Annotated in this window: 57 protein-coding genes and 1 pseudogene (1 of these 58 cut by a window edge); 14 read left to right on the top strand and 44 right to left on the bottom strand. The window is 73.1% G+C overall.

What is annotated here, in order from left to right:
• On the top strand, positions 1-282 hold the 3' portion of the coding sequence (locus tag ACFVQ3_RS09285; RefSeq protein ID WP_387637844.1) for a YceI family protein. Its footprint begins 270 nt before the window's first position; 282 of the gene's 552 nt are visible here — the last part of the coding sequence; its start codon lies off the left edge, out of view; its stop codon occupies positions 280-282.
• A 215-nt stretch (positions 283-497) separates the two neighbouring features.
• Here ACFVQ3_RS09285 and ACFVQ3_RS09280 read toward each other — a convergent pair whose 3' ends face one another.
• Positions 498-1,199 carry a redox-sensing transcriptional repressor Rex gene (locus tag ACFVQ3_RS09280; RefSeq protein ID WP_387637842.1) on the bottom strand — a complete coding sequence of 234 codons (702 nt, stop codon included), beginning with the start codon at positions 1,197-1,199 and terminating at the stop codon, positions 498-500.
• A 95-nt stretch (positions 1,200-1,294) separates the two neighbouring features.
• Positions 1,295-1,630, bottom strand: coding sequence for a glutaredoxin family protein (locus tag ACFVQ3_RS09275; RefSeq protein ID WP_387637839.1), 336 nt, complete (start codon positions 1,628-1,630; stop codon positions 1,295-1,297).
• A 106-nt stretch (positions 1,631-1,736) separates the two neighbouring features.
• On the opposite strand from ACFVQ3_RS09275, the gene ACFVQ3_RS09270 reads away from it, so the two are divergent.
• Positions 1,737-2,546 carry an HAD family phosphatase gene (locus ACFVQ3_RS09270; protein WP_138825704.1) on the top strand — a complete coding sequence of 270 codons (810 nt, stop codon included), beginning with the start codon at positions 1,737-1,739 and terminating at the stop codon, positions 2,544-2,546.
• Positions 2,547-2,764: 218 nt separating this feature from the next.
• Here the strand turns inward: ACFVQ3_RS09270 and ACFVQ3_RS09265 are convergent, their stop codons facing one another.
• Positions 2,765-2,863, bottom strand: a complete 99-nt coding sequence (locus ACFVQ3_RS09265) for a 30S ribosomal protein bS22 (protein WP_003792170.1) — start codon at positions 2,861-2,863, stop codon at positions 2,765-2,767.
• 267 nt (positions 2,864-3,130) lie between these two features.
• Entirely contained in the window at positions 3,131-4,327 is a 1,197-nt protein-coding gene (locus ACFVQ3_RS09260; RefSeq protein ID WP_387637837.1) for an acetoin utilization protein AcuC, read from the bottom strand.
• 217 nt (positions 4,328-4,544) lie between these two features.
• Between ACFVQ3_RS09260 and ACFVQ3_RS09255 the strand changes: the two genes are divergently transcribed.
• Together ACFVQ3_RS09255 and ACFVQ3_RS09250 are read left to right on the top strand one after the other, a co-directional pair.
• Positions 4,545-5,921, top strand: a complete 1,377-nt coding sequence (locus ACFVQ3_RS09255) for a TrkH family potassium uptake protein (RefSeq protein WP_387637834.1) — start codon at positions 4,545-4,547, stop codon at positions 5,919-5,921.
• Positions 5,922-5,970: 49 nt separating this feature from the next.
• Positions 5,971-6,642 (top strand): potassium channel family protein, encoded by a 672-nt coding sequence (locus tag ACFVQ3_RS09250; RefSeq protein WP_387637831.1) that lies wholly within the window; start codon positions 5,971-5,973, stop codon positions 6,640-6,642.
• Positions 6,643-6,699: 57 nt separating this feature from the next.
• Here the strand turns inward: ACFVQ3_RS09250 and ACFVQ3_RS09245 are convergent, their stop codons facing one another.
• From ACFVQ3_RS09245 to ACFVQ3_RS09215, 7 genes and pseudogenes are all read right to left on the bottom strand, one after another.
• Complete coding sequence (locus ACFVQ3_RS09245; protein ID WP_387637828.1) at positions 6,700-7,410, bottom strand: hypothetical protein; 711 nt, start codon at positions 7,408-7,410, stop codon at positions 6,700-6,702.
• 151 nt (positions 7,411-7,561) lie between these two features.
• Positions 7,562-8,086, bottom strand: a pseudogene (locus ACFVQ3_RS09240) (ABC transporter permease); the annotation flags it as partial.
• Between the two features lie 62 nt (positions 8,087-8,148).
• Complete coding sequence (locus ACFVQ3_RS09235) at positions 8,149-8,925, bottom strand: ABC transporter ATP-binding protein (protein WP_387637825.1); 777 nt, start codon at positions 8,923-8,925, stop codon at positions 8,149-8,151.
• Entirely contained in the window at positions 8,915-9,565 is a 651-nt protein-coding gene (locus ACFVQ3_RS09230; RefSeq protein ID WP_387637822.1) for a TetR family transcriptional regulator, read from the bottom strand. The genes ACFVQ3_RS09235 and ACFVQ3_RS09230 overlap by 11 nt, the downstream gene beginning before the upstream one ends.
• Positions 9,566-9,611: 46 nt before the next feature.
• Positions 9,612-10,475: a pyrroline-5-carboxylate reductase gene (gene proC, locus ACFVQ3_RS09225; RefSeq protein ID WP_387637819.1), complete on the bottom strand. Its 864-nt coding sequence runs from the start codon at positions 10,473-10,475 to the stop codon at positions 9,612-9,614.
• A gap of 109 nt (positions 10,476-10,584) precedes the next feature.
• Entirely contained in the window at positions 10,585-11,283 is a 699-nt protein-coding gene (locus ACFVQ3_RS09220; RefSeq protein WP_387637816.1) for a hypothetical protein, read from the bottom strand.
• A gap of 87 nt (positions 11,284-11,370) precedes the next feature.
• Positions 11,371-11,901: a potassium channel family protein gene (locus ACFVQ3_RS09215; protein WP_387637814.1), complete on the bottom strand. Its 531-nt coding sequence runs from the start codon at positions 11,899-11,901 to the stop codon at positions 11,371-11,373.
• A gap of 115 nt (positions 11,902-12,016) precedes the next feature.
• Here ACFVQ3_RS09215 and radA point away from each other — a divergent pair, with 115 nt between their 5' ends.
• On the top strand, positions 12,017-13,501 hold the full coding sequence (gene radA / locus ACFVQ3_RS09210) for a DNA repair protein RadA (RefSeq protein WP_387637811.1): 1,485 nt from the start codon (positions 12,017-12,019) through the stop codon (positions 13,499-13,501).
• Positions 13,502-13,617: 116 nt separating this feature from the next.
• Positions 13,618-14,673: a DNA integrity scanning diadenylate cyclase DisA gene (gene disA / locus ACFVQ3_RS09205; protein WP_191796702.1), complete on the top strand. Its 1,056-nt coding sequence runs from the start codon at positions 13,618-13,620 to the stop codon at positions 14,671-14,673.
• A gap of 104 nt (positions 14,674-14,777) precedes the next feature.
• On the opposite strand, the gene ACFVQ3_RS09200 is transcribed toward disA, so the two are convergent.
• Complete coding sequence (locus tag ACFVQ3_RS09200; RefSeq protein ID WP_387637808.1) at positions 14,778-15,611, bottom strand: hypothetical protein; 834 nt, start codon at positions 15,609-15,611, stop codon at positions 14,778-14,780.
• A gap of 156 nt (positions 15,612-15,767) precedes the next feature.
• Between ACFVQ3_RS09200 and ACFVQ3_RS09195 the strand changes: the two genes are divergently transcribed.
• Positions 15,768-16,736, top strand: coding sequence for an A/G-specific adenine glycosylase (locus tag ACFVQ3_RS09195; protein ID WP_387637806.1), 969 nt, complete (start codon positions 15,768-15,770; stop codon positions 16,734-16,736).
• A 64-nt stretch (positions 16,737-16,800) separates the two neighbouring features.
• Here ACFVQ3_RS09195 and ACFVQ3_RS09190 read toward each other — a convergent pair whose 3' ends face one another.
• Together ACFVQ3_RS09190 and ACFVQ3_RS09185 are read right to left on the bottom strand one after the other, a co-directional pair.
• The gene (locus ACFVQ3_RS09190) at positions 16,801-17,328 is read right to left on the bottom strand and encodes an amino-acid N-acetyltransferase (protein WP_387637804.1); all 528 of its coding nucleotides are present in this window, start codon (positions 17,326-17,328) and stop codon (positions 16,801-16,803) included.
• A gap of 37 nt (positions 17,329-17,365) precedes the next feature.
• Positions 17,366-18,370: a sugar-binding transcriptional regulator gene (locus ACFVQ3_RS09185; protein ID WP_387637802.1), complete on the bottom strand. Its 1,005-nt coding sequence runs from the start codon at positions 18,368-18,370 to the stop codon at positions 17,366-17,368.
• A gap of 251 nt (positions 18,371-18,621) precedes the next feature.
• Here ACFVQ3_RS09185 and ACFVQ3_RS09180 point away from each other — a divergent pair, with 251 nt between their 5' ends.
• The 5 genes from ACFVQ3_RS09180 to ACFVQ3_RS09160 all read left to right on the top strand — a co-directional run bounded on the left by ACFVQ3_RS09180 (position 18,622) and on the right by ACFVQ3_RS09160 (position 27,312).
• The gene (locus ACFVQ3_RS09180) at positions 18,622-20,370 is read left to right on the top strand and encodes an FAD-dependent oxidoreductase (RefSeq protein WP_387637799.1); all 1,749 of its coding nucleotides are present in this window, start codon (positions 18,622-18,624) and stop codon (positions 20,368-20,370) included.
• 221 nt (positions 20,371-20,591) lie between these two features.
• Positions 20,592-21,353 carry an MIP/aquaporin family protein gene (locus tag ACFVQ3_RS09175; protein WP_387637797.1) on the top strand — a complete coding sequence of 254 codons (762 nt, stop codon included), beginning with the start codon at positions 20,592-20,594 and terminating at the stop codon, positions 21,351-21,353.
• Positions 21,354-21,515: 162 nt separating this feature from the next.
• Complete coding sequence (gene glpK, locus ACFVQ3_RS09170) at positions 21,516-23,033, top strand: glycerol kinase GlpK (RefSeq protein WP_387637795.1); 1,518 nt, start codon at positions 21,516-21,518, stop codon at positions 23,031-23,033.
• A 129-nt stretch (positions 23,034-23,162) separates the two neighbouring features.
• Complete coding sequence (locus tag ACFVQ3_RS09165; RefSeq protein ID WP_387637793.1) at positions 23,163-24,461, top strand: alpha/beta fold hydrolase; 1,299 nt, start codon at positions 23,163-23,165, stop codon at positions 24,459-24,461.
• 220 nt (positions 24,462-24,681) lie between these two features.
• The gene (locus tag ACFVQ3_RS09160) at positions 24,682-27,312 is read left to right on the top strand and encodes an AAA family ATPase (RefSeq protein WP_387637790.1); all 2,631 of its coding nucleotides are present in this window, start codon (positions 24,682-24,684) and stop codon (positions 27,310-27,312) included.
• 28 nt (positions 27,313-27,340) lie between these two features.
• Here the strand turns inward: ACFVQ3_RS09160 and ACFVQ3_RS09155 are convergent, their stop codons facing one another.
• Positions 27,341-27,940, bottom strand: a complete 600-nt coding sequence (locus tag ACFVQ3_RS09155; RefSeq protein WP_387637788.1) for a hypothetical protein — start codon at positions 27,938-27,940, stop codon at positions 27,341-27,343.
• Between the two features lie 386 nt (positions 27,941-28,326).
• Between ACFVQ3_RS09155 and ACFVQ3_RS09150 the strand changes: the two genes are divergently transcribed.
• Together ACFVQ3_RS09150 and ACFVQ3_RS09145 are read left to right on the top strand one after the other, a co-directional pair.
• Positions 28,327-29,286, top strand: a complete 960-nt coding sequence (locus ACFVQ3_RS09150) for a hypothetical protein (RefSeq protein ID WP_387637786.1) — start codon at positions 28,327-28,329, stop codon at positions 29,284-29,286.
• A 153-nt stretch (positions 29,287-29,439) separates the two neighbouring features.
• Positions 29,440-30,663 carry a hypothetical protein gene (locus tag ACFVQ3_RS09145; protein ID WP_387637784.1) on the top strand — a complete coding sequence of 408 codons (1,224 nt, stop codon included), beginning with the start codon at positions 29,440-29,442 and terminating at the stop codon, positions 30,661-30,663.
• A 98-nt stretch (positions 30,664-30,761) separates the two neighbouring features.
• Here ACFVQ3_RS09145 and ACFVQ3_RS09140 read toward each other — a convergent pair whose 3' ends face one another.
• From ACFVQ3_RS09140 to ACFVQ3_RS09000, 29 genes are all read right to left on the bottom strand, one after another.
• Positions 30,762-30,998 (bottom strand): carbon storage regulator, encoded by a 237-nt coding sequence (locus tag ACFVQ3_RS09140; RefSeq protein WP_387637782.1) that lies wholly within the window; start codon positions 30,996-30,998, stop codon positions 30,762-30,764.
• Between the two features lie 68 nt (positions 30,999-31,066).
• A complete protein-coding gene (locus ACFVQ3_RS09135; protein WP_387637779.1) occupies positions 31,067-31,906 on the bottom strand; it encodes a hypothetical protein in 840 nt (279 codons plus the stop codon).
• Positions 31,878-33,926 (bottom strand): flagellar biosynthesis protein FlhA, encoded by a 2,049-nt coding sequence (locus ACFVQ3_RS09130; protein WP_387637968.1) that lies wholly within the window; start codon positions 33,924-33,926, stop codon positions 31,878-31,880. Before ACFVQ3_RS09130 ends, ACFVQ3_RS09135 begins: the two co-directional genes overlap by 29 nt.
• A 127-nt stretch (positions 33,927-34,053) precedes the next feature.
• On the bottom strand, positions 34,054-35,205 hold the full coding sequence (locus ACFVQ3_RS09125) for a flagellar biosynthesis protein FlhB (RefSeq protein WP_387637776.1): 1,152 nt from the start codon (positions 35,203-35,205) through the stop codon (positions 34,054-34,056).
• Positions 35,205-35,957, bottom strand: a complete 753-nt coding sequence (locus tag ACFVQ3_RS09120; protein WP_387637774.1) for a flagellar biosynthetic protein FliR — start codon at positions 35,955-35,957, stop codon at positions 35,205-35,207. The genes ACFVQ3_RS09125 and ACFVQ3_RS09120 overlap by 1 nt, the downstream gene beginning before the upstream one ends.
• A gap of 5 nt (positions 35,958-35,962) precedes the next feature.
• Entirely contained in the window at positions 35,963-36,238 is a 276-nt protein-coding gene (locus ACFVQ3_RS09115) for a flagellar biosynthetic protein FliQ (RefSeq protein WP_030152072.1), read from the bottom strand.
• A gap of 1 nt (position 36,239) precedes the next feature.
• On the bottom strand, positions 36,240-37,088 hold the full coding sequence (fliP, locus tag ACFVQ3_RS09110) for a flagellar type III secretion system pore protein FliP (protein WP_387637771.1): 849 nt from the start codon (positions 37,086-37,088) through the stop codon (positions 36,240-36,242).
• Positions 37,085-37,792, bottom strand: a complete 708-nt coding sequence (locus ACFVQ3_RS09105; RefSeq protein ID WP_387637768.1) for a FliO/MopB family protein — start codon at positions 37,790-37,792, stop codon at positions 37,085-37,087. Before ACFVQ3_RS09105 ends, fliP begins: the two co-directional genes overlap by 4 nt.
• Before the next feature lie 4 nt (positions 37,793-37,796).
• Positions 37,797-38,501 carry a flagellar motor switch protein FliN gene (gene fliN, locus ACFVQ3_RS09100; RefSeq protein WP_387637766.1) on the bottom strand — a complete coding sequence of 235 codons (705 nt, stop codon included), beginning with the start codon at positions 38,499-38,501 and terminating at the stop codon, positions 37,797-37,799.
• A 3-nt stretch (positions 38,502-38,504) separates the two neighbouring features.
• On the bottom strand, positions 38,505-39,404 hold the full coding sequence (locus ACFVQ3_RS09095) for a flagellar motor switch protein FliM (protein WP_387637764.1): 900 nt from the start codon (positions 39,402-39,404) through the stop codon (positions 38,505-38,507).
• Between the two features lie 120 nt (positions 39,405-39,524).
• Entirely contained in the window at positions 39,525-40,433 is a 909-nt protein-coding gene (locus tag ACFVQ3_RS09090; RefSeq protein ID WP_387637761.1) for a flagellar motor protein MotB, read from the bottom strand.
• Positions 40,433-41,206 (bottom strand): motility protein A, encoded by a 774-nt coding sequence (locus ACFVQ3_RS09085; protein WP_387637759.1) that lies wholly within the window; start codon positions 41,204-41,206, stop codon positions 40,433-40,435. Before ACFVQ3_RS09085 ends, ACFVQ3_RS09090 begins: the two co-directional genes overlap by 1 nt.
• Positions 41,207-41,211: 5 nt before the next feature.
• Positions 41,212-41,517 carry a flagellar FlbD family protein gene (locus tag ACFVQ3_RS09080; RefSeq protein WP_387637757.1) on the bottom strand — a complete coding sequence of 102 codons (306 nt, stop codon included), beginning with the start codon at positions 41,515-41,517 and terminating at the stop codon, positions 41,212-41,214.
• 298 nt (positions 41,518-41,815) lie between these two features.
• Positions 41,816-42,997 (bottom strand): flagellar hook protein FlgE, encoded by a 1,182-nt coding sequence (locus ACFVQ3_RS09075; protein WP_387637755.1) that lies wholly within the window; start codon positions 42,995-42,997, stop codon positions 41,816-41,818.
• Positions 42,998-43,012: 15 nt separating this feature from the next.
• Entirely contained in the window at positions 43,013-43,531 is a 519-nt protein-coding gene (locus ACFVQ3_RS09070; protein WP_138825769.1) for a flagellar hook assembly protein FlgD, read from the bottom strand.
• A 12-nt stretch (positions 43,532-43,543) separates the two neighbouring features.
• Positions 43,544-45,049: a flagellar hook-length control protein FliK gene (locus ACFVQ3_RS09065; RefSeq protein WP_387637753.1), complete on the bottom strand. Its 1,506-nt coding sequence runs from the start codon at positions 45,047-45,049 to the stop codon at positions 43,544-43,546.
• Positions 45,050-45,060: 11 nt separating this feature from the next.
• Complete coding sequence (locus ACFVQ3_RS09060) at positions 45,061-45,822, bottom strand: C40 family peptidase (protein ID WP_387637751.1); 762 nt, start codon at positions 45,820-45,822, stop codon at positions 45,061-45,063.
• Complete coding sequence (locus ACFVQ3_RS09055) at positions 45,819-46,256, bottom strand: flagellar export protein FliJ (protein ID WP_387637748.1); 438 nt, start codon at positions 46,254-46,256, stop codon at positions 45,819-45,821. Before ACFVQ3_RS09055 ends, ACFVQ3_RS09060 begins: the two co-directional genes overlap by 4 nt.
• Complete coding sequence (locus ACFVQ3_RS09050) at positions 46,256-47,632, bottom strand: FliI/YscN family ATPase (protein WP_387637745.1); 1,377 nt, start codon at positions 47,630-47,632, stop codon at positions 46,256-46,258. Before ACFVQ3_RS09050 ends, ACFVQ3_RS09055 begins: the two co-directional genes overlap by 1 nt.
• Positions 47,629-48,315 carry a hypothetical protein gene (locus ACFVQ3_RS09045; RefSeq protein WP_387637742.1) on the bottom strand — a complete coding sequence of 229 codons (687 nt, stop codon included), beginning with the start codon at positions 48,313-48,315 and terminating at the stop codon, positions 47,629-47,631. The genes ACFVQ3_RS09050 and ACFVQ3_RS09045 overlap by 4 nt, the downstream gene beginning before the upstream one ends.
• On the bottom strand, positions 48,305-49,456 hold the full coding sequence (gene fliG / locus ACFVQ3_RS09040) for a flagellar motor switch protein FliG (RefSeq protein WP_387637739.1): 1,152 nt from the start codon (positions 49,454-49,456) through the stop codon (positions 48,305-48,307). The genes ACFVQ3_RS09045 and fliG overlap by 11 nt, the downstream gene beginning before the upstream one ends.
• Positions 49,453-51,078, bottom strand: coding sequence for a flagellar basal-body MS-ring/collar protein FliF (fliF, locus tag ACFVQ3_RS09035; RefSeq protein WP_387637737.1), 1,626 nt, complete (start codon positions 51,076-51,078; stop codon positions 49,453-49,455). The genes fliG and fliF overlap by 4 nt, the downstream gene beginning before the upstream one ends.
• Position 51,079: 1 nt before the next feature.
• Entirely contained in the window at positions 51,080-51,421 is a 342-nt protein-coding gene (gene fliE / locus ACFVQ3_RS09030; protein ID WP_387637734.1) for a flagellar hook-basal body complex protein FliE, read from the bottom strand.
• A gap of 5 nt (positions 51,422-51,426) precedes the next feature.
• Complete coding sequence (locus ACFVQ3_RS09025) at positions 51,427-51,819, bottom strand: flagellar basal body rod protein FlgC (protein WP_138825784.1); 393 nt, start codon at positions 51,817-51,819, stop codon at positions 51,427-51,429.
• A gap of 1 nt (position 51,820) precedes the next feature.
• A complete protein-coding gene (locus ACFVQ3_RS09020) occupies positions 51,821-52,162 on the bottom strand; it encodes a flagellar basal body rod protein FlgB (RefSeq protein WP_387637732.1) in 342 nt (113 codons plus the stop codon).
• A gap of 307 nt (positions 52,163-52,469) precedes the next feature.
• Positions 52,470-52,985: a hypothetical protein gene (locus tag ACFVQ3_RS09015; protein WP_387637729.1), complete on the bottom strand. Its 516-nt coding sequence runs from the start codon at positions 52,983-52,985 to the stop codon at positions 52,470-52,472.
• Positions 52,975-53,400: a flagellar export chaperone FliS gene (gene fliS, locus ACFVQ3_RS09010; RefSeq protein WP_387637726.1), complete on the bottom strand. Its 426-nt coding sequence runs from the start codon at positions 53,398-53,400 to the stop codon at positions 52,975-52,977. Before fliS ends, ACFVQ3_RS09015 begins: the two co-directional genes overlap by 11 nt.
• A gap of 21 nt (positions 53,401-53,421) precedes the next feature.
• A complete protein-coding gene (gene fliD / locus ACFVQ3_RS09005; protein ID WP_387637723.1) occupies positions 53,422-54,792 on the bottom strand; it encodes a flagellar filament capping protein FliD in 1,371 nt (456 codons plus the stop codon).
• 126 nt (positions 54,793-54,918) lie between these two features.
• Positions 54,919-55,624, bottom strand: a 706-nt coding sequence (locus ACFVQ3_RS09000; RefSeq protein ID WP_387637721.1) for a flagellin, incomplete at its 5' end; no start/stop codon positions are given.

The following is a 55,624-nucleotide window of genomic DNA, read 5'->3' as shown; positions in this document are numbered from 1 at the left end:
TGGAACTTCGTCTCGACCGCGGTCGAGGCCGACGACGACGACTTCGTCATCGCGGGCGACCTGACCATCAACGGCGTGACCAAGCCGGTCAAGCTCGAGACCGAGTTCACGGGCACCGCCGTCGACGCGTACGGCAACTCGCGCGCCGGGTTCGAGGCCGAGACCGAGATCTCCCGCAAGGAGTTCGGCCTGACCTGGAACGTGGCCCTCGAGGCCGGCGGCGTGCTCGTCGGCGACAAGATCAAGATCGCGCTCGACCTCTCGGCGATCAAGCAGGCCTGAGCCTCTCGCCCCTGACCGGCCACCGCGTCCGCGGCCCGGTACGCCAGGAGCCGGCGACCCGTCACGGGTCGCCGGCTCCTGTGCTGTCACGAGCCGGCGGGCAGCCGGCGGGCAGCCGGCGGGCAGTCGGCGGGCAGCCGGCGGGCGCTGGGGCACGGCGACCCGAGGCCCGACGGCGTCGCACGCCGCGTCCGGTCCGGCCGCAGCCTGCGAGGCTAGGCGCCCGCGCTCTGCGTCCCGGCCCCCCGGTCCTCCTCGCCCCTGCCGCGGTTCGCGAGCGCCCGCGCCTGCGCGTGGAACGCCAGGATCTGCAGCTCGCTGCCCACGTCGACCGACCGCACGATCACGTCCTCCGGGAGCTGGAGCGCGCGCGGCGCGAAGTTCAGGATCTCCCGGACCCCCGCCTCGACGACCCGCTCCGCGACGTCCTGGGCCACGTGTGCCGGGGTCGCGAGGACCACGATCGTCACGTTCTCGCGGGCGAAGACCTCCTCGAGCGCGTCGACGTGCTCGATCACGAGCCCCGCGGCCTCGGTGCCGACCACGTCGGGCGAGGCGTCGAGCAGGGCCGCGACCTCGAACCCGCGCGTGCCGTAGCCCGAGTAGTTCGCCAGGGCGTGCCCCAGGGAACCGATGCCGACGATCGCGATCCTGTGCTCGTCCTCGACCCCCAGCGCCGACGTGATGTACGTCGCGAGCGAGTCGACGACGTAGCCCACGCCACGCGTGCCGTAGGACCCCAGGAAGGACAGGTCCTTGCGCAGCTGCGCGGACCCGACGCCCGCGAGCTCCGCGAGCTCGGTCGACGACGTCGTCTCGACGCCACGCCCCTCGAGATCGCGCAGGGCGCGCAGGTACGCGGGAAGCCGCGCCACCGTCGCGCCCGGAATTCCGGTATCACCCAGGGTCTCTGCCACCCGAACCACCCATGCTTCGTCGTGTCGTCGTCGCTGACGCTCTCGCTGTCCTGCTGTCTCGGATCATCCCAGGCTCGGCCCCCGGGGACGGAACGTCAGCCGGTGGCGCGTCGCCGCGAGAGCGCTCTGGCGAGCCTCGCTCCGTCGACCTGCCAGAACCCCTGCTGGACGCCGTCCACCGTCACGACGGGGACGTAGTCACCGTACTGCGCCGCGAGGGCGCCGGACGGGTCGGAGTCCACGTCGACCTCGGTCCAGGCCACGCCCTGGTCGGCGCACACCGCCCCGACCACCTCGCGGGCGTCCTCGCACAGGTGGCACCCGACGCGGCCGTAGAGCACGACGCGCGCGGGCGCGCTCGTGGCCTGGTCTGCGTCACGTCCGGCGGCGGTCTCAGGAACCTGTCCTGCGGCGGGATCTGCGGGGCTCACGACCCCAGCCTACGCATCTCGGACACCCGCTCCTGCCGCCCGTCCGGCGACCGTGCCCGGCGGGCGTCGTCGGCAAGGGTCTGCGCGCGCCGATAGAGTGGACGGCATGCCGACGTCTGCTCCTGGGTCCACCCATCCCACGGCAGCCTTCTTCGACGTCGACAACACCATCATCCGCGGCGCCAGCTCGTTCCACCTGGCCCGGGCGCTGTACCAGCGCGGCTTCTTCTCGACCCCGGACCTCGTGACCTTCGCGTTCCACCAGGCGCGCTACCTCCTGCTCGGGGAGAACAAGCGCCAGATCGACCAGGTCCGCACCCGGGCCCTCGACCTCGTCGCGGGGCGTTCGGTCGCGGAGGTCGTCGCGATCGGCGAGGAGGTCTACGACCAGGTCCTCGCGCTGCGCATCTACCCCGGCACCCAGAAGCTCCTCGACGAGCACATCGCGGCCGGTCACCAGGTGTGGCTCGTCTCCGCGACGCCGCTCGAGATCGGGCAGCTCATCGCGCGTCGTCTCGGGGCGACGGGGGCGCTCGGCACGGTCGCCGAGCACGAGGAGGGCCTCTACACGGGGCGGCTCGTGGGCGACATGATGCACGGGCGGGCCAAGGCCGCGGGCGTGCGCGAGCTCGCGGAACGGCACGGGATCGACCTGTCGGCGTCCTACGCGTACGGCGACTCGCTCAACGACGTGACCATGATGCAGGCCGTCGGCCACCCGTGCGCCATCAACCCCGACGCACGCCTGCGTCGGCACGCCAAGGACGTGGGCTGGCCCATCCGCGAGTTCCGCGGGCGCCGACGCCGCGTCGCGGGCCGGGGACTGAAGACCGCCAGCTGGGCCGGGGCCGCATGGGTCCTGGGGCTCGTGCTGCGCTCGATCCGCCGCTCGATCAAGGGCCGCGCAGGACTCTGAGGGGCCCTCGGGCCGCGCTGCGCGCGAGCCTGCTCGCCGAGTGTCGCGAGCCTGCTCGCCGAGTGTGCAGTTCGGGTCGTCCTGGAACGCCTGCGACAGCCCGAAGTGCACACTCGGCGAGCCGGCCACCCGCCAGGGCCGTCCGGGCATGCGAAGAGCCCGGCACCCTTGCGGCTACCGGGCTCTCGCGACAGCGTGCGCGTGACCGCGCGGCGCCGCTACTTCTTGTTGCGACGCTGGTGGCGCGTCTTGCGAAGCAGCTTGCGGTGCTTCTTCTTGGCCATACGCTTGCGGCGCTTCTTGATGACGGAGCCCATGGGTCCTCACAATGCTGGATCGGTGTGCGATCGGGATCGCCCCGATCATGGTGGTCCACGGCTGATCGGGAACCGACCAACACGAGAAAAAGTCCGTCTCCTAGACTACCTGCTCCCGGCGGGTGGCCCGAAATCGACGCCGGGTGACGTCGTCGGGCCGCTCGGAGCCGGGCCTCCGGCGAGCCGCAGACCCGTCCGCGCCCCGTCCCGCACCGGCCACCCGGCCACCGGGCACACGTGCACCCGGCCACCCGGCCACCCCACAGGTCAGTCGAAGTGCGCGTCGAGCCCCAGCAGCGGGAAGACGGCCTTGCGGGTCGCGACCACGGCGCGGTCCACCTCGTCCTCCGGGTCGTAGCCCTTGCCCCACGGCGAGAAGTCGACGTCCCCGTCCCCCATGAGCGCGGGCGTCTCGCGGTGAGCGGCCACGCTGATGTGGTCGCGCCACGCCCCCGGGACGGGCGTCGTGGGCGCCACGGGCGCGTGCACGACCTCGGCCACGACGTTCGACCACGCGTACGGCACGACCGACGTGACCGAGTACCCACCCCCGCCCAGGGCGACCCACCGGCCGGACGCGAGCTCGTGCGCGAGCTCGTGGATCCAGTGCACGGCCGCGCGCTGCGCGTCGATGCTCACGTCGAGGTCGCTCAGCGGGTCGTGGCCGTGCGCGTCGCACCCGTGCTGGGAGACGACCACCTGGGGCCGGAACGCCCGCAGCACCGGTGGCACCACGGCGTCGACGGCCCGGAGCCAGCGCGATCCGTCGGTACGGCGTGGCAGGGCCACGTTGACCGCCGTGCCCGCCGCCCCGGCACCACCCGTGTCGGTGGCGTGCCCCGTGCCGGGGAACAGCGTCGCGCCGCTCTGGTGCACCGAGACCGTCAGGACCCGCGGGTCGTCCCAGAACGCCTGCTCGACGCCGTCGCCGTGGTGGGCGTCGAGGTCGACGTACGCGACGCGCTCGGCCCCGTCGTCGAGCAGACGGCGGACCGCGGCCGCGGCGTCGTTGTAGATGCAGAAGCCCGACGCCGCCCCGCGCTGGGCGTGGTGCATGCCCCCGGCGATGTTGACGGCGTGCAGCGCACGGCCCGACCACACCGCGCCGGCGGCCTCGTACGAGCCGGACAGGATGCGGGCCGCTGCCTCGTGCATGCCCGCGAAGACGGGGTCGTCCTCGGTGCCCAGACCCAGGGCGGGGTTCTCGGCACCGTGCTCCGAGGCGGCATGGACGGCGGCGACGTAGGCGGGGTCGTGGACCAGGCCGAGGACCTCGTCGGTCGCGGGCGACGTGCCGACGACCTCGACCCCCGGCGCGTCGAGCAGCCCCAGCGCGCGTACGAGGCGCATCGTCAGGTCGAGCCGGGTCGGGGACATGGGGTGCCCGTGCCCGAAGTCGTAGCCCAGCAGGTCCGGGCTCCACACGACCTGCGCGACGAACGGCACGGTGTCTGGCTCGGTCACGTGCGCTCCTCGGTCCGGTGGTCGGTGGCGGGCAGGAGACACGGTATCCCCCGCACGGCCCGACGGCGCCCCGCAGTTCAGCCGGTGGGCACGGGCGGTCCTGTGGCAGAGTTGGGCGACACATCGGCACGCACGGCGACCGGCACGGCCCCGCTCGGGGTCCCGGCGCCACCCGTCCACCCGGACGAGGACGCACGGACAGGGAGACGGAGGACCGATGGCCCAGGGCGTCTCCGGGCGTTTCTTCGCCGGTCGGGAGCTGATCGACCGGCTCGCCAGGCACTCCCCCGCCCGCCTCGCGGTGACGGTCTTCGCGGCCGTGATCTCGCTGTTCACGCTCCTCCTCATGGCGCCGTGGGCCACGACGTCCGGGAGGTCGGCGTCGTTCGTCGACGCGCTGTTCACGGCGACGTCGGCCGTGTGCGTCACGGGCCTCGTGGTCGTCCCGACGGGGACCTACTGGTCCACGTACGGGCAGGTCGTGATCCTCGTGGGCATCAAGATCGGCGGCCTGGGCGTCATGACCCTCGCGTCGATCCTCGGCATGGCCGTCTCGCGGCGGATCGGCCTCACGCAGAAGCTGCTCACCGCCTCGGAGACCAAGACGACACGGCTCGGCGAGGTCGGCTCGCTGATCCGTGTCGTCATCATCACCTCGACGACCATCGAGCTGCTCATCGCGCTCCTGCTCCTGCCGCGCTTCGTCGTGCTCGAGGAGTCGTTCGGCGAGGCCGCGTGGCACGGGCTGTTCTACGGGATCTCGGCGTTCAACAACGCGGGCTTCATCCCCACGGCCGAGGGGCTGACGCCCTACGTGGGCGACTGGATGCTGCTCATGCCGATCATCGTCGGGGTGTTCATCGGCTCGCTCGGCTTCCCCGTGATCCTGAACCTCATGCGCAACCGCAGGCGCGCCTCGAAGTGGAGCCTGCACACCAAGCTGACGCTCTCGACGAGCGCGATCCTGGTCGTCGTGGCCGTCGTCCTGTTCGCGGCGTTCGAGTGGACCAACGAGAAGACCCTGGGGCCGCTCAGCCTCAACGAGAAGATTCTCGCGTCGCTGTTCGCGGGCGTCATGCCGCGGTCCGCGGGGTTCTCGACGATCGACATCAACGGCATGCACGAGTCGAGCTGGCTCATCACCGACGCCCTCATGTTCGTCGGTGGCGGCAGCGCCTCGACCGCGGGCGGCATCAAGGTCACGACGCTCGCCGTCATGCTGCTCGCGATCGTCTCGGAGGCCCGCGGCGACCGCGACCTCGAGGCGTTCGGGCGCCGGGTGCCGCGCGAGACCCTGCGCCTCGCGGTGGCCGTGTCGTTCATCGGCGCCACGACAGTGCTCGTGTCGAGCCTCCTGCTGCTGGAGATCACGGGGTGGACCCTCGACGTGATCCTCTTCGAGACCATCTCGGCGTTCGCGACCGTGGGCCTGTCCACCGGTGTGACCGCCGACCTGCCGACGGCCGGCAAGTACGTGCTGGTCGTGCTGATGTTCATCGGCCGCACCGGGACCATGACCCTGGCCGCCGCGCTCGCGCTGCGCGACCGGCGCCGCGTCATCCGCTACCCCGAGGAACGCCCGATCATCGGCTGACCGGCCGTCCCCCGCACTCCTCCAGCTCCTCCCGACGAAAGGCCCCCAGGTGCCCGACAAGAAGGCCCCCGAGAAGAACGCGGGCGTGCTCGTGATCGGCCTCGGCCGGTTCGGCTCCGCGATCGCGGCGACGCTCGACCGGCTCGGCCAGGACGTGCTCGCGGTCGAACGCTCGCCCGAGCTCATCGCCCTGTGGTCGGGGCAGATCCCGCTCGTCGAGGCCGACGCCTCGAACCCGACGGCCCTCGAGCAGCTCGGCGCTCGCGACTTCCCCGTCGCCGTGGTCGGCGTGGGAACCTCGCTCGAGGCGAGCGTGCTCATCACGGGCAACCTGGTGGACCTCGGGACCCCGCAGATCTGGGCCAAGGCCATCTCCGCGGAGCACGGCCGCATCCTGCAGCGCATCGGCGCGCACCACGTGGTCTTCCCCGAGGCCGACGCGGGCAGCCGCGTCGCGCACCTGGTCTCGGGCAAGCTGCTCGACTACATCGAGGTCGAGGACGGTTTCACGATCGTCAAGATGCGTCCCCCGAAGGAGACGCAGGGGTTCACGATCGAGCAGACGAAGGTCCGCGAGCGCTACGGCGTGACGATCATCGGCGTGAAGTCGCCGGGGCAGGACTTCGTGTACGCGGAGCCGAGCACGCGCATCTCGGCGAACGACCTGCTCATCGTCTCGGGCCACGCCGAGCTGCTGGAGCGGTTCGCGGCGCGCCCCTGAGGGCGTCCCGCCGCAGGGCGCCGGGAGCGGTGCCCACGGCCAGCCCGACGGCGCCGCTCAGGTCGTGCCCGACCGTCGCCGTCGTCGTGCCACGCCTGCGGTCACGGTGGCTCCCAGCACGACGAGCGCTCCTGCGGCGGCCGCCGTGCCCGCGAGCGCCGTGCCGGTGAACGCGAGCCCGTCCTCGGCCTCCGCCTCGACGCCGGACCCGGCGCCGGGTCGCTGCGGGAGCGGGCCCGTGGCTGCGAGCTCTCGCCCGCCCGGACCGTTCCCGGCTCCGGCGCCCGGCGTGGCACCGCCGGTGGTCCCCGGGGTGCCCCCGCCCGGTTCCACGGCTGCGCCGACCTCGAACGCCACCGTGTCGAGGTAGGTGCCGGTCGCGGGGTCGGTGACCCTGACGAAGTACGTCCCGGGCCGCACCGGGTCGGGCAGCCGCGTCGAGAGCTCGAACGTGCCGTCGGCGAGCGCGACCACGGTCCCCAGCCGCACGGGCGGGGCGTCGGCGGAGCGGAGGTCGACGTCGTAGGTCGCGAACGGTACGAGCCCGTACCCACGGACGATCAGCACCCCGCCGGCGACGGCGGCCCCGGGCTCGGCCTCGACCTGCGACCGGCTGGTGATCCCGGAGACGTCCACCTCGATGCCCACGCCCTGGGGGTCGGGGGCGCTCGACGAGCCCGTGGGGTCCGCGGTCGCGGGCAGCGCACCGAGGAACAGTCCGACGACCAGCAGCAGCGCCGTCGCCGCCGCCGTCGTCACTGCGAACACACGGGTGCCTACCCGTGGGGCCATGCGTCGCACCCGCGAACTCCTTTGTCGCCTCTCGCCCCCGAGCGGGCCGATCCTCCCACGTGGGCACGGGCCTCCGGAAGGGGGCAGCGGGTGAGAAATCGCGAGCCGGCCGCGGTCGTCCTGGACCGGCGGGCATGAGCTGGACGGCCTGGAACTCCGACCGGGCCAGGGCCGAGGCCGCGAGGCCCAGGCACGACCCGAGGATCGCGTCGAGCACGGCGACGAGCACGACGACCCACACCGGCCCGGAGACGTCCATGCCGCAGACCCACACGGCGAACGCCACGACGACGAGGGCCTGCACGGTCGCGAGCAGCGCGAACGCCAGGGCGTACCCGCCCACGAAGTCGCCCTTGCCCAGGGGCATCGTCATGAGCCGCTCGAGCGTCCCGGACTGGCGTTCGCGCAGCGTCGTGACGCTCGTGACGAGGAACATGATGATCATGGGGAACAGGCCCACGAGGATCGGCCCGAACTGGTCGAGCACGGGCGTGCCGTCGAACATCCACGCGATGAGGCCGAGCAGCACGCACGGGAGGACGACGAGCAGCGCGATGGTGCGCGGGTCGTGGCGGATCTGGCGCAGGACCCGGCCCGCGGTCGCGAGGGTCAGCCGGGGGCTGACGGCACGCGGGGCTCGCCGTACCGGCAGGCTGGCCCCCTCCTGGGGCGTGCCCGTCGCGAGGGCCGCGGGACCGCGCGCGTCGTGCGTGCTCATGGCGCCTCCCCTCCGAGGTGACGCGGACTCCGTGCGGGCGCGGCGCCGTCGGGCACGGACGCGTCCTCGACGAGACGCAGGAACGCGTGCTCGACGTCGTGCGCCCCCGTGCGCTCGAGGAGCCCGGGGAGGGTGTCGTCCGCGAGCAGGCGCCCGTCGCGCAGCAGCAGGAGCCGGTCGCAGCGCGTCGCCTCGTCCATGACGTGCGACGACACGAGCAGGGACGTGCCGGCGTCGCGCAGCCGGGCGAACAGGTCCCACAGGTCGCGGCGCAGGACGGGGTCGAGGCCGACGGTCGGCTCGTCGAGCACGAGCAGCCGCGGCTCGCCCAGGAGGGCGGCCGCGAGCGAGACGCGCGAGCGCTCGCCCCCCGACAGGGTGCCGACCCGGCGGCGTGCGTGCCGAGCGAGGTCCACGGCGTCGATCACGCGTGAGACGTCGCGGGGGCCCGCCCCGAGGATCGCCGCGAAGTAGCGCAGGTTCTCGGTCACGCTGAGGTCGGCGTAGACGCTGGGCGACTGGGTCACGTACCCGACCTGGTGGCGCAGCGCCGGGTCCCCGGCGGGCCGCCCGAGCACGTGCGCGGTCCCGGCCGTGACCACCTGGACGCCGACGAGCGTGCGCAGGAGCGTCGTCTTGCCGCTGCCGCTCGGACCGAGGAGCCCGACGATCTGCCGCTCGGGCACCGCGAGGTCGAGCGCGTGCAGCACCGTCGTCCCGCCGCGGTCGACGCGCAGGTCCTGGACGCTGATGACCGGCTCGTTATTCCCCATGTGAGGAATTGTGCTCCTCGCGGGGACCCGGCGCAAGCCCCTCGTCGACACCTTCGAGGAAGCGCTGGAGAGTCGGGGCGATCGAGAGCACGAGCTCGTCGGCCGGCATCGACGCCACCGGCTCGAGGCGCAGCAGGTGACGCGCGACGAGCACCCCGAGCACCTGGCTCGCGACGAGGCTCACCCGCCGGGCCGCGACCTCGCGCGGCAGGAGGGCCGCGACCTGGTCGAACACGGTCCGCTGGAGGTAGCGCGGGAGCTCCTGGACGTGCTCGTCCGCCGACAGCATCCCGGACAGCACGAGCCGGAGCTGGACCTGGCCGTCGGGGGCGTCCCACACCGCGAGGACCGTGCGGGCCAGCCGCTCCCCCAGCCCGTCGAGCCCGTCCTGCGCGAACCGGCCCGCGAGCACCTGCGGGTCGGCCCCCGCGGGGACGAGCGAGGCGGCGAACAGCTCGCCCTTGCCGTCGAAGTAGTGCCGGATGAGCCCCGGGTCCACCCCCGCGACCCGGGCCACGCCGCGCATGCTCACCGCGTCGAACCCCTTGGCGGCGAACTCCTCGCGCGCCGCGGCCACGATCGACGCCCGGGTGTCCTCCCCCGCGGGCCGCCGGCCCCGCCTCACCGCACCAGCGCTCATGCCCCGATTCTGCCCGACGGCCGGGCGACGGGCCGTCGGACGGCGGTCAGGGCCGTTCCCCGAGAGCAGCCGCGAGCTCCTGGGACCGGTCGCGGGCGGCCTCGAGCGCGGACAGGAACGCGGCCCGGACCCCGCCCTCGTCGAGCGCACGCAGGGCCGCGACCGTGGTCCCCCCGGGGGACGAGACCTTCTCGCGCAGGATCACGGGGTGCTCACCCGTCTCGTCGAGCATCCGGGCCGACCCCAGCACGGTCGCCGTGGCGAGCTCGAGCGCCACGGCCCGGGTCAGCCCGAGCAGCACCCCCGCCTCCGCGAGCGCGTCGACGACGTAGAAGACGTAGGCGGGACCGGAGCCCGAGAGCGCACCGACCGCGTCCTGGTCCTTCTCCGCCACCCGCACCACGAGTCCCGTCTGCCCGAGGAGCCGCTCGACGAGCGTCACCTGGTCGTCGCTCGCGGCCGCCCCGCCGCTGACCGCGCTGACCCCGGCGCCGATCACGGACGGGGTGTTGGGCATGACGCGCACGACCGACGTCCCGGCCGGGAGGCGCTCCTCGTAGAAGCGCGTCGGGAGCCCGACGACGACGCTCACCACGACCGCGCCCTCGCCCAGGTGCTCCGAGACCTCCGCGAGCAGCGCCGCGACGTCCTTCGGCTTGACCGCGACCACGACCAGACCCGCGCCGCGCACGGCCTCGCCGTTGTCGGTCGTCGTCGTCACGCCGTGGCGCTCGCGCAGCTCCTGGCCGCGCTCGGGGCGTCGCACGGTCGCGACCACCTCCGACGCCGGCCAGCCGGCACGCAGCGCGCCGGCGAGGACGGTCTCCCCCATCACCCCGGTCCCGAGGACCGCGAGGCGTGGGGTGGGGCCGGAGGGCCCGGTCTGCTGGGTCGTGGTCGTCGTCGACATGGTCGTCTCCTGCTTCCTGGTCGTGCGTGCCGGTCGTCGCCGCCCGCCCACGGGGCGAGCCGGACGACGAGCACCGGGCCACCGTCCGTCCGGTGCACCTCTTCGCAGACTAGAGGGGGAACGCGGTGTAGAACGCCTCGATCTCGTCGGCGGGGCCCGTCGCCTGCAGCACGACCGTGCCGTTGCGCCAGGTGACGGTCGCCGACGCCGCGGCCCCGTCGACCGGGGCCACCGGCGTGACGGCGAAGGTCCCTGCGGGCTCGCCGTCGACCTCGACGTCCCCCGTCGACGTGGCCGCACCGCCCGCCGCGACGGCCGCAGCGAGCAGCTCGTCGTAGGCGACCTTCGCCTCGTCGTCCGTGCCCCACTGGCCCGCGAGCACCGTGATGCTGGTCGCCCCGTCGCCCTCGGCGTCCGCGTAGGTCAGCTCGTGGCCCTCGATCGCGCCCGCGTCGGCGAAGGCCTCGGTCGTGGCCTCGGTGCGGAGCGCGAACTGCAGGACGCTCGCGGGCATCGCCTTGGCCAGCTCGGTCGTCGCGGTCCGCTCGACGGGTTCGATCGTCGGCGTCGCGGGCGGTGCGGTGACGGTGACCTCGGCAGGCGTCTCAGCACCTCCTCCTGAGGCGAAACCCGGCCAGACGAACGCGAGGAAGGCGACGACCCCACCCACGAGGGCGAGCAGCACGACCAGGGCGACGAGGCGCCGTCGGGCGTAGACGGCCGACGACGGAGCCCGGTGGTGACGGCTGTCCCGCAACCCCGGACCTGCCGGGGACGACTGACGCGGACGTCCCGTCTGCTGGCTCATGACACTCTCCTCGTGGCGACGCTGTGACCGCGCCAGACTAGTGCGCGCGCACGCCCGCCCGACGGAGGCCGCGCAGGCCCGTGCGGGTCAATTCCCCTCGGGCCGGTGCGGGTGGTGCAGCTCCGCGCGCTCCTTCATCCGCTGCGTCGCGACCGCGACCAGCACGCCGATCACCGCGAGGTCGAACAGGATCTGGACCATCGTGATGACCCGCGCGGCCTGGCCCACGGGGTGGACATCGCCGTACCCGACCGTCCCGAGCGTGACCACCGTGAAGTACAGCGCGTCCGTCCGGGTCTCGATCCCCACGAACTCGGTGTCGCTGTTGATCGCCAGCAGGTAGTACGCGATCGAGAAGAAGACGATGATGGGCGACAGGAGCCCGACGACGGACTGGACCCGCACGCTCGGCTCGCGGCCCGCTCGGAGCTGGCGCCGCACCTGGAACCTGACGAGGTAGCACAGCCCCACGAAGCCGATCGCGAACAGCAGGATCTGCATCCACTCGCGGTCGGCGTCCCCGAGCGGCACGCCGTAGTAGAGGAGCAGGCACGCCACGAGCGAGCCGAGGGTGGTGATGACGGTCCACCACGGGCTGTCCTTCCGGAGCCTGCGCATGGCTTCATGATGGGCACGGGCACCGCGGCGCGCCATCGGGACGCGGACCGGACGGGCCACGGCCGGCGACCCCGTGGTGAGGTCGGGTGTGGGTACCGGCGGCTAGCGTGACCGCGTGACCACATCGACCTCCGCCTCGCGAGCCACGAGCAAGCGCCCGGCCAAGCCCGCCTACCGGTGCAGCGAGTGCGGCTGGACCACCGCCAAGTGGGTGGGCCGCTGCGGCGAGTGCCAGGAGTGGGGCACCGTCACCGAGGAGGCCGCGGCGAGCGCGGGCCCCCGCACCGCGGCCGTCGCACCGACCCGCAACCCGGCACGTCCCATCGGGGAGATCGACGTCGAGACCGCACGTGCCACACCCACGGGCGTCGCCGAGTTCGACCGCGTGCTGGGCGGGGGCCTCGTCCCCGGGGCCGTGGTGCTGCTCGCGGGCGAGCCGGGGGTCGGCAAGTCGACGCTGCTGCTCAAGGTCGCGAGCAACGTCGCGGCGGGCGTGAGCGACAAGCCCGTGTCGCCGGGAGACGCCACGGGCCCGACGCCGCGTCCCCGCACCGTCCTGTACGTCACGGGCGAGGAGTCGGCCGGTCAGGTGAGGCTGCGGGCCGAGCGCGTCGGGGCCCTGGCCCCGGGTCTGCTGCTCGCGGCCGAGACGGACCTCGCGACCGTGCTGGGGCACATCGAGGCCACCGACCCCGCGCTGCTCGTCGTCGACTCGGTCCAGACGATCGCCTCGGCCCAGGTCGACGGCTCCCCGGGAGGCGTGAGCCAGGTCCGCGAGGTCGCCGCCGCGCTGATCGCCGCCGCCAAGGAGCGGGACCTGCCCGTGATCCTCGTGGGGCACGTGACCAAGGACGGGTCGGTCGCCGGGCCGCGCACGCTCGAGCACCTCGTGGACGTCGTGTGCCAGTTCGAGGGTGACCGGCACTCGCGCCTGCGCCTCGTGCGGGCCGTCAAGAACCGCTACGGCCCGACCGACGAGGTGGGCTGCTTCGACCTGTCCGAGACCGGGATCGTGGGCCTCGCCGACCCCAGCGGGCTGTTCATGTCGCACGCAGGAGCCGGGGCGCCCGGCACGTTCATCACCGTGACGCTCGAGGGGCGGCGCCCGCTCGCGCTCGAGATCCAGTCGCTCGTGGTCCCCAGCTCGCTGACGAACCCGCGGCGCACCACGAGCGGCGTCGACTCGAGCCGGCTCGCGATGATCCTCGCCGTGATGCACCGGCACGCCGGGGTCCGGCTCGTCGACCAGGACGTGTACGTCTCGACGATCGGCGGCGCGCGCGTGACCGAGCCGGCCGCGGACCTCGCGATCGCCCTCGCGACCTTCTCGGCCCGTGAGGACCAGGTCATGCCGCCCGGGACCATCGCGATCGGCGAGGTCGGGCTAGCGGGCGACATCCGCCCCGTGTCGGGCCTGGACCGGCGTCTGGGCGAGGCCGCCCGCCTGGGGTTCACCCGGGCCGTGGTGCCTCGCGGCTCCTCGCCCAAGCCCCCGGCGGGCATGACGGTGCTGCCCGCGCAGCACCTCGGCGAGGCCGTCGAGCTCGCCCGTGGGGGCCACCTCCCGCCCCAGCAGGAGCGCACGCGCTTCGACGAGTGAGGACCGTTGCGTCATCGTGACCTTTCGTCGGCCCAGGAACGGTGTCTTCTCGCCCCTGGGGCGGCCCGGCAGCGTAGGATGCCCACGTGGCCAACTCCCCCGTGCACCCTGACGACATGCTCCGGGAGACCCTCGCAGCAGTGGCTCCGGGCACCGAGCTCCGCGACGGCCTCGAGCGCATCCTGCGCGGCCGGACGGGCGCACTGATCGTCCTCGGGCTGGACAAGGTCGTCGAGACCATGTGCTCGGGCGGTTTCGTCCTGGACGTCGGCTTCTCCGCGACCCGCCTGCGCGAGCTCTCCAAGATGGACGGGGCCGTGGTCCTCGACCGGGACGCCAACCGCATCCTGCGCGCTGCGGTCCAGCTCCTGCCCGACGCGACGATCGAGACGACCGAGTCCGGCACGCGTCACCGTACGGCCGAGCGCGTCGCCAAGCAGTGCGGGTTCCCCGTGATCTCGGTGAGCCAGTCCATGCGGATCGTCGCCCTGTACGTGGGCGGCCAGCGCTACGTCCTCGAGGACTCGGACACCATCCTGTCGCGCGCCAACCAGGCTCTCGCGACGCTCGAGCGCTACCGCGCCCGCCTCGACGAGGTCAGCGGCACGCTCTCGGCCCTCGAGATCGAGGACCTCGTCACCGTCCGGGACGTGTGCGCCGTGGTGCAGCGCCTCGAGATGGTCGGTCGCATCTCCGAGGAGATCGCGGGCTACGTGGTCGAGCTCGGCACGGACGGTCGACTGCTCGCCCTCCAGCTCGACGAGCTCATCGGCGGGATCGGCTCGGACCGCGAGTCCGTCATCCGCGACTACGTCGAGCTCGGGCGCAAGGACCGCTCCCTCGCGGACGTCAAGAACGCCCTCGGGGCGCTCGACTCGACCCAGCTCCTCGACCTCACGCTCATCGGGCGGGTCCTCGACCTCCCGGGAGGCGGCGAGGCGCTCGACGCCGCGGTCGCTCCCCACGGGTACCGGCTCCTGTCGAAGGTCCCCCGCCTGCCCGGCGCGATCATCGACCGCCTGGTCTCGCACTTCGGCGGGCTGCAGAAGCTCCTGGCCGCGAGCATCGACGATCTCATGGCCGTGGACGGCGTCGGCGAGCAGCGGGCGCGCGCGGTCCGGGAGGGCCTGTCGCGTCTCGCCGAGTCGAGCATCCTCGAGCGGTACGTCTAGCCTTCAGGGCAGTCCCCGGCGCGCGATCCCTCGCCGCGCGGCTCTCGGCCGCGTCCGTCGACGCTCGGCCACGGCCGGCGGCCGCCTGCTCGTCAAGCAGTCCGTCACCCCTGGGGCGGCGCGTCCCCTTCGGGGGCGGTGGCCCCTTCCTCGGGTGCGGTGGCCCCCTCCGCGGGAGGCTCTGCGCCCTCAGCGGGCGCCTCGGTCCCGTCCGCCGGCGGCTCGCCCGCTGCGGGCGGCTCGGTCGCGGGCGGCGCCTCGGGCGGGGGCGCCGGGGCCACGAGCGTGAACGGTACGGCCGGGCCGGTCATCCCGGTCGCCTCGCTGGACGCGACGACCGCGCTGTAGGTCCCGGGCAGCGTCGCGGGCAGACCGGTGGGGCACTCGGGTCCGGAGCGGTCCCGGTTCCACGTCACGGTCTCGGTCCACACGTCCCCCGGCGCCATGAGCAGGTCCTTCGACCCCGCGGGGCAGTCGGCCGACGACCAGATGCGCTCGGTGCCGGACGTGATCGTGATCTCCTGGACGGCCGACGAGGCGTCGATGAGGCAGGGCCGGTGGCCCACGTGCGTGAGCGTCGTGGTGAAGGTGGGCTTCTCCCCGACCGCGTACTCGGTCTTGGAGGCCGCCAGCCAGAGCGTCACGTCCTTGGCCTGGCAGGCCTTGTAGCCCGTCGCGGCGACCTCCTGGGGCTCGGGCGGCGCCACCTTGCCCTGCGGGTCGTCGGCGAGCAGGCCCGCCCCGAACGCGATCGCGGCCCTGACCAGCATCACGACGCCGACGACGATCACCGCGAGCAGGACGAGAGCCATGACCCGGCGGACCCGGAGGGTCCTGGACGTCGGCCTGCCCGACGACGCGGCGGCGGCCCCGTGCGAGGGTCGCCCCTGGACCGGGGTCGACCCGGTGGGTGGCCGGGTGCCCTGCGGCGTGCTCACGTACGGCTCCGTTCGACGGTCGGCGCGGGCCCTTCCTGCGCTGGGGCAACGGTACGTCGCCGTGGCGTCGGTTCTCGCACAGCCACACCGCGCGGAGGCATCCCCGTCGTCCCCGTGCCGACCGGGGCGGTGCACGTCGGCGAGAATGGTCGGACCATGCCGCTCTCCCCCACCCTCTCCGCCGCCGGTCCGACGCCCGGCCCTCGCGCGGACGACCCGCGCCCAGCCCTGACGAGCCTCTCGGCCCCGGACCCGCACGCGGACCTGCGCGACGCCGTCGGGCAGTGGTTCGCCGTGAACGCCCGCGACCTGCCGTGGCGTCGCGACGACTGCTCCCCCTGGGGCGTCCTGGTCAGCGAGGTCATGCTGCAGCAGACCCCCGTGGTCCGGGTCGAGCCCGCGTGGCGCGCATGGATGGAGCGGTGGCCCGAGCCCGCGGACCTCGCGGCGGCGTCGACGGCCGACGTCCTGCGCGCCTGGGGGCGCCTGGGGTACCCGCGGCGCGCGCTGCGCCTGCAGGACTGCGCGCGGGCGGTCGTCGAGCGCCACGCAGGCCGCGTCCCGCTCGACGCCGACGCGCTGCTCGCGCTGCCGGGCGTCGGGGAGTACACGGCCGCGGCCGTGACGGCGTTCGCGCACGGTCGGCGCGCGGTCGTCGTGGACACGAACGTGCGGCGGGTCCTGGCGCGAGCGGTGTCGGGGACGGCGCTGCCCGCGCCGTCGTACACCGCGGCCGAGCGCCGGCTCGCGACGCGGGTCGCACCCGCCGAGGACGCCGAGGCCGCGCTGTGGGCCGCGGCGTCGATGGAGCTGGGTGCGCTCGTGTGCACGGCACGCTCACCGCGGTGCGAGGCGTGCCCGGTCGTGGACCTGTGCGCGTGGCGCGCCGCGGGCAGCCCGCCGGACGAGCACGTCGCCCGACGTCGGACCCAGGCCTGGGAGGGGACGGACCGGCAGGCGCGGGGCCGGGTCATGGCCGCGCTGCGAGGGGCGGACGGGCCGGTCCACCGCGAGGTGGTCGCGGGGCTGTGGCCCGACGCGGCGCAGCTCGGGCGGTGCGTCGCGAGCCTGGTCGAGGACGGGCTGCTCGAGCAGGACGGCGAGGTCTACCGCCTCCCGGCCTGAGACGCGCCCGCAGGTGCGACCGGCGCGCAGCGGCCCCCGGGCCTGCCCGCCCGGCCAGGGGCGCTCAGAGGGTGATCAGCATCCGGGTGTTGCCGAGGGTGTTGGGCTTGACCCGGGCGAGGTCGAGGAACTCGGCCACCCCGTCGTCGTGCGAGCGCAGGAGCTCGGCGTACACGTCGGGCGACACGGGGGTGCCCTCGATCGCCTCAAAGCCGTGCGCGCGGAAGAAGTCGACCTCGAACGTCAGGCAGAAGACCCGCGCCAGGCCCAGGGCGCGGGCCCGTTCCAGGAGCTCGACGACGAGGCGGTGGCCCACCCCGGTGCCGAGCCACGCGCGGTCCACCGCGAGCGTGCGGATCTCGGCCAGGTCGTCCCACATGACGTGCAGCGCACCGCACCCGACGACCTTCGGGGCTCCCGGTCCGCCGACGTCGGCGACCACGAACTCCTGGACGGCCTCGTAGTAGCCGACCATCTCCTTGGCGAGGAGGATGCGCTCCTCGGCGTAGGGCTCGACGAGGGATCGGATCGCGCGCACGTCGGCCGGGAGGGCGGGGCGGAGCGTCAGGGTGGGCGTGGGGCTGCTCGTCACGCGGACAATCTACGCCTGCGCGGGACCGAATGCGTACTCATGCACCCGACTGCATACCTTCGAGCCGCGTCCGGGCGACGGCGATGCGTCCCGTCTCCTGCTCGATCAGGTGCGAGGCCGTGATCTCGTCCACGACGAGGTGCGTCACGACGCCGGCGCGCAGCGCGGCCCGCAGCGGGGCGACCTTGTTGTCCCCCGCGACCGCGCAGATGCGCTGCGGGATGCGCTTGAGCTCGTCGGGCCCGGGGCCCGTCGCGCGCTCGTTGAGCGCGATGTCCTTGTAGGTGCCGTCGGCGCGCAGGAAGACCGTGCACACGTCGCCGACCACGCCCTCGTCCTCCAGGACCGCGATGTCCTCGGGCTCCAGGTAGCCCGCGGAGTACACGTGGCTCGGCACCCCGCCCGACACTGCGCCCACGGAGAACAGCGCGACGTCGGCCCGCCCCTGGACGTCGAGCACGCGCCGCACCGACCGCTCGCGCCACATCGCCTGCTTGGTCTCGGCGTAGTCGAAGAACGCGGGCACTGGGAAATGGTGCACGTGGGCGTCGAACGCCTCGCCGAACCCCGCGATGAGGTCGCCCGCGTAGTGCACCCCGGAGGTCCGGGTGTTGGCCGCCCCGTTGAGCTGCACGACGGCGGACCCCCGCGTGGGCTTGCGGCTCAGGTGCCGTGAGATCGCCGCGAGCGTGGTGCCCCACGCGATGCCGAGGATCATGTCGGAGTCGAACCACGACCCGAGCAGGCGGGCCGTCGTGAGGGCGACCTGGTCGAGCCGGTCGACCTGCTGCGTCGAGTCCGGGACCGGTACGACGTAGGCGTCGATGCCGTAGGTGGCGGAGATGTGCGCCCCGAGACCGGGGGCGCGGCTCTGCGTGGGCCGGAGCGTGATCTCCACCAGACCCGTCTCACGGGCTCTCTTGACCAAGCGGGAGACGGTCGAGCGCGAGGTGCGCAGGTGCTTGGCGATCGCCTCCATCTTCATGTCCTGGAGGTAGTACATCGAGGCCGCCCGGAGGACGTCCTGCTCCCGATCGGCCATCTGCTGGGCTCCTGCCGCTGGTGGTGCTCATGCTGCACGTTTGTGCACTGCGCTTGCGCGTTCGTTCCTGACATGTTGACGTTAATACGTGCAGCCCCGTTCCGACAGCGCTGTGCCGCGGCACGGTGCCCTCCTGGGTCCCGCCTCGTACCGCTAGCGCGGGACGCGGAGCCGTGGGAACGTCACAGGAGGGACTCCTTCACGGGACCCCGCCGGTGACGACCAGATCGACGACGAGAGAAGGCCATCGGATGACTTCCAGCAGACTCACCGCAGAGTCTCGCCAGCGGGCGCTCAGCGCGCTCGAGGCGAGCACGAGCGCGGACCAGGAGCTCGACGTCCTCGTGATCGGCGGCGGCGTGACCGGGGCAGGCATCGCCCTCGACGCCGTGACACGCGGACTCTCGACCGCGATCGTCGAGGGACAGGACTGGGCGTCCGGCACGTCGAGCCGCTCGAGCAAGCTCGTCCACGGTGGTCTGCGCTACCTCCAGATGCTCGACTTCCACCTCGTCCACGAGGCCCTGACAGAGCGCGACCTCCTCATCAAGGACCTCGCGCCGCACCTCGTGCGCCCGGTCCCCTTCCTCTACCCCCTCGAGCACCGCGTGTGGGAGCGTGCCTACGTCGGCGCCGGCATCGCGCTGTACGACACGCTCGCGAGCATGGCCCCGGGCAAGCGGGCCCTGCCGCTGCACCGCCACCTCTCGCGCAAGCAGATGGAGCGCAAGTTCCCCGACCTCGCGCACGACGCGGCGATCGGCGCCGTCCAGTACTGGGACGCCTCGGTCGACGACGCCCGCCTGGTCTCGACGCTCGTCCGCACCGCGACCTCCTACGGCGCGCACGCCGCCTCCCGCACCCAGGTCGTCGAGCTGACCAAGGGCTCGACCGGCGCGGTCAACGGCGCGATCCTCGAGGACCTCGAGACGGGCCGACGCATCACCGTCCGCGCCCGCGCCGTCATCAACGCGACGGGCGTGTGGACCGAGGACACCGAGGCCCTCGCCGGGACCGACGGCGGGCTGCGCGTCCTGGCCTCCAAGGGCGTCCACATCGTCGTCCCGCGCGAGCGCATCAAGGGCCAGGTCGGCCTGATCCTGCAGACCGAGAAGTCCGTCCTGTTCATCATCCCGTGGTCCCGCTACTGGGTCATCGGCACGACCGACACGCCCTGGGAGCAGGAGCTCACGCACCCCGTCGCGACGGCCGCCGACATCGACTACATCCTCGAGCACGCCAACGCCGTCCTCGCCCAGCCCCTCACGCGCGACGACATCATCGGCACCTACGCCGGCCTGCGCCCGCTGCTCCAGCCCGGGACCAAGGAGGGCACGAGCTCGGCCAAGGTCTCGCGCGAGCACACCACGGCCTCCCCGACCCCCGGCCTCACGGTCATCGCGGGCGGCAAGCTCACGACCTACCGGGTCATGGCCAAGGACGCGGTCGACTTCGCGATCGGCCAGCGCTCCGCGGCGCTGCCCTCGATCACGGACAAGATCCCGCTCGTCGGCGCCGTCGGGCTCGACGCGGTCCGCCGCCAGGCCCGCCCGTGGGCCTCGAAGTTCGGCTGGACGCCGCAGATGGTCGACCACCTGCTGCACCGCTACGGCTCCAACCTGCGCGACATCGTCGCTCTGTGCGAGGCCGACCCCACGCTCGCCAGGCCGCTGGAGCACGCGCCCGCCTACCTGCGGGCCGAGATCAGCTACGGCGTGACCCACGAGGGCGCCCTGCACCTCGAGGACCTGCTGCTGCACCGCACGCGTCTGAACTACGAGGTGCTCGACCGCGGGCTCGGCGCCCTCCCGGAGATCGCCGACATCGCGGCGCCGCTCCTCGGCTGGGACGACGAGCGCAAGGCCGCGGAGATCGCGTCCTACACCGCGCGCGCCGCGGCCGAGGAGTCCGCGGAGCAGGAGCCCGACGACGCCACGGCCGAGCGCACGCGCCTCGCCGCCGACGACGTCGCCCCGCTCAAGCCCCTCTCCGGATCCTGACGAACCCGACTCACCCACCCGGCCCACCGGGAGCCGCACAGGCTCCCCCGAGAACAACTTCATAGCCCGGCCCCCGGCCCGCCTCGACTCGCGCGAGGCGGGGCCGGACCGGCACCCCTCAACCTCACGGATGCGCGCACCGCGACGCACGCCGGGGCCCCGACGCACGGATGCGTCGGGGTGGTTGCGACAACGAAGTCCACCAAGAAAGAGAGAATCTGATGGACACACTCATCCTCAACGCCTTCTGGTCCGAGATACTCGGCACCGCGACCCTGATCCTGCTGGGTGCCGGCGTCGTAGCCAACGTGATCCTCCCCAAGACCAAGGGCTTCAACGGCGGCTGGCTCCTCATCAACTTCGGATGGGGCCTCGCCGTCTTCACCGGCGTCTACGTCGCGTACAAGTCCGGGGCGCACCTCAACCCGGCCGTGACCATCGGACTGTTCACCGCGGACCGCCCCTTCTTCTCGGCCACAGGGCCCGAGGGGATGGTCACCGCGACGATCGAGCCGACCGTGAGCAACATGTTCATCTACTTCGGCGCGCAGATGATCGGTGCGATCCTCGGTGCCGTGCTCGCGTTCCTCGCGTACAAGAAGCACTTCGACGAGGAGGCGCCCGCCGCCACCAAGCTCGCCGTGTTCTCGACCGGCCCCGAGCTCCGCTCGTACGGCTGGAACTTCGTCACCGAGGTCATCGCGACGTTCGTGCTCGTGTTCTTCGTCGTCGCGTCGGGCAACACCCCGTCCGGGCTCGGCCCGCTCGCCGTCGCGCTCGTCGTGGTCGGTATCGGTGCGTCCCTCGGTGGTCCTACCGGGTACGCCATCAACCCTGCTCGTGACCTCGGCCCGCGCATCGCCCACGCCCTGCTGCCCATCAAGGGCAAGGGGTCGAGCGACTGGGGCTACTCGTGGGTCCCCGTCGCAGGTCCGCTCGTCGGCGGCGTGCTCGCCGGCCTCCTCGGGGCAGCCTGGGGCTGATCCCCTGCTCCTCCCCGCGTGACCGGGGCGGGGGCGACCCGCCCCGGTCACGCGACCACCCGCCGTCGGGCACCACCCCACGTGACGCCCCGCGGCCCCGATGCTCGGTCGCGTACCGCGCGACAACCGCTCAACCACACCGACGTGAAGGACTGACACACCATGGCCGACTACGTTCTCGCCATCGACCAGGGAACCACCAGCTCCCGGGCCATCGTCTTCAACCACTCCGGGGAGATCGTCTCCTCCGGCCAGCTCGAGCACGACCAGATCTTCCCGCGGGCCGGCTGGGTCGAGCACAACCCCGAGCAGATCTGGAACAACGTCCGCGAAGCCGTCGGCCTGGCCCTGACCCGCGCCAACGTCACGTACACCGACATCGCCGCGGTCGGCATCACCAACCAGCGCGAGACCGCCGTCGTGTGGAACCGCAGGACGGGCAAGCCCGTCTACAACGCGATCGTCTGGCAGGACACCCGCACGCAGAAGATCGTCGACGAGCTCGGCGGCGACGCAGGACCCGAGAAGTACAAGGCGATCGTGGGCCTCCCGCTCGCGACGTACTTCTCCGGCCCCAAGGTCAAGTGGATCCTCGACAACGTCGAGGGTGCCCGCGAGGCCGCCGACGCCGGCGACCTCGTCTTCGGCAACACCGACACCTGGGTCCTGTGGAACATGACGGGCGGCGTCGACGGCGGCGTGCACGTCACCGACGTGACCAACGCGTCGCGCACCATGCTCATGGACCTCGACACCCTGAGCTGGCGCGAGGACATCGCGGCCGACATGGGCATCCCCCTCTCGATGCTGCCGGAGATCAAGTCGTCCTCCGAGGTCTACGGGAACGGGCGCCCCGGCGGGCTCCTCCCGGGCGTCCCGATCGCGGGCATCCTGGGCGACCAGCAGGCCGCGACGTTCGGCCAGGCGTGCTTCGAGGTCGGGCAGGCCAAGAACACGTACGGCACGGGCAACTTCATGCTCCTCAACACGGGCACCGAGAAGGTCATGAGCGAGAACGGCCTGCTCACGACCGTCTGCTACAAGATCGGCGACCAGCCGGCCCGCTACGCGCTCGAGGGCTCGATCGCCGTCACCGGGTCGCTCATCCAGTGGCTGCGCGACAACCTGGGCATGTTCTCGGACGCGCCCGACGTCGAGTGGCTCGCCCGCAAGGTCGACGACAACGGTGGCGCGTACTTCGTGCCCGCGTTCTCGGGCCTGTTCGCGCCGCACTGGCGCTCCGACGCCCGTGGCGCCCTCGTGGGCCTCACGCGCTACGTCAACAAGAACCACATCGCGCGCGCCGCGCTCGAGGCCGTCGCGTTCCAGACCCGCGAGGTCCTGGACGCCATGAACGCGGACTCGGGCGTCGACCTCACCGAGCTGCGCGTCGACGGCGGCATGGTCCAGAACGAGCTGCTCATGCAGTTCCAGGCGGACCAGCTCGGCGTGGACGTCGTGCGACCCAAGGTCGCGGAGACGACGGCGCTCGGTGCCGCGTACGCCGCGGGCATCGCGGTCGGGTTCTGGCAGGGCGAGCAGGACGTCATCGCCAACTGGGCCGAGGACAAGCGCTGGAGCCCGTCCATGGACGAGGGCGAGCGCGAGCGCCTCTACCGCAACTGGAAGAAGGCCGTGAGCAAGACCCTCGACTGGGTCGACGAGGACGTCGAGAAGTAGTCCTTCTCACCTCCTCCGGAGCCGGCGTGACCTCGGGTCACGCCGGCTCCGGCATGTCAGGACCGGCGTGACCTCGAGGTCACGCTGGTCCTGGCACGTCTGGGGTGAGCAGTGGATAGGCTCGTCGCCATGACCTCCGTGAGCTACACCGTCCCCGGGATGCACGTGACCGACCACGAGGTCGAGGTCCCCCTCGACTGGTTCGACGAGCGGGACTCGCGCCGGATCACGATCTTCGCGCGCGAGCTCGTCGACCCGGTGCGGGCGCGCGAGGACCTGCCGTTGCTCGTGTTCCTCCAGGGCGGCCCGGGCGGCAAGGGCCCGCGCCCGACCGGGCCCGAGGGCTGGGTCGGCACGATGCTCGCGACCCACCGGGTGATCCTGCTCGACCAGCGCGGCACGGGCCGCAGCTCGGCCGTGCGCGGGCGCTCGCTCGCGGGCCTCGGCGACGCCGCCGCGCAGGCCGAGCACCTCTCGCACTTCCGGGCCGACTCGATCGTCGCCGATGCCGAGCACCTGCGCCGCACCCTGTTCGGCGGTCGGCGCTGGGAGTCCCTCGGCCAGAGCTACGGCGGCTTCCTCACGCTCACGTACCTCTCGCGCGCCCCCGAGGGGCTCGCGGCGTGCTACGTGACGGGCGGGCTCGCCGGGCTCGAGGCCGACGCCGCCGAGGTCTACCGCCGCACGTACCCGCGCACCGCCGCCAAGAACGCCCGCTTCGCGTCGCGCTTCCCCGACGACGTCGCGCTCCTCGCGCGCATCGCGGACAGGATCGCGGCGGGAGACGTCACGCTGCCCGACGGCGACACGCTCTCCGTGCGCCGGCTCCAGACGCTCGGGACGGACTTCGGCATGAAGCCGGGCTTCGAGCGCGTCCACTGGCTGCTGGACGAAGCGTTCGACCACGGCGACGGCGACCTGAGCGACACGTTCCTCAGCGAGGTCAGGGACCTGACCTCGTACCGGACGAACCCGCTGTACGCGGTGCTGCACGAGTCGATCTACGCCTCGGGCCACGGGGCCACGGGCTGGGCGGCAGAGCGCGTGCGCGCCGAGCACCCGGAGTTCGACCCCGGAGCCCGACCGCTGCTCTTCACGGGCGAGATGATCTACCCCTGGATGTTCGAGGAGATCGCGGGTCTGCGCGCCTTCCGCGGCGCGGCCGAGGAGCTGGCTCGCCGCGAGGACTGGACCGAGCTGTACGACCTCGACGCGCTCGCCGCCAACGAGGTCCCCGTCGCCGCCGCGGTCTACTACGACGACATGTTCGTCGACGCCCACCTCTCGCTCGACACCGCGTCCAGGGTGGGGAACGTGCAGGCGCTCGTCACGAACGAGTTCGAGCACGACGGGCTGCGCACGGGAGACGTCCTGGAGCGGCTGCTCCCGCTCGTGGACCAGCAGGGAGGGCCGCTCCCCCGCGGCTGACCGCGCCCTGGTCCCGCCTGCCGACCGTCGTTCCCGGCGGGTCCCCGCACACCGGGGCCCGGGGTGTCGTGCACCACCTAGCCCGCGAAATCTCTCCCCGTCACCTAAAGTGGCACTCCGGAGAGCGGCGCGGTGCCGGCTCCAGTGCCAGAGGCGACGCAGCCGACGGCAGGCTGCCCGGGCACCTCACCAGGAGAGGGCGGGAGGCGGGATGCCGGTAGTGAGCACGACCCCCGGCAGACTGCACGGCGCTCCGCGAGCACCCCACCTCGAGCTCGTGCGGGAGCGGCTCGTCGACCGGCTCGACGCCGACGCGGCCCTGCGTGTCGTCCGTGGCCCGTCGGGCGGCGGGAAGACCTCGCTCCTGGCGGAGTGGGCTCGACGGCGGGGGGCCGAGGGGGTCTGGATCGCGACGGCCCCCGGCACGACCCGGACCGAGCTCTGGCGCACCGTCGCTCGTCGGGCCACCCAGACGGGGCTGCTGCGCTCGGAGACGACGATCGGCCTCGACGAGCTGTCGACGAGCGCCCTGACCGCGCGGCTGGCCGAGGCGCTCGTCACGGTCCGGGGAGAGGTCCTCGTCGTCGTCGACGACTACCAGAACGTCCGCGACGACGAGGTCCACGAGGACGTCCTCGCACTGCTGCGCGCCTGCCCGAACCTGTCGGTCGCGCTCGCGACGACCACGAGCTCGATGCTCGAGGCCCCCGTCGTCGGCCTCGAGATGCGCCGCACGGTGATCACCGCCGACCAGCTCCCGCTCACCCTCGACGAGACCGCACGGATGCTGCGCCAGGTCGGGGCGGACCTCGACCCGGAGCAGACCCACGTGAGCACGGGCGGTCAGCCCCTCTACCTGCGGGTCGCGATGCTCGCCGCCGAGCTGGCGGGCTCGCACGGCACCCCGGCCCACGTGCAGGTCGCGGCCGAGCTGCTCCGGGCAGCGGTCGACAAGCAGCTCCAGGGCCCCACGCGGGACCGGCTCGAGCTGTTCCTCGCGCGGTGCGTCGTCCCGCAGATCCTGACCGGAGACCTCGCGGTGGCCCTCACGCTCGACCCGGACGCTCCCGAGCTCCTGTCGGACCTCGAGGCGCGCGGCCTCGGCACGTGGGAACGGCGACCGACGGGCCTCGTCTTCGCGCTCTTCCCCGTCGTGCGGTCCCTCCTCCGGGAGACGTTCCGGCTCGAGGACCCTGAAGGGTCCCGCGTGGTCGAGGCGGCGACGGCTCGGTGGTACCTCCAGCACGGCTACCCGGTCGAGGCCGTTCGGCACGCGGTCACGGCGGGCGACCTCTCGATCGCCTCGGCCGCGGTGTCCCGCTACTGGACCCAGGTCTTCGAGGAGCGCACGATCGCGAACCTCGACGTCCTGCGGGCGGTCCCGGTCGCCGAGCTGCGCCCCTGGCCCCTGCTCGCCGGCGCGCTCGCCCGCCACTACGACGCCCTCCCCGGCGGGCGGGACGAGGCGATCGAGCTCTACCACGCTGCGCTCGCAGGGCTGCGTGTCGCGCCGCGCCCTGCGACCCCGAGCGAACGCGTGGTGCTCGAGGTCCTCGAGAGCCTCGCGCTGCGGTCGACGGGGTCGGCCGAGCGCGCGCTCTACCCGGCGCGTCGCGCGGGCCGCATGCTGACCGAGCTCCGGGTCACCGAACGTCGCTCCATGGCACGCGACCTGCCGGGGTTGCGCGCCGAGATCGCACGGTCGTTGCTCCGCGGCGGGGCCGAGAACGAGTCCCTCGCGATCCTCGAGGACCTCGGTGAACCCCTGGGAGACCCGGCCGGCGAGCCGCCGACGCTGCACGGTCTGCCGCTGCGCGCGCTCGCCCACGCCGTGCACGGCAACATGCCCGAGGCGCGCCGGGACCTCGCTGCCGTCGAGGCGTCCCTGCGCGACCGGACCTCCCCGCGGCGCAGCCAGGACCTCTATCACCTGGCGCACGCCCTCGTGCGCATCGAGCGGTTCGACGCGCGTGGCGCGCAGATCCACCTGGACGCCATGCGCCCCTTCCTGTCGACGCTCGAGTCACGACCGCAGTTCGCGCTGGCGCAGGCCTCGGTCGACCTCCTGACGTTCGAGCCGGCGCTGGGGGCCGAGCGGCTGCGCCGGTTCATCGAGTCCGAGCGGGGGCGGCAGCGGATCTCCGTCCGGGACACGGACCAGCTCGGCTACGCCGCCGGCCTGCTCGACCTTGCACGCGGTCGGCTGGGAGCGGTCCACGCGACCCTGCGAGGCGCGTCGCCGTCGTCCGCGAGCGCCCCACTCCTGCGCGCCCACCTTGCGCTGCTCACCGAGTCCTGGCAGGTCGCCCGGGACGTCCTGGTCGAGCACACCCCGGCGGTCGACGCGTCGCCGCGACTGCGGGTCTCGCACTCGCTGCTCCTCGCTGCGGCGCTCGTCAACGGCCCCGACGAGTCGCACGCGTGCGACGCGCTGGGCAAGTTCGCGGCCGTCGCCGACGATCGCCAGCTGCTGTTCGCCCTCACGCTCCCCCCGCGGCGCGAGCTCCTCGCGCTCGTCGAGCTGGCTGCACGCAGCAAGGACAGGACGGCGCAGCGGGTCCTGGCGGCAGCCGGGCCGGTCCCCGAGAGGTTCGCCGCGATGGTGGGCTTCCCGCAGGCGCTGACGGACCGCGAGATCGTGGTGCTCGACAGCCTGCGGCGGCACGCGACCGCCGTCGAGATCTCGCTGAGCCTGACCGTCTCGGTCAACACCGTCAAGAGCCAGCTCCGTTCCGTCTACCGCAAGCTGGGGGTGCGCCGCCGGGAGGACGCGCTCGCCAAGGGGATCGACCTGGGGCTCATCGTGGCCGACCACGTCGACCCGGCATCGGCCCGGCACGAACGGTGGTGACGTCGCACGCCGACCGTCTCGTCGCGCGTCAGACGAGGTCGTCGACGATCCTGGCCGAGGCCCTCGTCCGCTCGTGCGACTCCGCGTCGTCGATCTGCTGGCCCGACGCGACCAGGGCCGCACGACGCAGCCACGAGAAGACGACCAGGACGGGATACGTGTCCTCACCGACGTAGACGCGGCGGCGCCAGGACGCCCAGGAGACGATGCGGGCGAGCACGGGGACGGGGTCGTCGAGCTCGCTGGCCCGGTGCGCGGCGTTCTCCCAGCCGTGCTCGGCGTCGCTCATGATCTGTGCGCCCTCGCGGCCCAGCGGGCGGGCGAGCGCAGCGAGGCCGATGTCCTCCCGGATCTCGGTGGCCTCGGTCGGGACGAGGTCCAGCCCGTCGCGGTAGGTCCCGAACGTCGCGGGGTCCACGTGGCGCCAGGGGTCCTCGTCGGGCAGGGAGTCGAGGAGGTCGGTGAGGGTCCCCGCGAGGAGGGTCACGGCCCGCAGCCGATGCCCCCGGGCCTGCTCCCGCATCGCCTCGAGATCGGCGACGCGGTCGTAGGGATCGATCAGGGGCTCGACGAGCCCGACGGCCCACGCCGCCCAGGTGGTGTCGTCCCACGGGGCCGGGTTCGTCATCGCGGCATCGCCTGGGCGCGCCGTCGACGGCCCGCGGCACGGAGCCCGGTCCGACCGGAGAAGAGCGTCCCCGACGGGGCGTCGCACGGCGTGCGCCTCGTCGCCGAGGACGGTGCGCAGGTCCTGCCGCCCATGCTCCACCTCCTGCTCGTCTGCGTGTCCGCGCCCAGGTCGGCGAGCGATCGCCGACGCGGAAGTGTATCCATCACCGGTGCCGGTGCAGAAGGGGCGAACGACACGAACCGCCGCCCGTCCGGGTGAATTCCCGGGCTCGGGCTGCGGCAACTCCCAGCATGGCACCACGTATAGCAGCCGCGAGGGTGAACTCCGGTGTGAAAACCGTGTTCAGACGTGAAAGTAGTGCGAAGCGGCCGCATGCTGAGGGCATGAACGTGCGGCCCCCATCCGGCACGTGCCCGGACCGGGCACGTGAAGCGCGCTCCCTGCGTGTCGCGGAGGAGCCGCTCTTCGACGACGACCACGACGCGCCCGCCGACGCGGTCCGCGCGGAGGTCGCGCGCATCGTCGTGCTCGACGACGACGCCCGCTACCGCACGGAGGTGTCCGCCTTCATCGCGGGCCACAGCGACCACTGGCGACGCATCGCCGCCCGGCTGTGCCGCACGAACTCGGTGCAGGCCGCCCAGCACCTCGAGGACGTCGAGGCGATCGTCACGGAGACCGTCTGGGAGATGCTCGAGAGGTCGCGGCAGGACCCGACGTACCTGGCCACCATGCGCTCGTTCCTGGCGATCGTCGTCTACACCGCGCGCCCCAGGGTGCGCTCGTTCGTGGACCACGCGACGGCGCCCGCGTCGGGCATGGTCGCCGCCCAGCGTCGCCGACGCGAGCTCGCTCGCACGCGCGCCGAGCTCGCGGCCCTGCGCGGCACGGTGCCCACCGTGCAGGAGGCCGTGCAGGCGACCAACGACCGGCTCGCCGCACACCGTTCCGACGTCGTGCGGCAGGGGATGGTCGTCACCGAGGCCGACGAGGTCGTGCTGTCCAGCGCGCTGTCCTTCGACGAGGCCCTCGACTCCTCCGGCCTCGTCCAGGACGAGCTCGACTGCGTGCTGCACCCCGTCGAGGCCCCCACCCTGGTGCGCTCCGTCGTCGACGCGGCGCGGGCCGAGCACCCGACGCGTGGCAAGGTCGCGGCCCTGTGGATGGCCGAGGCGTACGACGGCGGCGGCCCCCTCCCGGGTCAGGACACGGTCGTGTGGATCTCCCGGACGCTGGGTCTTCCCCGCCGGAGCACGGTGGCGCACATCGACCGTGTCCGCGAGCTCGCCGCCGCTCGGCTGCGGGCGATGGGCATCGGTGCCGACCTGCTGGAGACGGCGTGAGCGCGATCTCCCGACCGGACTCCTCCGCGCAGGGCTCGGCCATGTCGGTCGTCGGTGCGAGGACCTCGCGCCGTCGTGCCCTTGCTCTGCCGCACCACCACCGTGGCGACGGCCGTACCAGCCTGCGCACCCGCAGGCAGGGGAGAACGTCGAATGTCTGACGCACGTCCTGCGCACGGCCCGGTCGGGGTCGGTGCCCTGTCCGGCCTCGCGGACCTGCCCCCCGGCGCCCGTGAGCAGGCGCTCGCGGAGTTCTGGGCCTCTCGCGCCGGCGAGCTCGCGCGCGAGGCGCGACGCGTCGTCCGGGCGTGCCTCGTCGCTCCCGACGACCGCTCGGCGGCGCTCGACGCGGTGACGAGGACCCAGCAGGCGTTGCTCCGCGACGTCGCGGCGGGTCGCCGGAGCATCGACCCCCGGAGCTGGGTGGCCACCGTGCGCGCGGAGTCGGCACTGGCCGTGCGCCGGTCGGCCGCCGAGGGGACCGTCGCCGTGGCACCGTACCGCCAGCGTCTCGCAGCCCAGCGCGCGCACCTGCTCGCGGTGCGCGAGACGGCGGCGGTCGCCGTCCCACCCGCCGTGAGCCCTCGGACGGCCGTCGTCGCCGTCGGATCGACCACCGTGGCGCCCTCCCTGGTCCCGGTCGGGCGCGTCGCCCACCGACCGACCGGGCGTGCCGGCACGCCTCGGCACGCCCGTCGGCAGGCCGGCACCGTCCTGGGCCACGGCATGTCCCCCCGGAGATCGCTGAGGTGGAGTGCCGCAGCGCTGCTGTCGACCGTGACGATCGTGGTCGGCGCGGCGGTGGCGCCCGCCGAGGAGCGCCCCGCGGGCGAGACCGGTACGTCGAACGTGTCGTTCGTCGACCGGCTCACGATGCCCATCGTCGGCCTGTGGGACAACCTCGTCGGCAACGGGCGGGACAAGGACCCCGACGCCGTCGTACCGGTCCCCGTCGTCTCCCCCACGGCGCCCGCTCCCGTGGTGCAGGAGGTTCCGGCTCCGACGGTCCCGCAGCCCCCCGTGGCGCCTGCTGTCCCCGTCCCCGGCCCGGGCTCGGGCATCGGGACGGGCTCCGGGACGGGTGGCTCGCGGGCCCCCCAGGAGGGCGGCCGGCACGACGGCGGCAGCGGCTGGCGCGACCACGACGAGCTCGGGCGCGGAGAGTGGCACGAGCGAGACGACGAGGACGACGACGACCGGGACGACGACGAACGGCACGGCGACCGGCAGGGGCGCGGTGAGGAGCACGGCCAGGGACGGGGCGACGACGACCGTGGCAACGGTCACCGCCACGAACGGTCGGACAGGTCGCGCGGTCGGCGCCGGGGCGTCAGCGAGCGCCGGCACGGCCGAGCGAGCTCGGTCCCGCGCGTCTAGCGCGCACGGACGCCCGGACGGTGCGGCCGCAGCGGTGCGCTCCCGCGCCGCAGCCGACGGTCCCAGGGCCCCGGGTGCTGCGGCACGGTGTCGAGGGCTCAGGGCGCCGGGCGCAGTGCGAGCAGGGCACGCACCTCGTCGGCGGTCGCACCGGTCGCGACGGCGGCGCGGTTGCCCTCGGCCACCTGGTCGATGATCTCCGCCCGGTGGATCCGCACGTCGCGCGGCGCCTCGATCCCGATCCGCACTCCGTCGCGTCCTGCGGAGACCACCGTCAGGACGATGTCCTCGCCCACGAGGATCCGTTCGCCCACCTTGCGCCCCAGCACCAGCATCGACGTCCTCCTGACGTTCGTGAATGTCGTCCTGACCTTCCGGGGCACCTATGCGCGCGGGGCGTCCGTCAGCCCGCTTCCCATCCTTCGGGCAGCCCGAGGAGCTGGACGGTCTCCGGGGTCCTGGTGAGCGCCCGTCCCACGACCACCATGGCGTGCACGTGCACGACCCCGCGCAGGCCGTCGACCCAGGCAGCGGTGTCCGCGTGCTTGCGTGCGGCGTCGACCACGACCCACACCTGCTCCGGTGCGAGGTCGTCGAGCGTCCGGAGCCCGTCGGCGAGGTCGGCCGTGAGGCCGACGGCGACCGCGGTCGACGTCCCCGCGTGCACGCCGCGGGCCCTCGCCTCGGTCGCGCTGCGCCGGTCGACGACCCGGGGGGCGTCGACGTCACGCGCCTGGCCCGCCGCTCCGGTGAGGAGGCCGAGACGAGCGTGCATCGCGTGCGCGACGGCCACGGCGTCGTCTCCCAGGCCGACGAGCGCGACGAGGTCCCCCGGGGCGGTCGACGGTCCGTCGCCCCGCGGACCCCGGGCGGGCTCGGGGAGAGCGGTCTCGGCGATCAGCTCGTCCAGCATCGCGGCGAAGCCGTCGCCCCCGGTCGACATCTCGACGTCCTCCGTCCTCGACGGCTCGAGCCGGTCGGCGCCGTCGGCGTCGTCGAGCAGGGCGGCGATCCCTGCCCGGCGCGCCGCCGGGAACCTCACGGGGTGGTCGGTGACCCGGAGCGTGGGCGAGGACGCGACCTCGACCACGGCCTCGTAGTGCTGCCTGCCGAAGAGTCCCTTGATGCCGCCCGTGATGATCCGCTCGGCCGACACGATCCGCACGTCGGGTCCGTGCTCCCGCCGGGCCTGGTCGAGGATGGCCTCCAGGGTGTCACCCGCGAGCAGCAATCGCCGGGGCATCGTTCACCACCCCGACCGTCTCGATGAGCGCGTTCCCCGAGGTGACCTCCGTGTAGGAGAGCACGGCCAGGTCGGGCAGCTGCGTGGCGACCAGGCGACGGACCGCCGGGCGCAGGGACGGCGCGCAGACCAGGACGACGTCGTGGCCGACGCCCCGGGCGGCCTCGACCACGTCCGCGACCGAGGTGCGGAACGCGTCGAGGCGCGCCGGGTCCACGACGATGACCGTCCCGTGCTCCCCGCCCGGCTGCCGCCCGGCGAGCATGGCCTGCTCGAGCACGGGCGCGATCGTCACGACACGGATCGTGCCGTCGACCGTGTGCCGTGCCGGGATCGCGGGACCGAGCACGGACCGCGCCGACTCGACGAGGTGCTCGGGGTCCGTGGAGCGCCTGGCCGCGAGCGCGAGCCCCTCGTAGATGCGGGGCAGGTCGTTGATCGCCACGCGCTCCTCGAGCAGCCCCTGGAGCACGCGCTGGATCTCGGCGAGCGACAGCAGGGTCGGCGTGAGCTCGTCGACCGCCGAGGGGTTGGTTCGCTTGACCTCGTCGGTCAGCACGCGGACGTCCTCGCGCGAGAGCAGCCTGGCCGCGTTGGCCGAGATGATCGCGGACAGGTGGGTGACGAGGACCGAGACGCGGTCGACGACCGTGGCCCCCGCCATCTCCGCGCTGTGCCGCATCTCGACGGGCACCCACTTGCCCTCCATGCCGAACACCGGGTCCACGGTGACCTGCCCGGGCAAGGACGCCAGGTTGTCGCCCAGCGCGAGGACCTTGCCCGACGGCGCCTGGCCCCGGCCCGCCTCGACGCCGGCGATCCGCACGGCGTAGGTCGACGCGACGAGCTCGATCGAGTCGCGGGTGCGCACGGGAGGCACGACGACGCCCAGGTCCATCGCGATCTTGCGCCGCAGGGCGCGCACGCGCCCCAGCAGGTCGTCGTGCGCCCCGGTGACGAGGTCGACGAGGTCGGGGGCCAGCAGGATCTCCAGGGCGTGCACGCGCATCTGCTCGATGAGGTTCTCGGTACCGTCCGACGACGCGGCCGCGCCCTTCTCGAGCTGCTCGGCCGCGGCCCGTGCGACCTCGACCCGCTCCTGACGCGCCTTGATCTGCTGCGCCGCGACGAGGAGCCCGATCCCGAGCACGATGAACGGCAGCTTGGGCATACCCTCGATGAAGGCCATCGCGAACGACGCGACACCGGCGATCGCGACGGCCTGGCGGGACTGGACGAGCTGGCTCGACGCCTGCGAGCCGACGTCCCCCTCGCCCGAGTTGGAACGCGTCACGATCATGCCGGTCGCGACGGCCATGAGCAGCGCCGGGACCTGGGTCACCAGGCCGTCGCCGATCGTCAGGATCGAGTAGGTGTCGACCGACTCCCCGACCGGCATGCCGTGCATGACGACGCCGATGACGATGCCGCCGACCAGGTTGATGATCGTGATGACGACGCCCGCGATGGCGTCCCCCTTGACGAACTTCGAGGCACCGTCCATCGCACCGTAGAAGTCCGCCTCCGCGGAGACCTCGGCGCGCCGCGCACGGGCGTCGGTCTCCGAGATGAGGCCTGCGTTGAGGTCCGCGTCGATCGCCATCTGCTTGCCCGGCATGGCGTCGAGCGTGAAGCGTGCCCCGACCTCGGCGACGCGCTCGGCTCCCTTGGTGATCACGAGGAACTGGATGACCACCAGGATCAGGAACACGACCATGCCGATGACCAGGTTCCCGTTGACCACGACGTGGCCGAACGCGCTGATGACCTCGCCCGCGTACCCGTCACCCAGCACGAGGCGGGTCGAGGCGACGTTGAGTCCCAGACGGAAGAGCGTCGCGACGAGCAGCAACGACGGGAAGACCGAGAAGTCGAGCGGCTTGGTGACGAACATCGACGTCAGCAGGATCACGAGCGACAGCAGGATGTTGACGATGATGAGCACGTCGAGCAGCCCGGCCGGGATCGGCACGACGAGCAGCAGGACGATGCCGACGACGCCGAGGGGGACGGCGATCATGGCGAGGGAGCGGTTCTTCACGCGGAACCCTGGTCCTTCCCGGTCCGGAGCGGTGGCAGGTGCTGCCGCGACTCCCTATGCACGTCGCGTCGTCGGCAGCGCGGGTCGGTGGTCGGCGCGTCCCGCCTCACGCGGTGCGTGCCTCGTCGGCTCCCGTGGTGTCCTCGTCCGCCGGCCACTCCCCCGGCGCGATCGCCGGGCGGCCCAACCGGTGCGGCACGGAGGAGACCGCGGCCCCACGGCGCGCGAGGGCCATGACGAACGCGAGGACGCGGGCGACGGCCATGTAGAGCTCGACCGGGACCTCCTGCCCGACGTCGCACACCTTGTGGAGCGCGCGGGCGAGCTGGACGTCGCGGACCATCGGCACCCGGGCCTCCTCGGCCTTCTCCCGGATGCGCGCGGCCAGGTGGTCCGCGCCCTTGGCGACGACGCGCGGCGCGGACTTCCCCGCCTCGTAGCGGATCGCGACGGCGACGTGCGTGGGGTTGACGATCACGACGTCGGCGTCCGCCACCGCGGCGAGCATGCGGTTGCGGGACAACGAGCGGGCCATCGACCGGCGCTGCGACTTGACCATGGGGTCGCCGTCGCTGTTCTTGTGCTCGTCCTTGAGCTCCTTCTTGGTCATGCGCGTCTTCTTGCGGTTGCGCTTGGCGACGACGAGCACGTCGAGCAGCGCGAGCGAGATCCCCGCCGCGGTCGCCCACAGCAGCAGCGCCCGCACGCCCGACCCGGCCGCCTCGAGCAGCGACGCCACCGGCAGGCCGCCCGCCGAGAGCAGGACGGGCATGAGCGACTGGATCACGACGTACAGCACGACCCCGACCACGGTCGTCTTGAGCAGGGCCTTGACGCCGTTCCACAACGCCTGCGGCCCGAGGATCCGCTTGAAGCCGCTGACAGGGTTGAACTGCTGGAACTCCCCGCGGAACTTCTTCAGGTGCAGGCCGCCCTGCACGACCGAGCCGATGATCGCCGCGAGCGCGACCGCCGCGAGCAGCACCCCGATCGTGGGCAGGATCGAGCGGAGCGCCTCCTGCAGGAGCACGAGCGCCACGGCCGGCTCGGGGTTGTCGATCACGGTGCGGATCGACAGGACCTGCTCGGTCGCGGCACCGGCCGCCTTGCCGAGCGTCAGGGGCAGCAGCGCCCCCGCGACCGCGATGCCGACCCAGGCCGTGAGGTCCTGCGACCGGCCGAGCTGGCCCTTCTCGTGGACCTCCTTCATCTTGCGCTCGGAGGCCTGCTCGGTCCTCTCCTCGGACGTGTCCGCCATCAGCCGACCCCTCCCATCAGCTTCAGGGCCTGCGCCGTCAGCGCCGACAGGGCGTGCGGGAGGGCGATGAGGACGGTCCCGACGAGCGAGAGGGTCAGGAAGATCTTGAGCGGGAAGCCGAGCGCGAACGCGTTGAGCGCGGGGGCGACCCGGGTGACCAGGCCCAGTCCGACGTCGGCCAGGAAGAGGACCACGACGATGGGCCCGGCGATCTGGAGCCCTGCGACGAACGACCCCGTGAGCGCGTCGACGAACGACTCCGCCGGGACCCTGACGAACGCCCCCACGGGCACCACGTCGTAGGACCGCGCGAGGCCGAGGATCACGAGCTGGTAGGCGTCCGAGGTGAACATCAGGACGACTGCGGCCAGGGCGAACAGGCGCGTGAACTGCGAGCCGCTCACGTTGGTCTGCGGGTCGAACGCCATGCCGATCGAGAAGCCCCCGAACAGGTCGAGGTGCGAGCCGGCAGCGGTCACGGCCGAGAAGACGATCATGACGAGCGCCCCCAGCATGGCCCCCGTGGTCGCCTCGGCGATCACGTGGGCGAAGAACGTCGCCGTGCCCACCGCTTCGTAGGTCGGCGCGACCCGGCCCGAGACCACGAGGCCCAGGGACACCGCGAGGATGGCGCGCACCTGGCGCGGGATGGCCTGGTGGGAGAACGGCGGCGCGAGCATCATGAACGCGGCCAGGCGGACCCCGGCGAGCAGGGTCGCCTGGAGCCACGCCTGGTCGATGTCGAACGTCACCGACGTCAGCCGCCGCCCAGGAGCGACGGGATGAGGTCGAACATGGCGTGCGTGAACGATACGAGCTCGCCGATCATCCAGTTGCCGCACACGATGAGCGCGACGGCCACCGCCGCGGCCTTCGGCACGAACGAGAGCGTGACCTCCTGGATCTGGGTCACCGACTGCACGAGCGAGATCGAGAACCCCACCACGAGCGAGGTGATGAGCACGGGGGCCGCGAGCTTCGCGGCGAGGATCATCGCCTGCGTGGCGATGTCGAGGACGGCCGAGGTCTCCATGTCAGCCCACCCCGTACGAGCCGATGAGCGAGGTCGTGATGAGCGCCCACCCGTCGACCAGGACGAACAGCAGGAGCTTGAACGGCAGCGAGATCATGGTCGGCGGGAGCATCATCATGCCCATGCTCATGAGCGCCGCGGCCACGACCAGGTCGATCACGAGGAACGGCACGAAGATCACGAAGCCGATGATGAACGCGGCCCGCAGCTCCGAGATGACGAACGCCGGCACGAGCGTGGTCAGCGGCACGTCGGCCATGGTCGCCGGGTTGTCGAGGTCGGCCGCACGCGTCATGAGGGCGAGGTCCTCCTCGCGCGTGTGCGCGAGCATGAACTCGCGCAAGGGCTCGGAGCCCGCGTCGAGCGCCTGGCTGAACGTCGTGGTGCCCGCCAGGTAGGGCTGGACGGCGGCGTCGTTGATCTCGCCGAACACGGGCCACATGATGAACATCGACAGGAACAGGGCGAGCCCCGCGAGGACCATGTTGGGCGGCACCGTCCCTGTGCCCAGCGCGTTGCGCGTCAGCGACAGCACCACGAAGACCTTCGTGAACGACGTCATCATGAGCAGCAGCGTCGGGGCCAGCGACAGCAGCGTGATGCCCACGAGCGTCACGAGGGACGACGACGGCTCACCGTTCGGACCGTTGATCTCGACCGAGAAGCTGCTGCCGCCGTCGGGAGCGGTCGGGTCGACCGGTGCGGTCGGCGCCGTGGGGTCCGTCGGGGCGGCGCTCGCGGACGGGGCGAGGAGCACGGTCGCCACGAGGACGAGCGCGACGAGGAGCAGGGCCGCGGCCAGCGCCACGGCGCGGCGCGCCCCCTGGCGCGCCGGGACGACGACGGTCATCGCCGGGGCCCCCACACGGCGCGGGCGGCCTGGCGCCAGGTGTCGGCGGCCAGGAAGGAGCGCACCGTGGTCGGGTCCAGCGCGTCGGAGCGAACGCCCGACGGCGCAGCGGCCAGGGCGGCCACAGTCACCGCGCGCCGGGGGCCGACCGGTGCGGCGGCCGTCGCGACGGGGGCCTCGTCGAGCCAGACCTGAGCGGCCAGGACGGCCTCGTCGAACGACGGACCTGCCGCCGGCCCGGCGAGGCCGGGCCCGGGAACCTGGTCGGCCGGGTCCGCCGCGTCGGTCGGCGCTCCGTGCTCGACCGCCGTCCGGGCGGCCACGGCACCTCCCGTGACCGTGGGCCGGGGTCCGGTCGTCGACTTCACCACGTTGAAGGGACCGAGGCGGGCGGCCGACGCGTCGCGCACGGCGTGCTTGGGGCCTGCGGCCACGGCCGAGGCGGCAGGCGCGGGGGCAGGTCCCTGGTCGATCACCGTGACCGACGACTCGGTGACCCCGAGCAGGTAGCGGGTGCCGCCCGAGTCGAGGAGCACCGCGGCGCTCTTCTGGCTCAGTCCCTGGCGGGCGACGACGGTGAGCTGTGCGCCGCGGCCGCCGGGCGTCTGGCGCCTGCTCCGGTCGGCGACCCGGTACGACAGCCACAGCAGCCCCATGACGACCGCCAGGGAGAAGGCGACCCGCAGCACGGTGGTGACGTCCACGGGCTCAGTCGTCCGCGTCGAGGATCTTGGTGATCCGCACGCCGTAGTCGCCACCGTCGACGACCACGACCTCCCCCTTGGCGATGGTCCGGCCGTTGAGCTGCACGTCGGCGGGCGCACCGGCCGAGCGGTCGAGCTCGACGACGGCGCCGGGTTCGAGGTTGAGCACCTCGCGGACGGGCATCCGCGTGTGCCCGACGACGACCGCGAGCCGCATCTCGACGTTGGAGATGCGCGCGAGCCGGCTGCCCGTCATGGCCTCGTCGGGCAGGCCGCGCAGGGTCTTGCGCGTGCGGACCACGAACCAGCCGGCAGTCGGCCCGCCACCCGCGGAGAGCTCGAAGACGACGGCCTCCTCGTCCTCGAAGAGCTCGGTCGCGTCGGCGACACGGACGTCGCCGAGCACACCGACGCCCGTCGTGGCTCCAGCCGCCTCGAGCGCCGGGCGCAGGAGGTCGGTCATGTCGAGGGTCGGGCTCTCGGACGCGTCGGCGAGCGAGGACTCGTCGATGAGCGCGAGCGCCATGTCGGTCCCCGTGTCCCCGACGTACGACGCGACGACAGCGGTCACGGCCTGCGGGCCGACCGGCGCGCCGCCCGAGAGCGCGGCGGAGAGAGGCGTGCTGGTCGGGACGAGCTCGACGAGGGCCCGGGCGGCCTCGACCGCGGCCTCGACGGCCGTGCGGTCGGCGGTGGTGGCGGTGCTCATGCTTCAGTTCTCCTCGGTGGTGACGATGCGGCAGGCGAGGCGGGAGCCGGACGAGCCGACCGCGCCGCGCGCCAGGACGTGGCCGTCGACGATGACGTCGAGCGGGCGGGACCGGTTGTGCGGCAGGCGGACGACGTCACCGACGGCGAGCTCGACGACCTCGACCGGCGTCATGACCGCGCTCGACAGCTCGACGGTGACGTCGACCAGGGACCGGGCGAGGTGACGCCTGGTGCGAGCAGCGGCGTCGGCCGGGTCGTCGGCCGGGTTCGCCTCGCCGAGGTGCGGCAGCAGGGCGGTCGCGGGCAGGGCCAGGGTGGCCGTGCAGGGGCCGTCGCCCACGCGCAGGTTGAACTCCGCGACGATCATGAGCTCGGCGGTCGGCGCGGCCTGCACGAACTGCGAGTTGTGCTGGATCGAGCCGATCTTCAGCGGCGTCTCCAGGAGCCGGCCCATCGAGTGCCGCAGGTCGCGCAGCGTCTCGGTGACGAGCGAGGTGACGAGGGCGCGCTCGACGTCGGTGAACTTGCGGTCGATGGCCGGGATGTAGGGACCGGCACCGAGCATGTGCGCGATCCACGTCAGGGCATCGGTGTGGGGGAACTGCAGCACGGCTCGCGGGTTGATGCCGTCGATCTCGCACACGACGACCGCGGTCGTGACCGGCAGGTCGGCCACGTAGTCGTCGTACGTGCGCATGGTCACCGCGGCCAGGCTCACCTGGGAGACGACCCGGACACGGGCCGTCAGCTGGGTGCCCCACTGGCGGGCGAAGCTCTCGAACGCCATCTCGAGGATGCGGTGGTGCTCACGCACGAGCGTCGTCGGGCGACGGAAGTCGTAGACCTCGACCTTGCGCCGGTCGGCGGGACCCTGGACCCTGACGGGTGTCGTCGTGCTCACGTCGGTCTCCTATGCAGGCGGGCGAGGGAGAGCCTGCGCGCCGACCGGACGAGCACCGGGGCCACCGAGCGGGAGGGGCCGCCCTGGCCGGGCGACGTCCTGCCCGGCGGCCCCAGGGTGTCAGCCGGTCCCGGCCGCCGTACCGGCCGAGGCCGCCTGGGACGCACGCTGCGCCGACTCCGCCGCCGGGACATCCGCCGCGGTGAGCGTGCCACCGAGGACCTCGGGGATGAGCGCTCGCACGGCCTCGGGCTGCGCGGACAGGACCATGATGTCGACGCGCCGGTTGGCGGCGAGCGCCTCGGGATGCGTCCCCCCGGCGAGCGGCCGGGCCGACCCGAACCCCACGGCGGCGATGCGGTGCTCGGTCAGGCCGCTGTGCTCGACGAGGTGGCGCAGGACCGCCGTGGCGCGCGACGACGACAGCTCCCAGTTCGTGGGGAAGCGAGACCCCACGGTCGACTTGTAGTCGGCGTTCCCCTCGACCTGGATCTCGTAGGGCGTCGGAGCGAGCACCGGACCGATGATCTGCAGGACCGAACGCGCCTCGTCGGTGAGGTCGGCGCTGCCCGGCGAGAAGAACGTGTCGGCCGACACCAGGCGCACCGTGAGGCCGCGCTCGTCGATCTCGAACCTCACGGTCTCGGACATCCCGTAGGCCTCGAGGTCCTTCGCCATCGCGTCGCGCAGCCCGGTCAGGTCGGCGACCTCGGCCAGGGCCCGTTCGAGGTCCGTCTCGACGTCGGCAGGAGGTTCTGTGGCCGGGTTGTCGATGACCGCCTCCACGACGTCGGCGTCCTCGATCGTGCCGAAGCCCGCCGCGAGCGACGACTTGAGCTCCTGGTACTTGTCCTGGTCGACCGAGCTGATGGCGAACAGCACGATGAACAGGCACATGATGACCGTGACCATGTCCATGTAGGAGACCATCCAGCGACCGCTGCCGCCCGTGTCGTGGCCTCCCCCGCCGCCGCCGCCCCCGCCGCCGCCTCGCCGGCGCCGACCGTGCCCCGCCGAGCGGCCGCTCATCAGGCGGCCTTGCCCGTGGGCAGCGACCAGTCGGGGACCATGGTCTTGAGCCGTTCGTCGATCACGCGGGCGCGGGCGCCCGCCTGGATCGACATGTACCCCTCGAGCAGCACGTCGAGCCGCTGGATCTCGAGGTCGGAGATGCGCTTGAGCTTGGCGCCGATGGGCAGCCAGATGAAGTTCGCCGACAGGATGCCCCACAGGGTCGCGATGAACGCGGCGGCGATCATGTGGCCGAGCTCTGCCGGGTCGGAGAGGTTCTCCAGGACGTGGGTCAGCGACACGACGGTGCCGACGATGCCGATGGTCGGGGCGTACCCGCCGATGGCGTTGTAGAAGTCGTAGGCGACGGCGTCCTCGCGGCTCTTGGTCTCGATGCGTTCCTCGAGCAGGGTGCGGAGCTGGTCGGCGTCGGCACCGTCCGCCAAGGACTGGAGGGCGCTGCGCTGGAACGGGTCGTCGGTCTTCTGGGACTCTGCCTCGAGCGCGAGGAGGCCACCGTCGTTCTGCACGATCTCGGCAGCGCGCACGACCTCCTCGATCGCGTCGGCCGGTCGGGCCGGCTTGGCCACGAACGCCCTCGGCAGCGCCTTGATCGCCTGGAGCGCGTCGCGCACCGTGCCCGACGCGACCGCGACGAGGATGCTGGCACCGAAGACGAGGATGATCGGCGCGGGCAGCAGGATCGACGTGATCTGGGCTCCCTCGAGGAGCACCATCGCGACGAGCGCACCGAACGCGAACAGGATGCCGATGATGGTTGCGGGATCCATGGGGCCTACTTCCTCGGGGTGGGGAGCGGGGTCACGGCGACCGGGGCCCGGTCGTCGGCCTCAGGATCGGGCCGGTCCGGCACGATGCCGAGCGGCGTGCGCTCACCGATGCTGGTCATGGACTGCGCGATCAGCAGGACGCGGGCCTTGTGCTCCTCGACCAGTCGGATCACGTCCTCCATCGACTCGGTGACGATGTATCGGGAACCGTCGATCAGCGTGACCCGGGTGTCCGGGTTGGTCTCGACACGGGCCACGAGGTCCGCGTTGATCGCGATGCGCTCGGAGCTGAAGCGCGTGAGGACGATCACGGTTCCACCTTCGGGTCGGGTCGGTCGGAGGGTGCGAGGGCGACGAGCCAGGCCTCTCGGGGCGCGGTGCACCGCCGGTCGGCCGTGCCCCGCTGATCCGTACTCTCGGCAGCCCTCGTGCTCTCGTGAACGGGGAGGGTGGCTGAACCCGCCGCGACGGCCGGGCGGGTGCGCGCCGGGCGAGAAGTCCGGCCGGACGGCCCTCGCTTCCCGCCCCGCCCGCGCACCACGGCGCCCCCGGGACGTGCCGTCCCGGGGGCGCCGTGGTGACCGCGCGCCGCCCCGCGCGCGGCGGTCGTCAACGCTTGAGGTTGACGAGCTCGGTCAGCACCTCGTCGGAGGTGGTGATGACGCGCGAGTTCGCCTGGAACCCGCGCTGGGACACGATGAGGTTGGTGAACTCCTGCGAGAGGTCCACGTTCGACATCTCGAGGTAGCCGGCCGTGATCTTGCCCATGCCCTGGTCGCCGGCGCCGCCCACGATGACCTCGCCCGAGTACTGCGTGGCCGCGTAGGTCGAGCCGCCCGCCTTCTCGAGGCCGCCCATGTTGGTGAAGGACGCGAGCGCGACCTGTCCGAGGACGGCGGTCTTGCCGTTCGAGTAGGTGCCGATGATCGAGCCGTTCCCGGAGACCGAGTACGACTTGAGCGACCCCGCCGCGGCACCGTCCTTGGCCGAGACCGCGACGTTCGACAGGCCCGCGTAGGACGTGACGGTGCCGAAGTCGATGGCCACGCCCGCGACGGTGAGCGACCCGCCGGACGTGAGGGCGCCGTCGGTGAAGGTCAGGTCCTGCGGCCCCCCGATGACCGTGCCGGTCGCGGTGTCGAGCGCGCTCACGGACCACTCCCCGCCGGTCGCGGTGAACTCGAGCGACAGCTTGGTCGACGTGCCCAGCTCGTCGAAGATCTCGATGTCGCGCACGACCTTGGTGCCGTCCTTCGCGTCGGCGGGCAGGTTGCCGCCGAGCGTGACGCTCGTCGTCGCCTCGGGCGGGGCGACGTCGCCGACGGGGATCGTGAGACGGCCGAGGGGGCCGCTCGTGTTGACGACGCCGTTGACCGCGGTCCAGCCGCGGACGAACGCGCCGTCGGCGTTGACCAGTCGGCCGCTCGCGTCGAAGTCGAACGCACCGTTGCGGGTGTAGAGCTGCTGGCCACCGCTCTCGACGACGAAGAACCCGTCGCCGTCGATCATGAGGTCGGTCGCCACGCCCGTGGCCTGTGACGCGCCCTGCGTGAACTGCGTCGTGATCGCCGCGGTCGTGACGCCGAGGCCGATCTGCGCGGGGTTGGACCCACCGACCTGCTGGTCGGGGGCGACGCCCGCGGCGACGAGCTGCGAGAGCGTGTCCTGGAACTGGGTGCGCGAGGACTTGAAGCCGGTCGTGTTGACGTTGGCGATGTTGTTGCCGGTCACGTCCAGCATGTTCTGGTGGGCGCGCAGACCGGAGATTCCGGTGTTGAGAGAACGGAGCACGAGAGTCCTTTCGGGTCAGGCGGCTGCGCCGGCCTGGCTGTCGGTTGCGCCGTCCGTGGCGGGTGGGGGTTCGGTGGCATCCGTGCTGACCGTGCCGGTGACGCCGGAGACCTTGTCGAGCGCGATGCTCTTGTCGCCGATCGTCACCGTGGGGACGGCGTCCTTGTAGGACACCGCCGTGGCGATGCCCTTGTGCTCGACGCCGTCCGCGTCGAGGTAGGACACCTCCTTGCCGAGCAGGGTGGCGGCCGCGTCGCGCATCTGCAGCGCGAACGCCTCCTGCTGTCGCACCGCGGAGTCCTCGACGAGGGTCCTCATGGCGCTGAGGGACTCCATCATGGCCAGCGACGTCGTCTGGGCGACGATCTCGCTGGTCTCCATGGAGCTGGACGGGTCCTGGTTGCGGAGCTGGGTCACGAGCAGCCCGAGGAACAGCTCGCTGTCGTACTCCTGCTTGGGAGCGCGCGCGTTCTGCGTGCGCGGGGCGGTCTCCACGGGGGCGGAGACGGGCCCGGTGACGGGGGTGACCGGCACGTCGTTCCTCTCTCAGACGAGGACGTCGAGGCGCCGGGCGGCCCCCGGCGTCGTGTCGTCCACTGTCGGCTGGATGGTCTGGTCGGTGGTCGCCCCGGGGACACCGGGCCGTCCACCGGGTCGGGACTGCCACGGGTGCCCCTCGCCCGGTCGCCCGGCGGCACCGTTGCCGGCACCTCCGTCGCCCGCGCTGCCGTGGCCGGCCCCGGCCTGGTGGCCGGTCCCCTGCGCCGGCGCCTCCTTCGCGTCCGAGACCGACAGCGACGCCGTCGGCGCGATGCCCGCGAGGTCGCGGCGGAGCTCGCCCGCGAGGGCGCGCAGGGCCTCACGGCCGGCGTCGTGCGGGGCGAAGAGCTCGATCCGCAGCTCGCCGCCCGCGATGTGCGCCCGGACGGTCACGGGGCCCAGGTTGTCGGGGGTCACCGAGAGCGTGAGCACGTGGTCGCCGTCGCCCGCGTCGAGGAGCTGGAACACGGGTCCGGAGACCTGGGCGTGGAACGTGGGTGTCGCCTGCGGCGTGGCAGGGGCAGGGGCGACCTGCCCGACGGCGGCGGTCACCGGGGTCTGCACCACCGGCACGGGCGCGGGGACGACCTGCCCGGGCGCCGCCGTCGGCTCGGGGGCGACCTCGGCCGGGGCCGTGGTCCCGGAGTCCGTGGGGACCCGCGCACCGGGAGCCGCTCCGGTCGCGCTGAGCGCCGGAACGGTCGGCACCGGCGCCCCCGCAGGCTGCCGCGAACCGTCGGACGCGCCGCCCGCTCCCCCGCCGGACGCCTGCCCGGCCGCGACGGGGGGCGCGGCGACGTCGCCGAGCGGCCGGGCGTCCGAGGGGGCCTCCTCGGCGGTCGCCGTCGAGGTCCCGCGCAGCGAGGTGCTCTGCGCCGTGGTCGCTCCGACGAACGCCTCCGGCTCCCCTGCGGTCGACACCGCGCTGCCGGCCGGTGGCACGGGCCCGGGGGCCTGCTCTTCCGGTCCGGCGGAGGACGGCCCGACGACGCCGGTCGCCGCCCCAGGGGCGCCACCGGTCCCTGCGGTCCCCGGCGCACCGACGAGGTCCGGGAGCACGGCCGAGCCCGGAGGCACGGGCGCGGGGACCACCGGCGGGACGGCAGCGGGCGGCTGCCCGCCGAGCAGGACGGCCCCCTCGGTGCCGACCGCCTCGCCGGGACCGTCGACGCCGTCGGACTCGTCGGTGCCCTCGCCGAGGGCACCGTCGACGGGCGCCCCCGACCCGCCCTCACCGGGCAGGACCCCGTCGAGGAACGGTCCGGGACCGCCCTGGCTACCCGGGAGGCCGGGGGCGCCGACGAGCCCCGGGTGGGCGGCGCCGTCGGGCAGGGTGCCCACGACGGGAGGTTCCTCGCCGGACGACGACGCGCCTACCGGCCCGGCAGTCTCGTCCGACGCTGCGGCGAGGGACCGGTCGAACAGGTCCGAGGAGTCCCCCGCGCCGCGGCGCGCACCGGGCGCGGCAGCGGGCGTGAGGAGGTTCACGAGCGACGACGTGATCGCAGTCATGACGGCGCCCCTCAGCCCAGCACGCGGCGGATCGTGGTCACGGAGGCGTCCGTGACAGGAGTGATCTCGACGGTCCGGCCGGGCTTGGGCGAGTGGATCATCTGCCCGTCGCCCAGGTAGATGCCGATGTGCTTGCCGTCCCGCTGGACGATGAGGTCACCGGGCTGCGCCTGCGCGAGCGAGGCGACCTCGGTGCCCTGACGCATCTGGTCCCGCGCGACCCGCGGCAGGTCGACACCGTGCGCGCCGAACACGAGCTGGACGAGGCCCGAGCAGTCGAGTCCGCCCTCGGCCAGGCTCTCGCCGCCCCAGACGTACGGCACGCCCAGGTACTGCTTGGCGGTCTCGAGGATCGCACCGGCCCTGCCGGTGGCCGACGACGTCGCTCTGCCCGTGGCCGCCGACGGCGTCGTGGCACCAGCCGCGCCGACCGAGGTCGCCCCTGCGGCCGACGTCGCACCCGCGGCGAGCGAGGAGAACAGGCCCGCGAGGTCGAGCGACCCCGCGGCGGTGCCGGTGCCGCTGCCGGTGCCCGTGCTGGTGCCGGTCAGCGACGACAGCAGGCTGCCGAACATGTCCGACGAGCCCTTCGCGTCCCCGGCGCCGAGCGCCGCGAGCACCGACGCGAAGTCGGTCGCGCTCGCCGTCCCGGTGCCCGAGGTCGTGCCCGCCGTCCCGGTCGACGACGCGCCGCGCGACGCCGTCGGGTCCTGGAGGGCCGTGATCTCGGTGCGGATCTCCCCGACGCGGGTCAGGGCCTGGGTCATGCTCATGCTCCGGTGGTCCTTCCGGTGGTCGGTCGCCACGTCGACGAGGCGACCTCGTCGAGCGTGACCTGCTCGGCGCGGCCCTCGGCGCGCGCGACGTCCTCGTCGTGACGGTCCTCGAGCTTCTCGAGCCCGAGGCGCGCCGTCCGCGCCCCCTGGAGCCCGCTGAACGCCGCGTCGACCTCGGCCGACTTGCGGCGTGCCTCGGCCTCGAGGGCCGCGAAGAGCGCGCTCGTGGCGGCCCGCGAGGCCGCGATCGCGGCGAGCGAGGCGCCCGTCGTGGCACGGTCGGGCGACGACTCGAGGTACGCGGAGAGCCCGCCGGCCTCCTCGACGGTCCGTGCGAGGTCCGCGTGGGCGCTCGCGAGCCGCGCCTTGGCCGTGTCCTCCTCGAGCCGCCGCAACCGCAGCACCCCCGCGAGCCGGAACTTCGTGCTCATCACGCCTCCCCGTCGATCAGGGCCTCGGTCAGTCGCGCGAGGCGCGACCACGTCTCCTCGGCCGGTGTGCCGTCCGTCATGGCTTGCTGGAGAAAGGCGTCGATCGCGCGCTCGTGCGCCAGCGCGGCGTCGACGAGCTGGTCGGTGCCCTTCTTGTAGGCCCCGATGTCGAGGATGTCCTGCGCCTTGCGGCGCGCTGCGAGGACCTTGCGCAGGGTCAGCGCGAGCGACCTCTGCTCCGGGGACGTCACGCGCGACGCGACGCGCGAGATCGACCCGAGCGGGTCCACGGCCGGGTAGTGCCCCGAGACCGCGATGGCCCGGTCGAGCACCACGTGCCCGTCGAGGATCGAGCGCGCCTGGTCGGCGATCGGCTCGTTGTGGTCGTCGCCGTCGACGAGGACCGTGTAGATCCCCGTCACGGAACCGCGCACGCCCGTGCCCGCCCGTTCGAGCAGGTTCGCCATGAGCGAGAAGGTCGAGGGCGGGTAGCCGCGCGTGGCGGGCGGCTCCCCGACCGACAGGCCGATCTCTCGCTGCGCCATGGACACCCGCGTCAGGGAGTCCATCATGAGCACCACGTGCGCGCCCTCGTCGCGGAACGCCTCCGCGATCCGGGTCGCCGTGAACGCGGCCCGGCGGCGCATCATGGCCGGCTCGTCCGACGTCGCGACGACCACGACCGAGCGGGCCAGGCCCTCGGGCCCCAGGTCGTCCTCGAGGAACTCGCGGACCTCGCGCCCGCGCTCGCCGACGAGGGCGATGACCGACACCTCGGCGTCCGTCCCGCGGGCCACCATGGACAGCAACGACGACTTGCCCACGCCCGACCCCGCGAACAGGCCGATGCGCTGCCCCCGGCCGAGGGTCACCAGCGAGTCGAGCACGCGCACGCCCGTCTGGAGCGGCGTGTCGATGCGGGCACGATCCATGGCCGAGGGGGCCTCGTTGTCGACCGGCACCCGCGCGTCGCTGACGATCGGGCCCAGGCCGTCGACCGGACGCCCCAGGGCGTCGATCACGCGGCCGAAGAGTCCCCGCCCCGTGGGGACGAGGATGCCCGTGCCGCTCGTGCGCACGGGCGCACCGGCACCGACCCCCGTGAGCCTGCCGAGCGGCATGCACCGAGCCAGCCCCGCCGACGTCGCCACGACCTCGGCCGCGACGCCGTCGGGGGCCTCCCCGATGTGCACCAGGTCCCCCAGGGCGCACCGCAGCCCCGCGACCTCGACGCTCAGACCGACCGCCGACGACACGACGCCGACCCGCTCGGGGCGGGCGGCCGCAGCCAGGTCGTCGAGCGCGGCGGGTCGCCACGGCGCCGGAGCGGAGACCGGACGACCGGGTGCCTCGGCCACGAGGTCGACCGCCGTCATGCCCCCGCCCGTCCGCCGACGGGACGACCCGAGTGGCGGCGCTCGGCGACCTCGTCGAGCCCCGGCGTGCCCGGGTGCTCCGCGACCGCGACGAGCGCCGCGAGCTCGGTCCTGGCCCGCTCGACCGCCGCCCCGACGCGGGCGTCGAGGAATCCGTGCTCGAGGTCCGCCACGGCGTCGCCCCGGCACAACGTCGCGTCGGGCACGAGCGTGGGCTCCCGGACGCCGGCCTCGGTGAGCAGGCGGACGTCGTCGGGGTGCATCCGCACCTCGACGACCGCGGCCTCGACGCTCGACGTCACCCGGGCGAGCGCGGCGTGCGCGGCCTGGGCCAGGTCGGTGAGCTGCAGGCCGACGATCGCCTCGGCGAGACCCAGCGCACCGCGGAGCGTCGCGACCTGTGCCGCCTCGACGACCGGCACCGTGCGCTCGGCGAGCACCCGGGCCGACTCGTGCAGCAGGGTCACCGTGCGCCGGATGCTCTCGACCTGCTCGGCCGCACGGCGCGCGTGCTCCTCCTCGAGGGACGCGCGCAGCCGGTCCACGCCCTCCTGCGCGGCGCGGGCACCCGCGGCGTAGCCCGCGGCGTACCCGCGGGCGGACGCTGCCGCCTCCACCTCCTGGGCCCGCGAGCTGTGCAGCACCGGCACCGCGCTCGGGACGAACGTCGACTCAGTAGACAAGCTCGTCCCCGTCCGTGCGGTGGATCGTGATCTTCTCGTCGGCCTCGAGGTCGCGGACGATGCGGACGATCTCTGCCCTCGCCTCCTCGACCTGGCTCACGCGCACGCCTCCCAGACCAGCGATCTCCTCGTCGAGGAGCGCGCGGTTGCGTGCCGAGATGTTGGTCGTGACGGCCTCGACGACCCGCGCGGTCGTCCCCTTCATCGCGAGCGCGAGCACCGACATCTCCACACCCCGCAGGATGATCTGGACGTCTCGTGCCTCGAACGAGGCGATGTCCTCGAACGTCAGCATGCGCGAACGGACCTCGTCCGCCAACGCCGGGTCGCGCGCCTCGAGGCCCTCGAGGAGCGCCTTCTCGGTCGCCACGTCCGAGCGGTTGATGATGTCGACGAGCGGCTGGACCCCCCCGATGATCTCGACCGGCTGACGCGGCGCGATGCTCGCCCCCATGCGGGCACGGAACTGGTCCGAGACGAGCTTGACCGCCTCCGGGGACGCCGTGCCCATGGTGGCCAGCGCCTGGGCCACGTCGGTGCGGTAGTCGTCGGCCAGGTTGGCCAGCACCGACGACGCGACCGTCGCGCTCAGGTGCGCCAGGACGAGCGCCACCGTCTGCGGGTGCTCACCGTCGAGCAGCGAGATGATCTGCCCCGGCTCGGTCCCGTCCAGGTACTCGAACGCCTTGCCCTGCATGCTCGCCACGAGACGCTCGACGACGTCGGCCGCCTTGTCGACCCCCAGCGAGGCCTCGAGCAGCCCGACCGCGAGGTCCTTGCCGCCACGAGGCCGAGGGCTGCCGGACAGCGCCATGTCGTAGAACTCGTCGAGCGCCGCGACCGCGAGGTCGGGGTCGACGACCTGCGTCCGCATGATCTCCGCGGCGACCTCGCCCGTCTCCTCCTCGGAGAACAAGGACATGACCGTGGCCGCGCGGTCCTGGCTCATCTGCATGAGCACGAGCGCGACCTTCTGGACGCCTGACATGCCGGCGATCCGGCGCAGCGTCTCGACCGGGAGCCGTGGCTCCCCGGAGTCGGGGGCGTCGATCGTGATCGTCTGCGTGACGGCCGGGCCGGGCGCGCCGGAGGTCGGTGCGTCCTGCACGCCGGTGCCCGGCGCGCTCGTCGTGACGGTCATCGCCGCACCGCCCGGTCCTCGGCGAGGAGCACCCGCAGGTACTCGGCCGTCTTGTCCGGGTCGGCCCCGGCGAGGGCGTCCACCTCGGCCCGACGCTGGTCCAGGCTCGAGAAGCGGGGCGTCGGGGGCTGGATCTCGGGGCGCGTGGGCACGGGCTCCAGCAGACCGTCACCGTCGTCCCGGCCTCCGCGCACCGGCCCGAACTCGTCGAGGCCGTCGCCCACGGGGCGCAGCTCGAGGTCGGCGATGTCGACCGTCTCCCGGCGCTCGCGGCGGCGACGGGCCCGGGACCAGGCCACGAGGCCGAGGACGAGGAGCAGCAGGATGCCCGCGACGACCGCCCCGGTCCGCAGCATCTGGCCCTGCTTCTCGGCGGCTGCCGCAGCCTCGGCCGCGGCGAGCGCCGCCTGGGCGGCGTCGGCCGCTCCCGTGTCGAACGCGAGCCGCTCGACCTCGACGACGTCCCCGCGATCCGGGTTGATGCCCGCTGCGGCAGCCACGAGGCTCGTGATCGCCGCGGTGTTGCCCGCGACGGCCGCGTCGGCGTTGAGCGCGACCGACACCGTCTGACGGGTCAGGGCGCCCGCAGGCCGGGTCGTCGTCTCCGTGGTCTTGTCGACCGCGTTGTTGCGGGTGGCGTCCTGCGACGTGTAGGTGCTGTCGCCGGTCCCACCGTTCGGGACCGCGATGTTGTCCGGCCCCAGCACGCCGGCCCCGCCCCCACCGGTGCCGGAGTACTCCTCGGTCGTGGTCGACTCGTTGAGCACCGGGGCGTTCTCGGGAGCGGTGAACGTCTCCTCGAGACGCTCCGAGCTCGAGACGTCCATCTCGGCCGTCACGGCGACGGTCGAGTTCCCCGCGCCGACGACGCGGTCCAGCATGGCCTGCACGGCCCGCGCGGTGCGCTCCTCGTACTCGGTGGCCTGCTTGCCCGACGACCGGGTCCCCGCACCCACCTCGGACAGGACGGTGCCGCTCTGGTCGACGACCGCGACGTCGGTGGGCTTCATGCCGTCGATCGAGGCGGACACCAGGTGCACCATGGCCTCGACCTGCTCGGGGGCGAGCGACTTGCCGCGCGCCGGGGCGACGAACACCGACGCCGTCGGGGTGCCCTTCTCCGCGGCGAATACCGTGTCCTCGGGGATGGCGAGCTGCACGGTCGCGGTCGAGACGTTGTCCATGGCGCCGATCGTGCGCGCCAGCTCACCCTCGAGCGCGCGCTTGTACGTCACGTCCTGCTGGAACTCGCTCGACGTCACGCCCATCTCGTCGAGCAGCGAGTACCCGCCGGTCGACTCGTCGGCAGGCAGCCCCGCCGCGGCGGCCGTGAGCCGCTGCTCGTAGACCTGCTCCTCGGGCACGAGCACCGTCGCTCCGCCGTCGGACAGCTGGTAGGGGACGCCCTGCGACCTGAGCTGGTCCACGATCGCCGAGGCGTCCGCGCTCGACATGCCCGAGTACAGGGGCGCGTAGCTGGGGCGCGAGACCCAGGACACCAGACCGACCACGGCGACAACGAGGATCGCGAGGGCGAGGACCGCGAGCGTGCGCTGCGCGATCGTGAAGTCGCGGACGGCGCCGAACGCGCGCCCGAACGACGACTTGATCTTCTCCGGCATGTCAGGCCTGCATCCTCATGATCTCGTTGAACGCGTCGACCGCCTTGTTGCGCACGGTGGCGACGAGCTCGAGGGTGGTCGCGGCACGCGTCGAGGCGATGGTCGCCTGGTGGATGTCGGCCAGGTCGCCCGACACCGCGGCGATCGTCAGTTCGTTGGAGGCGGCCTGCAGCTGCTGGGTGTTGTCGACCGCGCCGCCGAGGACCTCGGCGAACGCGCTCGCGCCCACCTGTCCGGTGGACGCGGTGGCGGCGGAGGGAGACAGGGCGGACAGGGCCGACGCCGCCTCGGCGCCCGACAGGTAGCCGGTCGCGGTCGTGGGCTCGATGGGAGACACAGGCATGGGGCTCACTTCCCGATCTGGAGTGCTGCTTCGTAGGCCGTCTTGGCCCGGTCGACGACCGCCGCGTTCGCCTGGTACCCGCGCTGGGCCAGGATGAGGCTGCCCATCTGCTCGGACATGTCGATGTCCGGGTAGCGCACGTACCCGTCCTCGTCGGCGAGCGGGTGGTCCGGCTCGTACGTGACGCGCCCTTCCTCGCTGCCCCAGGCCGCGCCCGCGACGAACGCGCCGGGGGTGTCGTTGCCCCCCTCCTGGACGGTCACGTAGCGGGCACGGAACGCGGCGTCGTCGGTCGACGTGACCGTGTTGACGTTGGAGAGGTTGTCGGCGACCGCGTCGAGCCACTTGCGGTGCACGGTCAGGCCGGTGCTGGCGATACCGATCGCGTCGAAGGTCATCTCAGCTCGTCCTCATCGCGGTGCGCAGCGAGCTCGCCTCGCCGCCGACCGCCTGCGTCGCGAACTGGTATCGCAGCACGGTGTCGATGTTGGAGAGCGTCTCGGTGTCGAGGTTGACGTTCGAACCGTTGAGCTGGGTGGGCTCGAGCGAGCGCGACACGCTGAACGCCACGCGCCCCTCGCCCGAGGCGACCGACGACGCCAGCGCCTGCTCGAACTGCACCCGCTTCGCGGTGTACCCGGGGGTGTTGATGTTGGCGACGTTCTCCGCGATCACGCGCTGGCGGGCGGAGAGCCCGTCGAGCGCGCTCTGGAGCGCCAAGGAGGTCACGGAGTCGAACACGTTCGCGGTATCCCCACGTCGAAGGTGTGTCGGCCGTCCCATGGCCTGCGGGGTGAGCGGTCCGTGCTCACCGTGAGCTCTCGGCCGCTCCGCGGCCGCCGTGCGCCGCACCCCCCGGCCCGGGTCGTGGGCGAGGTGATGCGTCGTCGTGTCACTTCGGACCCTATGCAGGGCCTTCGGGAGTCAGCCGTCGTCTGCGGGGCCGGCACGGGAGCGCCGGGCGTGGGGCCACGGTCGTGGGGCGTGGGGCCGCGGTCGTGCGGACGCCGCCGGACGTGGAGGCGCCTGTCGTGCGGGCAGGAGCGGGTCAGGCCTCGACGTCGAGGTAGGCGGCGACCGGTGCCTCGTGCACGGTCGGCACGGCGGACAGCGCCCTCACGTGCCGGCGGTTCTCGGCGACGGCCTCGTGCAGATGGTCGACGATGTGCCCCTGGCCCGCCAGGACCTCGAGCGCGCGGTCAACCAGGCTCGCCGGCAGGCGACCCAGGTCGGTCGGCGGGGTCCAGCGGACGAGCCTGTCCATCACCTCGGCGCCGGCGTCGGGGCCGGCCCCCGCCGACATCGCGGCGAGGTCGTCCAGCACGCGGGACCAGGCGGCGTACGTGTCCGCGGCCGCGTCGTGGGCGTCGTACGGGTCGCGGGCGGGGTCCGGTGCGAGGGCGAGGTCCGGGCCGGGGGCGGCCGCCGGGTCGGACGTGTCCGCGAGGGCCGGCGAGCCCGGCACGCGTGCGGGCTGCTGCAGCCCCCAGGCCGCCGGTGCAGCCGGTGCCGCCGGTGCAGCCGTCCCGGGCCGGGCCGTGACGAGCTGAGAGTCAGGCGACACCGGACACACCGCCCGTGCGGACGGACGACGTGCTGTCGTGCCCCGCGGGGAGCACCTCGGCCGCCTGGCGCCACGTCTCCTGGAGCGGCAGGACGAGCTCGAGCACCTCGTGCGTGCGGGCGATGTCCCGGTGGACGTTGGCCGCGACCAGCGCCTCGTGCACGTAGACGTACACGGCCAGGAGGTCCTCGCCGCCGTCCCAGACGGCGGTGTCGAGGGACCCCATGAGCTCGGCGACGATCGCCTGCGCGTGCAGGAGCTGCTCGGAGGCCGCCGTCCAGCGCTCCTCGCCCTGCGCGACCTCGGCCCGGCGCAGGTCGAGCACCAGCCGGTCGTAAAGCATGGTCAGCAGGCGCGCCGGTGACGCGGTGAGGATGGCGTCGCGCCCGTAGGCGCTCTGGGCGAGGTTGGTCACGGGGTTTCCTTCGCGGGAGGGTCAGCGCTTGGACGGGTTCAGGGCGTTGAGCTGTCCCGTGAGCCACTGCTGCTGGGAGTCGAGCTTCGCGAGCTGCACCTCCATCGAGGTGAACTGCGCGCTGAGCCGGTTGTAGCGCTGCTCGAGCCGGGTGTCCCACCGGACGATCTGCTCGTCCATCCGCTTCGCGTTGGTCTCGCGGTTCTGGATCGAGGTGGTCAGCTGGCCGTCGTACTTGTCCGAGAGGGACTCGGCGGCGTCCTGGACCCGGGCTGCGACCTTGTTGAACGTGGCCGTGACCTTGTTCGGGTCCGCCGCCAGGGCCGCCTCGAGCTTCTCGGCGTTGAACACGACCTCACCGGTCCGGGTGATCTCGATGCCGATCGAGGAGAGCGACTCGCCGTCGATCGGGTAGGACGCGGCGTCGACCAGGGTCTGGCGCGCGTTGCGCACGACGGACTCGCCGGCCAGCGCAGCACCCGTCGTCGAGCCGTCGGCCGCGATCGTGACCTTGGTCAGCGCGGCCATGCGGGACAGGATCGACTGGACCGAGTCGACGAAGCCCTTGACCGTGGCGGTGCGCGCCTCGGTGTCCTCGTTGACGGTGATGGTCACGGGGTTCGTGGACGCCTTGGCGACCGTGACGTCCACGCCGGGGAGCAGGTCGGTGAAGACGGCCGTGGACGACGTCACGGTCTGCTCGGCGGGCGTCCCTGCCCACAGGCGCACGGACGAGTCGGCGGCGGCGGTGACGGTCGCGGCGCCCGGGCCTGTGAGGAGGTTGGTCGCGGTGCCGCCGTCCACCTCGGCCGCGGTGCCGGCGTGGAACGAGAACGCGTTCTCGGCGCCGGTCTCGGTCGACGTGAGCTGGAGGCGGAACAGCTTCTCTCCCGTGCCCGGGTCGGTGCCCGCGGACACCTTGACGGCCCGGACGCCCGTGTCGGCCCCGTTGAGGGCTGCGACGACGTCGTCGAGGGACGAGGAGGCCGCCGTGACCTCGGTGTGCGTGCCCTTGGCGTCGGTGATCGTGAACTTCGTGCCGGGGGCCGTGCTCATGGCTCCGGTCACGGACTTCTGGCCTGCTGCGACGGAGTCGACCACGAGGTCGATCGTGCCCGCGCCCGCGGCGGGCTTGGCCGTCACCGCGACGGCGTCCGACGAGCTCGTCGCCTTGAACTGCGCGAGGGCGTTGGGGGACGTGAGGTCCTTGGCGGACTTCGCGAGCGCGGCGATGCGCGTGTTGAGGTCCTGGAGCGCGGTGATCTCCGTGCGCTGGAGCTTGACCTTGGCCTGGAGGTTGAGCTGGGGGATCGATTCGACCTTCATGAGGTCTGCCACCAGTGCCTTGACGTCGAGCCCGCTCGACGTGAGGCCGGAGAGAGTGATGCCCACGGGAATTGCCTCCAGGACGTTGGGTCGGCTGCGTCAGCCAGGGTCAGGTCGGTTGGGGGGGGGAGAAGAGCACCCGACGGGCGGCGACCTGTGCGGACGCCGCCGCCCGCCGGGTGGCTGTCAGTCTCAGCCGAGGAGCTGCAGGACTCCGGCGTTGGACTGGTTGGCCTGGGCCAGCATCGCGGTCCCGGCCTGGGACAGGATGTTGGTGCGCGAGTAGTTCATCATCTCCTTGGCCATGTCGACGTCGCGGATGCGCGACTCCGCGGAGGTCAGGTTCTCCGCGGCGACGTTGATGTTGGAGATCGCGTACTCGAGGCGGTTCTGCGTCGCACCGAAGTTCGAACGAGCCGTCGACACGGCCTTGAGCGCCGTGTCGATCGTCTCGATCGACGTACGGGCGTTCGTCGCGTCCGCGACGTTCAGCGCGGTGCCGGCGCCGCCCGCGTCGTCGTACACCGTGTCCTTGATGATGTCCTGCAGGTTGTTGGCTGCGAGGGCGATGGTGATGGTGTTGCCGCTGCCGGCACCCTCCGCGCCGACCTGGACGGTGAGGTCCGCGGCGGCGTCGGTGAGGAGGTTGATGCCGTTGAAGTTCGTCGAGTCGACGACGCGGTTGAGCTCGTCCGCGAGCTCGTCGAGCTCCGAGCTGATCGCGGTGCGCGCGTCGGCGTTGTTGGTGTCCGAGGACGCCTGGACCGCGAGGTCACGCATGCGCTGCAGGATCGACTGGGCTTCGCCCAGCGCACCTTCAGCAGCCTGCACGACGCTGATGCCGTCCTGCGCGTTGCGCGCAGCGACCGAGTAGCCGTTGACCTGAGCCTTGAGCCCC

Origin of the sequence: Oerskovia sp. NPDC057915 (assembly GCF_042887685.1) — a bacterium.
In the GTDB taxonomy this organism is placed as follows: Bacteria; Actinomycetota; Actinomycetes; order Actinomycetales; family Cellulomonadaceae; genus Oerskovia.
Note: the sequence above shows the minus strand (reverse complement) of the source record. Positions and strands in the feature narration are given on the sequence as shown.

Bases quoted from the DNA above. Each gene is read 5' to 3' on its own strand.
- ACFVQ3_RS09270 (WP_138825704.1), top strand. From the start codon at position 1,737: ATGCCGACGTCTGCTCCTGGGTCCACCCATCCCACGGCAGCCTTCTTC.
- ACFVQ3_RS09265 (WP_003792170.1), bottom strand. From the start codon at position 2,863: ATGGGCTCCGTCATCAAGAAGCGCCGCAAGCGTATGGCCAAGAAGAAG.
- ACFVQ3_RS09255 (WP_387637834.1), top strand. From the start codon at position 4,545: ATGGCCCAGGGCGTCTCCGGGCGTTTCTTCGCCGGTCGGGAGCTGATC.
- ACFVQ3_RS09235 (WP_387637825.1), bottom strand. From the start codon at position 8,925: ATGGGGAATAACGAGCCGGTCATCAGCGTCCAGGACCTGCGCGTCGAC.
- ACFVQ3_RS09230 (WP_387637822.1), bottom strand. From the start codon at position 9,565: ATGAGCGCTGGTGCGGTGAGGCGGGGCCGGCGGCCCGCGGGGGAGGAC.
- proC (WP_387637819.1), bottom strand. From the start codon at position 10,475: ATGTCGACGACGACCACGACCCAGCAGACCGGGCCCTCCGGCCCCACC.
- ACFVQ3_RS09220 (WP_387637816.1), bottom strand. From the start codon at position 11,283: ATGAGCCAGCAGACGGGACGTCCGCGTCAGTCGTCCCCGGCAGGTCCG.
- ACFVQ3_RS09215 (WP_387637814.1), bottom strand. From the start codon at position 11,901: ATGCGCAGGCTCCGGAAGGACAGCCCGTGGTGGACCGTCATCACCACC.
- disA (WP_191796702.1), top strand. From the start codon at position 13,618: ATGCTCCGGGAGACCCTCGCAGCAGTGGCTCCGGGCACCGAGCTCCGC.
- ACFVQ3_RS09195 (WP_387637806.1), top strand. From the start codon at position 15,768: ATGCCGCTCTCCCCCACCCTCTCCGCCGCCGGTCCGACGCCCGGCCCT.
- ACFVQ3_RS09185 (WP_387637802.1), bottom strand. From the start codon at position 18,370: ATGGCCGATCGGGAGCAGGACGTCCTCCGGGCGGCCTCGATGTACTAC.
- ACFVQ3_RS09180 (WP_387637799.1), top strand. From the start codon at position 18,622: ATGACTTCCAGCAGACTCACCGCAGAGTCTCGCCAGCGGGCGCTCAGC.
- ACFVQ3_RS09175 (WP_387637797.1), top strand. From the start codon at position 20,592: ATGGACACACTCATCCTCAACGCCTTCTGGTCCGAGATACTCGGCACC.
- glpK (WP_387637795.1), top strand. From the start codon at position 21,516: ATGGCCGACTACGTTCTCGCCATCGACCAGGGAACCACCAGCTCCCGG.
- ACFVQ3_RS09165 (WP_387637793.1), top strand. From the start codon at position 23,163: ATGACCTCCGTGAGCTACACCGTCCCCGGGATGCACGTGACCGACCAC.
- ACFVQ3_RS09155 (WP_387637788.1), bottom strand. From the start codon at position 27,940: ATGACGAACCCGGCCCCGTGGGACGACACCACCTGGGCGGCGTGGGCC.
- ACFVQ3_RS09150 (WP_387637786.1), top strand. From the start codon at position 28,327: ATGAACGTGCGGCCCCCATCCGGCACGTGCCCGGACCGGGCACGTGAA.
- ACFVQ3_RS09145 (WP_387637784.1), top strand. From the start codon at position 29,440: ATGTCTGACGCACGTCCTGCGCACGGCCCGGTCGGGGTCGGTGCCCTG.
- ACFVQ3_RS09140 (WP_387637782.1), bottom strand. From the start codon at position 30,998: ATGCTGGTGCTGGGGCGCAAGGTGGGCGAACGGATCCTCGTGGGCGAG.
- ACFVQ3_RS09135 (WP_387637779.1), bottom strand. From the start codon at position 31,906: ATGCCCCGGCGATTGCTGCTCGCGGGTGACACCCTGGAGGCCATCCTC.
- ACFVQ3_RS09130 (WP_387637968.1), bottom strand. From the start codon at position 33,926: ATGATCGCCGTCCCCCTCGGCGTCGTCGGCATCGTCCTGCTGCTCGTC.
- ACFVQ3_RS09125 (WP_387637776.1), bottom strand. From the start codon at position 35,205: ATGGCGGACACGTCCGAGGAGAGGACCGAGCAGGCCTCCGAGCGCAAG.
- ACFVQ3_RS09115 (WP_030152072.1), bottom strand. From the start codon at position 36,238: ATGGAGACCTCGGCCGTCCTCGACATCGCCACGCAGGCGATGATCCTC.
- fliP (WP_387637771.1), bottom strand. From the start codon at position 37,088: ATGACCGTCGTCGTCCCGGCGCGCCAGGGGGCGCGCCGCGCCGTGGCG.
- fliN (WP_387637766.1), bottom strand. From the start codon at position 38,501: ATGAGCACCGCCACCACCGCCGACCGCACGGCCGTCGAGGCCGCGGTC.
- ACFVQ3_RS09090 (WP_387637761.1), bottom strand. From the start codon at position 40,433: ATGAGCGGCCGCTCGGCGGGGCACGGTCGGCGCCGGCGAGGCGGCGGC.
- ACFVQ3_RS09085 (WP_387637759.1), bottom strand. From the start codon at position 41,206: ATGGATCCCGCAACCATCATCGGCATCCTGTTCGCGTTCGGTGCGCTC.
- ACFVQ3_RS09065 (WP_387637753.1), bottom strand. From the start codon at position 45,049: ATGACTGCGATCACGTCGTCGCTCGTGAACCTCCTCACGCCCGCTGCC.
- ACFVQ3_RS09060 (WP_387637751.1), bottom strand. From the start codon at position 45,822: ATGAGCATGACCCAGGCCCTGACCCGCGTCGGGGAGATCCGCACCGAG.
- ACFVQ3_RS09055 (WP_387637748.1), bottom strand. From the start codon at position 46,256: ATGAGCACGAAGTTCCGGCTCGCGGGGGTGCTGCGGTTGCGGCGGCTC.
- ACFVQ3_RS09050 (WP_387637745.1), bottom strand. From the start codon at position 47,632: ATGACGGCGGTCGACCTCGTGGCCGAGGCACCCGGTCGTCCGGTCTCC.
- fliG (WP_387637739.1), bottom strand. From the start codon at position 49,456: ATGACCGTCACGACGAGCGCGCCGGGCACCGGCGTGCAGGACGCACCG.
- fliF (WP_387637737.1), bottom strand. From the start codon at position 51,078: ATGCCGGAGAAGATCAAGTCGTCGTTCGGGCGCGCGTTCGGCGCCGTC.
- fliE (WP_387637734.1), bottom strand. From the start codon at position 51,421: ATGCCTGTGTCTCCCATCGAGCCCACGACCGCGACCGGCTACCTGTCG.
- ACFVQ3_RS09025 (WP_138825784.1), bottom strand. From the start codon at position 51,819: ATGACCTTCGACGCGATCGGTATCGCCAGCACCGGCCTGACCGTGCAC.